The organism is Ferroacidibacillus organovorans (assembly GCF_001642725.1).
Classification (GTDB): Bacteria; Bacillota; Bacilli; order Alicyclobacillales; family SLC66; genus Ferroacidibacillus; species Ferroacidibacillus organovorans.
On record NZ_LSUQ01000006.1, the window covers coordinates 56,788 to 101,975 of the forward strand.

General features: G+C 53.6%; 52 protein-coding genes (1 of these 52 running past the window's edge). 45 read left to right on the forward strand and 7 right to left on the reverse strand.

All coding sequences use genetic code 11. The features are described from left to right. The 19 genes from rplO to AYW79_RS03525 form a co-directional block, all read left to right on the forward strand. Positions 1-257, forward strand: the 3' portion of a protein-coding gene (gene rplO / locus AYW79_RS03435) for a 50S ribosomal protein L15 (protein WP_067561608.1). The gene continues 187 nt to the left of window position 1, outside the view; 257 of the gene's 444 nt are visible here — the last part of the coding sequence; its start codon lies off the left edge, out of view; it ends in the stop codon at positions 255-257. Beyond that, on the forward strand, positions 257-1,555 hold the full coding sequence (gene secY, locus AYW79_RS03440; RefSeq protein ID WP_067561611.1) for a preprotein translocase subunit SecY: 1,299 nt from the start codon (positions 257-259) through the stop codon (positions 1,553-1,555). Before rplO ends, secY begins: the two co-directional genes overlap by 1 nt. Before the next feature lie 23 nt (positions 1,556-1,578). Next, a complete protein-coding gene (locus AYW79_RS03445) occupies positions 1,579-2,232 on the forward strand; it encodes an adenylate kinase (RefSeq protein WP_067561614.1) in 654 nt (217 codons plus the stop codon). Further along, complete coding sequence (gene map / locus AYW79_RS03450) at positions 2,229-2,975, forward strand: type I methionyl aminopeptidase (RefSeq protein WP_067561617.1); 747 nt, start codon at positions 2,229-2,231, stop codon at positions 2,973-2,975. The genes AYW79_RS03445 and map overlap by 4 nt, the downstream gene beginning before the upstream one ends. 81 nt (positions 2,976-3,056) lie before the next feature. Next, positions 3,057-3,275, forward strand: coding sequence for a translation initiation factor IF-1 (infA, locus tag AYW79_RS03455; protein ID WP_067561620.1), 219 nt, complete (start codon positions 3,057-3,059; stop codon positions 3,273-3,275). Between the two features lie 27 nt (positions 3,276-3,302). Further along, positions 3,303-3,416 (forward strand): 50S ribosomal protein L36, encoded by a 114-nt coding sequence (gene rpmJ / locus AYW79_RS03460; protein ID WP_067561623.1) that lies wholly within the window; start codon positions 3,303-3,305, stop codon positions 3,414-3,416. 40 nt (positions 3,417-3,456) lie between these two features. Next, a complete protein-coding gene (gene rpsM, locus AYW79_RS03465) occupies positions 3,457-3,825 on the forward strand; it encodes a 30S ribosomal protein S13 (RefSeq protein WP_067561626.1) in 369 nt (122 codons plus the stop codon). A 12-nt stretch (positions 3,826-3,837) separates the two neighbouring features. After that, positions 3,838-4,248, forward strand: a complete 411-nt coding sequence (gene rpsK / locus AYW79_RS03470) for a 30S ribosomal protein S11 (RefSeq protein ID WP_067561629.1) — start codon at positions 3,838-3,840, stop codon at positions 4,246-4,248. A 60-nt stretch (positions 4,249-4,308) separates the two neighbouring features. Next, positions 4,309-4,941, forward strand: coding sequence for a 30S ribosomal protein S4 (rpsD, locus tag AYW79_RS03475; RefSeq protein WP_067561632.1), 633 nt, complete (start codon positions 4,309-4,311; stop codon positions 4,939-4,941). Positions 4,942-5,003: 62 nt separating this feature from the next. Next, on the forward strand, positions 5,004-5,948 hold the full coding sequence (locus tag AYW79_RS03480; protein WP_067561635.1) for a DNA-directed RNA polymerase subunit alpha: 945 nt from the start codon (positions 5,004-5,006) through the stop codon (positions 5,946-5,948). A gap of 38 nt (positions 5,949-5,986) precedes the next feature. Further along, positions 5,987-6,358 carry a 50S ribosomal protein L17 gene (gene rplQ, locus AYW79_RS03485; RefSeq protein ID WP_067561770.1) on the forward strand — a complete coding sequence of 124 codons (372 nt, stop codon included), beginning with the start codon at positions 5,987-5,989 and terminating at the stop codon, positions 6,356-6,358. Between the two features lie 11 nt (positions 6,359-6,369). Further along, on the forward strand, positions 6,370-7,137 hold the full coding sequence (gene truA / locus AYW79_RS03490; protein WP_067561638.1) for a tRNA pseudouridine(38-40) synthase TruA: 768 nt from the start codon (positions 6,370-6,372) through the stop codon (positions 7,135-7,137). A 65-nt stretch (positions 7,138-7,202) separates the two neighbouring features. Beyond that, positions 7,203-7,640 (forward strand): 50S ribosomal protein L13, encoded by a 438-nt coding sequence (rplM, locus tag AYW79_RS03495; protein WP_067561642.1) that lies wholly within the window; start codon positions 7,203-7,205, stop codon positions 7,638-7,640. A gap of 20 nt (positions 7,641-7,660) precedes the next feature. Beyond that, positions 7,661-8,053: a 30S ribosomal protein S9 gene (gene rpsI, locus AYW79_RS03500; protein WP_067561645.1), complete on the forward strand. Its 393-nt coding sequence runs from the start codon at positions 7,661-7,663 to the stop codon at positions 8,051-8,053. 126 nt (positions 8,054-8,179) lie between these two features. Then, a complete protein-coding gene (locus AYW79_RS03505; protein WP_067561648.1) occupies positions 8,180-9,274 on the forward strand; it encodes an Mrp/NBP35 family ATP-binding protein in 1,095 nt (364 codons plus the stop codon). A 180-nt stretch (positions 9,275-9,454) separates the two neighbouring features. After that, positions 9,455-10,108 carry a TetR/AcrR family transcriptional regulator gene (locus tag AYW79_RS03510; RefSeq protein ID WP_067561651.1) on the forward strand — a complete coding sequence of 218 codons (654 nt, stop codon included), beginning with the start codon at positions 9,455-9,457 and terminating at the stop codon, positions 10,106-10,108. 12 nt (positions 10,109-10,120) lie between these two features. Beyond that, positions 10,121-10,762 (forward strand): HlyD family secretion protein, encoded by a 642-nt coding sequence (locus AYW79_RS03515; RefSeq protein ID WP_067561654.1) that lies wholly within the window; start codon positions 10,121-10,123, stop codon positions 10,760-10,762. A 36-nt stretch (positions 10,763-10,798) separates the two neighbouring features. Further along, positions 10,799-11,530, forward strand: coding sequence for an HlyD family secretion protein (locus AYW79_RS03520; RefSeq protein WP_067953325.1), 732 nt, complete (start codon positions 10,799-10,801; stop codon positions 11,528-11,530). 32 nt (positions 11,531-11,562) lie between these two features. Beyond that, positions 11,563-13,107 carry a DHA2 family efflux MFS transporter permease subunit gene (locus tag AYW79_RS03525; protein WP_067953323.1) on the forward strand — a complete coding sequence of 515 codons (1,545 nt, stop codon included), beginning with the start codon at positions 11,563-11,565 and terminating at the stop codon, positions 13,105-13,107. Between the two features lie 53 nt (positions 13,108-13,160). Here AYW79_RS03525 and gerD read toward each other — a convergent pair whose 3' ends face one another. Together gerD and pdaB are read right to left on the reverse strand one after the other, a co-directional pair. After that, a complete protein-coding gene (gerD, locus tag AYW79_RS03530) occupies positions 13,161-14,027 on the reverse strand; it encodes a spore germination lipoprotein GerD (protein ID WP_067561656.1) in 867 nt (288 codons plus the stop codon). 45 nt (positions 14,028-14,072) lie between these two features. Next, positions 14,073-14,834, reverse strand: a complete 762-nt coding sequence (gene pdaB, locus AYW79_RS03535; RefSeq protein ID WP_067561659.1) for a polysaccharide deacetylase family sporulation protein PdaB — start codon at positions 14,832-14,834, stop codon at positions 14,073-14,075. Between the two features lie 81 nt (positions 14,835-14,915). Between pdaB and AYW79_RS03540 the strand changes: the two genes are divergently transcribed. Next, positions 14,916-15,497, forward strand: coding sequence for a stage II sporulation protein M (locus AYW79_RS03540; RefSeq protein WP_067561662.1), 582 nt, complete (start codon positions 14,916-14,918; stop codon positions 15,495-15,497). Positions 15,498-15,508: 11 nt separating this feature from the next. On the opposite strand, the gene AYW79_RS03545 is transcribed toward AYW79_RS03540, so the two are convergent. Next, complete coding sequence (locus tag AYW79_RS03545; RefSeq protein ID WP_067561665.1) at positions 15,509-15,772, reverse strand: hypothetical protein; 264 nt, start codon at positions 15,770-15,772, stop codon at positions 15,509-15,511. Between the two features lie 80 nt (positions 15,773-15,852). On the opposite strand from AYW79_RS03545, the gene rocF reads away from it, so the two are divergent. From rocF to AYW79_RS03630, 17 genes are all read left to right on the forward strand, one after another. Next, entirely contained in the window at positions 15,853-16,764 is a 912-nt protein-coding gene (rocF, locus tag AYW79_RS03550) for an arginase (RefSeq protein WP_067561668.1), read from the forward strand. A gap of 80 nt (positions 16,765-16,844) precedes the next feature. Continuing rightward, positions 16,845-17,930 carry a tRNA 2-selenouridine(34) synthase MnmH gene (gene mnmH / locus AYW79_RS03555; RefSeq protein ID WP_231877899.1) on the forward strand — a complete coding sequence of 362 codons (1,086 nt, stop codon included), beginning with the start codon at positions 16,845-16,847 and terminating at the stop codon, positions 17,928-17,930. 17 nt (positions 17,931-17,947) lie between these two features. Further along, positions 17,948-18,697, forward strand: coding sequence for an SGNH/GDSL hydrolase family protein (locus AYW79_RS03560; RefSeq protein WP_067561673.1), 750 nt, complete (start codon positions 17,948-17,950; stop codon positions 18,695-18,697). A 101-nt stretch (positions 18,698-18,798) separates the two neighbouring features. Next, complete coding sequence (gene sigW, locus AYW79_RS03565) at positions 18,799-19,371, forward strand: RNA polymerase sigma factor SigW (protein ID WP_067561676.1); 573 nt, start codon at positions 18,799-18,801, stop codon at positions 19,369-19,371. Further along, the gene (locus AYW79_RS03570) at positions 19,368-19,655 is read left to right on the forward strand and encodes an anti-sigma factor (protein ID WP_067561679.1); all 288 of its coding nucleotides are present in this window, start codon (positions 19,368-19,370) and stop codon (positions 19,653-19,655) included. The genes sigW and AYW79_RS03570 overlap by 4 nt, the downstream gene beginning before the upstream one ends. Positions 19,656-19,659: 4 nt before the next feature. Then, the gene (cdaA, locus tag AYW79_RS03575) at positions 19,660-20,481 is read left to right on the forward strand and encodes a diadenylate cyclase CdaA (RefSeq protein ID WP_067561682.1); all 822 of its coding nucleotides are present in this window, start codon (positions 19,660-19,662) and stop codon (positions 20,479-20,481) included. Beyond that, the gene (locus AYW79_RS03580; RefSeq protein WP_067561685.1) at positions 20,478-21,701 is read left to right on the forward strand and encodes a CdaR family protein; all 1,224 of its coding nucleotides are present in this window, start codon (positions 20,478-20,480) and stop codon (positions 21,699-21,701) included. The genes cdaA and AYW79_RS03580 overlap by 4 nt, the downstream gene beginning before the upstream one ends. A gap of 117 nt (positions 21,702-21,818) precedes the next feature. Then, positions 21,819-23,165 (forward strand): phosphoglucosamine mutase, encoded by a 1,347-nt coding sequence (gene glmM, locus AYW79_RS03585; RefSeq protein ID WP_067561687.1) that lies wholly within the window; start codon positions 21,819-21,821, stop codon positions 23,163-23,165. A gap of 356 nt (positions 23,166-23,521) precedes the next feature. Then, positions 23,522-25,351 carry a glutamine--fructose-6-phosphate transaminase (isomerizing) gene (gene glmS / locus AYW79_RS03590; RefSeq protein WP_067561690.1) on the forward strand — a complete coding sequence of 610 codons (1,830 nt, stop codon included), beginning with the start codon at positions 23,522-23,524 and terminating at the stop codon, positions 25,349-25,351. A 144-nt stretch (positions 25,352-25,495) separates the two neighbouring features. Further along, positions 25,496-26,305: a COG4705 family protein gene (locus AYW79_RS03595; protein WP_067561693.1), complete on the forward strand. Its 810-nt coding sequence runs from the start codon at positions 25,496-25,498 to the stop codon at positions 26,303-26,305. Between the two features lie 122 nt (positions 26,306-26,427). Further along, positions 26,428-26,748, forward strand: coding sequence for a PadR family transcriptional regulator (locus AYW79_RS03600; protein WP_067561696.1), 321 nt, complete (start codon positions 26,428-26,430; stop codon positions 26,746-26,748). Beyond that, positions 26,749-27,222 (forward strand): hypothetical protein, encoded by a 474-nt coding sequence (locus AYW79_RS03605; RefSeq protein WP_067561698.1) that lies wholly within the window; start codon positions 26,749-26,751, stop codon positions 27,220-27,222. Positions 27,223-27,817: 595 nt separating this feature from the next. Next, positions 27,818-28,120, forward strand: coding sequence for a hypothetical protein (locus AYW79_RS03610; RefSeq protein WP_156493883.1), 303 nt, complete (start codon positions 27,818-27,820; stop codon positions 28,118-28,120). A gap of 135 nt (positions 28,121-28,255) precedes the next feature. Continuing rightward, positions 28,256-28,627 (forward strand): VOC family protein, encoded by a 372-nt coding sequence (locus AYW79_RS03615; RefSeq protein WP_067561704.1) that lies wholly within the window; start codon positions 28,256-28,258, stop codon positions 28,625-28,627. Positions 28,628-28,645: 18 nt separating this feature from the next. Then, on the forward strand, positions 28,646-29,122 hold the full coding sequence (locus tag AYW79_RS03620) for an SgcJ/EcaC family oxidoreductase (RefSeq protein ID WP_067561708.1): 477 nt from the start codon (positions 28,646-28,648) through the stop codon (positions 29,120-29,122). Between the two features lie 213 nt (positions 29,123-29,335). Beyond that, complete coding sequence (locus AYW79_RS03625) at positions 29,336-30,031, forward strand: MBL fold metallo-hydrolase (protein WP_067561711.1); 696 nt, start codon at positions 29,336-29,338, stop codon at positions 30,029-30,031. Between the two features lie 14 nt (positions 30,032-30,045). Further along, complete coding sequence (locus AYW79_RS03630; RefSeq protein ID WP_067561713.1) at positions 30,046-30,618, forward strand: TetR/AcrR family transcriptional regulator; 573 nt, start codon at positions 30,046-30,048, stop codon at positions 30,616-30,618. Positions 30,619-30,717: 99 nt separating this feature from the next. Here the strand turns inward: AYW79_RS03630 and AYW79_RS03635 are convergent, their stop codons facing one another. The 3 genes from AYW79_RS03635 to AYW79_RS03645 form a co-directional block, all read right to left on the reverse strand. Then, a complete protein-coding gene (locus AYW79_RS03635) occupies positions 30,718-31,347 on the reverse strand; it encodes a hypothetical protein (protein WP_067561715.1) in 630 nt (209 codons plus the stop codon). A 126-nt stretch (positions 31,348-31,473) separates the two neighbouring features. After that, the gene (locus AYW79_RS03640; protein WP_067561718.1) at positions 31,474-32,304 is read right to left on the reverse strand and encodes an anti-sigma factor; all 831 of its coding nucleotides are present in this window, start codon (positions 32,302-32,304) and stop codon (positions 31,474-31,476) included. Continuing rightward, a complete protein-coding gene (locus tag AYW79_RS03645) occupies positions 32,301-32,864 on the reverse strand; it encodes an RNA polymerase sigma factor (RefSeq protein ID WP_067561720.1) in 564 nt (187 codons plus the stop codon). Before AYW79_RS03645 ends, AYW79_RS03640 begins: the two co-directional genes overlap by 4 nt. A 162-nt stretch (positions 32,865-33,026) precedes the next feature. Here AYW79_RS03645 and AYW79_RS03650 point away from each other — a divergent pair, with 162 nt between their 5' ends. From AYW79_RS03650 to AYW79_RS03670, 5 genes are all read left to right on the forward strand, one after another. After that, positions 33,027-33,539, forward strand: coding sequence for a DinB family protein (locus tag AYW79_RS03650; RefSeq protein WP_067561723.1), 513 nt, complete (start codon positions 33,027-33,029; stop codon positions 33,537-33,539). 40 nt (positions 33,540-33,579) lie between these two features. After that, complete coding sequence (locus AYW79_RS03655; RefSeq protein ID WP_067561726.1) at positions 33,580-34,065, forward strand: hypothetical protein; 486 nt, start codon at positions 33,580-33,582, stop codon at positions 34,063-34,065. Between the two features lie 20 nt (positions 34,066-34,085). Continuing rightward, positions 34,086-34,976: a LysR family transcriptional regulator gene (locus tag AYW79_RS03660; RefSeq protein WP_067561729.1), complete on the forward strand. Its 891-nt coding sequence runs from the start codon at positions 34,086-34,088 to the stop codon at positions 34,974-34,976. A 92-nt stretch (positions 34,977-35,068) separates the two neighbouring features. Further along, positions 35,069-36,625, forward strand: coding sequence for a 4Fe-4S dicluster domain-containing protein (locus AYW79_RS03665; RefSeq protein WP_067953317.1), 1,557 nt, complete (start codon positions 35,069-35,071; stop codon positions 36,623-36,625). A gap of 67 nt (positions 36,626-36,692) precedes the next feature. Beyond that, positions 36,693-39,686 carry a molybdopterin-dependent oxidoreductase gene (locus AYW79_RS03670; RefSeq protein ID WP_067561782.1) on the forward strand — a complete coding sequence of 998 codons (2,994 nt, stop codon included), beginning with the start codon at positions 36,693-36,695 and terminating at the stop codon, positions 39,684-39,686. A 57-nt stretch (positions 39,687-39,743) separates the two neighbouring features. Here AYW79_RS03670 and nadA read toward each other — a convergent pair whose 3' ends face one another. Beyond that, positions 39,744-40,706 carry a quinolinate synthase NadA gene (nadA, locus tag AYW79_RS03675; protein WP_067561732.1) on the reverse strand — a complete coding sequence of 321 codons (963 nt, stop codon included), beginning with the start codon at positions 40,704-40,706 and terminating at the stop codon, positions 39,744-39,746. 220 nt (positions 40,707-40,926) lie between these two features. Between nadA and nadC the strand changes: the two genes are divergently transcribed. The 3 genes from nadC to pabB are packed head-to-tail and all read left to right on the forward strand — an operon-like array spanning position 40,927 to position 45,071. Continuing rightward, the gene (gene nadC, locus AYW79_RS03680; RefSeq protein ID WP_231877896.1) at positions 40,927-41,763 is read left to right on the forward strand and encodes a carboxylating nicotinate-nucleotide diphosphorylase; all 837 of its coding nucleotides are present in this window, start codon (positions 40,927-40,929) and stop codon (positions 41,761-41,763) included. 16 nt (positions 41,764-41,779) lie between these two features. Next, complete coding sequence (nadB, locus tag AYW79_RS03685; RefSeq protein WP_067561737.1) at positions 41,780-43,318, forward strand: L-aspartate oxidase; 1,539 nt, start codon at positions 41,780-41,782, stop codon at positions 43,316-43,318. 1 nt (position 43,319) lies between these two features. Then, a complete protein-coding gene (gene pabB / locus AYW79_RS03690; protein WP_067561740.1) occupies positions 43,320-45,071 on the forward strand; it encodes an aminodeoxychorismate synthase component I in 1,752 nt (583 codons plus the stop codon). Positions 45,072-45,188: the final 117 nt, after the last annotated feature.

The window sequence follows — 45,188 nt, forward strand, 5'->3', positions numbered from 1 at the left end:
AGCGCGGTTTTTCCAATGAACCGTTTAAAACGGAGTATGCAATTGTTAATGTGGGTCAGTTGAAGTCGTTTGAAGCGGGTACGGTCGTGACACCTGAGCTCCTTCTTGAGCGTCGGATCATCCGTAAGCTGAAAGATGGCGTCAAGCTGCTTGGCGAGGGGGAAATCGCAATGGGCGTGACAGTTCGCGTGCATGCGGCTTCTTCGAGCGCTGTGGAAAAGATTCAAAATGCGGGTGGCACGGTTGAGGTGATCTGATGGCGTCGACGTTGGCGGGTGTATTTCGGGCGAAGGATTTGCGCAAGCGCATCCTGTTTACCTTGATGATTCTCGCCGTCTATCGCATTGGCGTCATCATTCCCGTACCGGGAGTCAACGCGACGATGCTCCAATCTCTCGCATCGAAAAGCGCGGTGATTGGACTGCTCAACACCTTTTCAGGCGGCGCGCTCAATCGTTTTTCCATCTTTACGATGAACATTTACCCGTACGTCACTGCATCGATCATCGTCCAGTTGCTTTCGCAAGGCGTTATCCAGCGCTGGGACGACTGGTCGAAAGAAGGCGAAACGGGTCGGGCGAAACTGACACAGTGGACGCGGTTTCTCACAGTGGGTCTGGGTATCGTTCAGGCCGTTGCGCTAACCTTTTCGTTCAGTCGTCAGTTAGGAGCCGGGTTTATCGTTGATCCATCCATTTGGACGTATGCGCTGATTGCGATCACAATGACTGCGGGCACCGTTTTCATGATGTGGCTCGGGGAACAGATCACAGACAAGGGCATCGGTAACGGGATCTCGGTGATCATTCTGCTGAGTATCTTGTCTCGCGTCGAGACGGTGATCCCGTTGCTTTATGCAAACTGGTTTCAAGCGCATCCCGGACAGATTTTCCTGAATGTCTTGAAGGTGGTTATCCTTCTCGCGGTTGTTCTGCTTATGACGGTGTTCATCGTCTTTGTGCAACAAGGTGTGAGACGCATTGCTATCCAGTACGCAAAACGACAAGTGGGTTCAACGGTGTACGGCGGTCAAAGTGCGCACATTCCGATCAAGGTGAATGCGGCGGGTGTTATTCCTGTCATCTTTGCCACATCGCTGTTGTTTCTTCCGGCGATTATTGGCGGGTTCATTCAAGGAAGTCCGGTAGGTCAGTGGTTAGTGAACTTCTTCTCACCCACCAACTGGATCTTCGATGTTCTTGAGTTCGCATTGATTGTCGGGTTCACGTTCTTTTACACGCTGGTGCAAATGAACCCGCAACAGATGGCGGAAAACCTCCAGAAGAATGCTGGATCAATACCCGGCATTCGCCCTGGGAAGGCCACAGAGGATTACATTACGCGACTCCTCAACCGTCTCTCGCTGATTGGCGGATTGTTCCTGGCCGTTGTCTCGATCCTACCGCTCGCCTTCATGAGTATCGGTGGCATGAGCCAGATCAATAGCTACTACAGCGGAACATCGTTTCTCATCGTCATCACCGTCGCGCTTGACACCATGCGACAGCTTGAGGGGCAGATCTTGCAGCGCAGTTATCGAGGCTTCATTCGCTAACGCGATGCGCGGGGGGCAGTAAAATGCAGATCGTATTCCTGGGATTGCCCGGGGCGGGTAAGGGAACACAGGCGACTTCGATCACCGAAGAGTTCCGAATTCCCCATATCGCAACCGGTGACATGTTCAGGGCTGCGCGCGCCGCGGGAACACCGCTTGGCGAGGAGGTCAAAGGGTATCTGGATGCCGGGCGTCTTGTACCTGATGAACTGACGATTCGCGTCGTAGAAGACCGCCTGATGAAAGAGGATTGCAAAGGCGGGTTCTTGCTTGACGGGTTTCCGCGCACGGTGCCACAGGCGACAGCGCTCGATGATGTGTTGAGCGGGCTAGGAAAACCGGTGACGCATGTTTTGTATCTCAACGTGAGCCCGTCCGAATTGCTCGCGCGAATCACGGGGCGGCGCGTATGCCCGTCTTGTGGTGCATCGTACCATCTGTCGTTTCATCCGCCGACGCAAGCCGGAATCTGCGATCGCTGTGGTGCTGAACTCATTCAGCGGAGTGACGATACGCCTGATGCGGTGGCGGTGCGAATCGAAGAAAATTTAAAGCGTACGCAGGTGCTCGTTGAACGCTATCGCGAGCGCGGTGTGTTGACACAGATTGACGGGGAACAACCCATCGATACGGTGTACAGCCAGATTCGCGATACGCTTCGAGGGAATGTTCGTTGATCACGCTTAAGTCTCAACGCGAATTGGAGATCATGCGTGAGGCTGGACGCATTGTGGCGAGAGTGCATCAATTGATGCGCACGCTCGTGCAACCGGGAATCACAACGGCAGAACTTGACGCGGAGGCGGAAAAGCTTATCCGCGCGCATGATGCGACACCGTCGTTTAAGGGGTATAACGGGTTTCCGGCCTCCATTTGCGCATCGGTAAATGAAGAGCTGGTGCACGGAATTCCCGGAATGCGCGTGTTGCGCGAAGGAGACATTGTTTCGATTGATGTCGGTGCGAAGTGGAACGGCTTCCACGGAGACTCCGCATTCACGTACGCTGTGGGGCAGATTCATCCGGACGCGCAGGCGCTTCTCGATGTAACTGAGCAATCGCTGTACGAGGGAATCCATCACGTGCGCTCGGAGAATCGTCTGTCTGATGTCTCTCACGCCATCCAGATGTACGTCGAGGCGCGAAACGGTTCGATCGTGCGCGATTATGTCGGACACGGCATCGGACGCGAGATGCATGAGTCCCCCCAGATTCCAAACTTTGGCCCGGCGGGCAAAGGCCCGCGGTTGCGTCCCGGAATGGTACTTGCGATTGAGCCGATGGTCAATGCAGGCAGCTATGAAGTGCGGACCCTCTCGGACAACTGGACGGTGGTTACGGCGGATGGTTCGCTTTGTGCACATTTTGAGCACACCATCGCCGTTACGGAAGACGGACCACTCATCATGACTGCGCTGTGACGGAGAAAATCGTAAGACGCCTTCCCCTTTGTCAAGGGAGAGGGGCAACAGGCGAATGAAGCAGAAAAAGGGGTGCCATGCGTGGCAAAAGACGATGTCATTGAAGTCGAAGGTAAAGTGATCGAGCCGCTACCCAATGCGATGTTCCGAGTTGAACTGGAGAATGGCCATAAGATTCTTGCGCATGTATCCGGTAAGATTCGTATGAACTACATCAAGATCTTGCCTGGGGACAGAGTGACGGTCGAGTTGTCACCCTATGATCTTACTCGGGGTCGGATCACGTATCGTTACAAGTAATTGACCTTGTGAGAGGAGGCGCACGACGTGAAAGTTCGTCCTTCCGTCAAGCCGATCTGCGAAAAGTGCAAGATCATTCGTCGCAAAGGCAACGTGATGGTTATTTGCGAAAATCCAAAACACAAGCAACGCCAGGGTTAACCTGATGCAAAGATTGAAAGACTATTAGGAGGTGCAGTGAATGGCACGTATCGCAGGCGTCGACTTGCCTCGCGACAAGCGCGTGGAGATCGGCTTAACCTATATCTTTGGCATTGGCCGTCCAACCGCAAATGCGATTCTGGCAAAAACCGAGATTAACAAGGATACGCGTATTCGCGATCTTTCGGATGAAGATGTACAAAAGCTTCGCGATGAGATCGACAAGACGTTAAAGGTTGAAGGCGATCTACGTCGTGAGATTGCGCTGAATATTAAACGTCTCATCGAAATCGGTTCTTTCCGTGGCGTTCGTCATCGCAAGGGTCTGCCGGTTCGTGGACAGCGGAGCAAAACCAATGCGCGCACGCGCAAAGGCCCGCGTCGCACGGTTGCTGGCAAGAAGAAATAAGGAGGTCTGCACGTGGCGACTAAGGTTAAACGCAAATCGGCTGCAACCGCTCGACCAAAGCGTCGGGACCGCAAAAATGTTGAAGTGGGAATCGCGCACATTCGCTCGACGTTTAACAACACGATTGTTACGATTACGGATCCAACAGGAAACGCGATCAGCTGGGCGAGTTCAGGCGGTTTAGGATTCAAAGGTTCACGCAAAAGCACGCCGTTTGCAGCGCAAATGGCCGCGGAGTCTGCCGGTCAGGCTGCAATGGAGCACGGAATGAAGTCGGTCGAAGTCTATGTCAAGGGACCGGGCGCAGGACGTGAAGCGGCAATTCGCTCCCTTCAGTCCGTGGGACTTGAAGTTTCTGCGATCCGCGACGTAACGCCGATCCCACACAATGGGTGCCGCCCTCCGAAACGCCGTCGCGTATAACGCAAACCATGCGCGAGTAGGCTCGCGTTTTGATGAATTCATGGAGGTGTCAATCACAGAATGGCTCGATATTCTGACCCTGTCTGCAGAATTTGCCGCCGCGAGGGATTAAAGCTCTACCTAAAGGGTGAGCGTTGTTACACGGATAAGTGTGCAATTGATCGTCGCGGTTATGCACCTGGCCAACACGGCCAAACGCAAGGTCGCAAACGTACCAGTGAGTACGGATTGCAACTGCGCGAGAAGCAAAAAGCACGCAAAATGTATGGCGTGCTCGAGAAGCAATTCCGCGCATATTACGATGAAGCGGCGCGTCGCAAAGGGATCACGGGTGATACACTCTTGCAACTGCTTGAAACGCGTCTCGACAATGTCGTGTACCGTCTCGGCTTTGCAGCGTCCCGCCCGGAAGCGCGTCAACTCGTCAAACACGGTCATTTTGAAGTCAACGGCCGTCGAGTCGACATTCCGTCCTACCAAGTGCGTATTGGGGAGTTGGTGAGTGTTCGCGAGAAGAGCGCTACATCCCCTAAGTTTAAAGAGTTGCTCGAAGCGGCGGAAGGAAAAACCGTATTGTCGTGGCTCGAGCGCGACATGGTTACGCGAAGCGGTAAAGCGACACGCCTGCCCGCACGCGAAGAAATCGATGCACCAGTAACGGAGCAACTGATCATCGAATATTACTCGCGATAAGTGCGACCTGCCCGATCTCGCGCGTGGCGCGGGTCGGCTTCGTCCTGAGGGAGGGTTAGTGGATGAACGATAGGGAAAAGTCACGCATCCTGATCGAAGAGATCAGTGAGGATGGAAAGTACGGCAAGTTCGTGATCGAACCGCTTGACCGAGGTTACGGAACGACACTTGGAAATTCGTTGCGTAGGGTGCTTCTCTCGTCGCTGGAGGGAGCGGCTGTAACGTCCGTCAAGATTGAGGGCGTATTGCATGAGTTTTCAACGATTCCAGGTGTTGTGGAAGACACGACGGAGTTTATCCTCAATGTCAAGAAACTGGCATTGAAAATTCACTCTGACGAGTATAAGCGACTGATTATTGACATCGATCAACCTGGAGAAATTCGTGCAGGCGATATTCGCGGTGATTCGGATGTGGAGATTCTCAATCCGGATCTGCACATCGCGACGCTTGCCCCGGGTTCCCGCATCTATGTCGAAATGATGGCGCGAACGGGGCGCAGCTACATTCCGGCGAATCTGAACAAAGGCGAAGAGCAGGAGATTGGCGTGCTGCCGATCGATTCGATCTTCTCCCCGATCTACCGCGTGAATTATCAGGTTGAGAACACGCGCGTTGGGCAGATTACCGACTATGACAAGTTGACGCTTGAGGTGTGGACGGATGGCAGTGTTCGGCCAGATGAAGCGGTGAGCGACGCTTCCCGCATCCTGATTGAACAATTGGACCCGTTTCGCCGTTTGACAGATCACGGACGCCCGCTCGACACGACACTTGAGCGTGGTGACGAAAAGCATGACAAGGCTTTGGATATGACCATCGAAGAGCTTGATCTTTCGGTGCGTTCCTATAATTGCCTAAAGCGTGCAGGAATCAACACGGTTGCGGAACTCTGTTCCCGCACGGAAGAAGAAATGATGAAGGTGCGTAACCTCGGCCGTAAGTCGCTGGAGGAAGTGCTTGAAAAATTGGAACGTCTCGAGTTGGGCTTGCGCCCAGACGAGTGAAACTAGGCTGAGAGGCTGAAGGAGGAGTTACAATGGCCATGGGCTACCGCAAGCTCAATCGGCGCACGGGTTCGCGCGAAGCGATGTTTCGCAGTCTCGTCACGGATCTCTTCATGTATGGAAGGATTCGCACGACAGAGGCGAAAGCCAAAGAGCTTCGCAAACTCGCGGATAAGATGATTACTCTCGCAAAGCGTGGCGATCTGCATTCCCGTCGCCTCGCCGCTGCGTATGTTCGTCCGGAAATGGTGCAAGTCGAGGGCGAAGCAACGCAAAATGTGCTGCAAAAGCTGTTCACGGAGATTGGTCCGAAATTCGCGGAGCGTCAAGGCGGCTACACGCGCATTCTTAAACTCGGACCACGTCGCGGCGATGCAACAGAGATGGTTTACATCGAGCTCGTCGAGTAGTTTGCATTGCGATGACTCGGATCCGTCTCGTCGTCGCCTATGACGGCACAGGGTTTCGCGGCTTTCAGACACAGGGTTCCTTGCGAACTGTCCAGGGTGAATTGGATCGTGTGCTGTCCCGCGTCTTCTCACGAGAGATTCGTGTTGTCGGCGCAAGTCGCACCGATGCAGGCGTTCATGCGATTGGGCAGATGATTCACTTTGATGTGGATCATTGCCCGTATTCGGCGGATCATTTGCGCTATATTCTGCGCGCGCATCTTCCTGTTGATTTGACGGTGCCGCGCGTGGATATCGTGCCTGATACGTTTCATGTTCGCCACGATGTCACGTGGAAGACCTATCGCTATGAGTTGGACACGCGCGCTGTACCAGACGTCTTTCGTGCGAGGTACGCGGTTCACGTTCCTTATTCACTGAATGTGCGCGCGATGCAGGTCGCGAGTCACTATTTAGAAGGAATGCACGATTTCTCATCGTTCTGCTATGTTCACGCGCAGCAACCGGATAAGGTTCGAGAGGTCTACGCATTTCACGTAGAAGAGCGATCGGACTCGCTTCTTCTCACGGTCTCTGGCAACGGGTTTTTGCACAATATGGTGCGCATCATGGCGGGAACGCTGATCGACGTTGGTCGAGGACGTTTTCAAGCGGATGACATTCAGACGATGCTCGGTGCAAAAGATCGCGCGAAGGCGGGGCCCACAGCGCCTGCCAAGGGGTTATGCCTCTGGCAGATCTCTTACAAGCCTTGGCCGTATCTTGACGAAACCCCTTGAGGTACGGTACTCTAAAATTCAATGCGTTGGATCAGCGAATGGAATGACATTTAGGAGGAACACCCATGCGAACGACCTATATGGCCAAGCCGGGTGCGGTTGAGAGAAACTGGTATGTTGTCGACGCAGCAGGCAAACGCGTCGGTCGCCTTGCGACTGAAATTGCGTCTGTCTTGCGCGGAAAGCATAAGCCTGAATTTACTCCGCATACGGATGTCGGCGACTTTGTCGTAGTAGTCAACGCCGAGAAAGTTGTATTTACAGGTAAGAAATTGACGGATAAAGGCTATTTCCGTCACTCAGGCTATCCAGGTGGTCTGCGTGAAGTTAAAGCGATCGACATGTTGCGGACTCACCCAGAGCGCGTTCTGGAAGCGGCCGTCAAAGGTATGCTCCCCAAAAACAGCCTTGGTGCGCAATTGTATACGAAGCTTAAGGTGTACGCGGGTCCAGAACACCCACACCAGGCACAACAACCAAAACCGCTCGTGATCAACGAATAATCGCTGAAAGGAGGAGAACCATGGCTCTCATTCAATATTGGGGTACAGGCCGCCGCAAAACGTCGGTAGCACGCGTACGATTGCTTCCAGGTGAAGGCGCGGTGCGCATCAACAACCGCACCATGGATGAGTACTTCGGGCTTGAGACGTTGAAACTGATTGTGAAGCAGCCGCTTCTCGTCACAGAAACGCTAGGTCGCTATGATGTGCTTGTAAACGTTCAGGGTGGAGGTATTTCTGGTCAGGCAGGCGCCATTCGTCACGGCATTGCCAGAGCCCTCTTGAAAATTGACCCGGATTTACGTCTTGCGCTTAAGCGGGAAGGGTTTTTAACCCGCGATGCGCGCATGAAAGAGCGTAAGAAGTATGGTCTCAAAGCGGCTCGCCGAGCGCCACAGTTTTCAAAACGCTAACGTACCGTTTGCCACAGTTGTCAACGTTTATCGAACAAGTGCGTCAGCGTATCAAAAAGGTACTCCTCGACAAGAGAGGAGTACCTTTTTCGTGTTACAATTCATGTCAGATGGAGGTGTTGAGGCATGTCGAGCGAAGTCACGAGAGAAGCGATTCTTGACGCGTTAAAGGACGTGCAAGATCCTGAAGTTCAGCGCAGTATTGTGGAAATGGATATGGTGAAGTCGATTGAGATCAAAGGTTCAGTCGCTCATGTTGAAGTGCTATTAACCATTCACGGGTGCCCTCTGCGCTCGGTGATTGAAGATCAGGTGCGCGATGCGTTGTTACGCGTCGAAGGAATTAGCGATGCGCATGTGGTGATCGGAACGATGAGCGATGAAGAGCGGCAGCGTTTCGCGGCAAAATTAAAGGGACCTGGCGCGTCTGCGCAACAGACGCCAGACCTGCTAAAACCTGATACACTCACTGAATTTGTCGCCATTGCAAGCGGTAAAGGTGGTGTCGGAAAATCGACGGTGACTGCGAATCTCGCGGTGGCACTAGGGCGCTTAGGATATCGCGTGGGTGTTATCGACGCGGACATCTACGGATTTTCCCTACCGAATCTTTTTGGCGTGGCGGACGTGAAACCGGCGGTCGTAGAAAATGTGGTGATGCCCGTTCAAGTGAAAGGGATCAAGCTCATCAGCATGCAGTTTTTTGTACCGGATAATCGACCGATCATTTGGCGCGGTCCCATGCTCGGAAAAATGTTGCGTAATTTTTTTCAGGAAGTGCACTGGGGCGCCCTCGATGTGGTGTTGCTCGATCTTCCGCCAGGCACAGGTGATATGGCGCTCGATGTCCACGGTATGTTTCCGCGCAGCAAGGAGTTGATCGTGACGACGCCACAGCAAACGGCGGCGGACGTGGCGATTCGCGCGGGACTTATGGCGCTACACACGAAACATGAAGTCCTTGGCGTCATTGAAAACATGGCGTTCTATCAGTGTAAAGGCTGCGGTGAACGCGCTTATCTCTTTGGGCAGGGCGGTGGAGCCCAAGTGGCAGACGGATTGCAAACGAGTGTGCTGGCACAGATTCCGATGGGTGAACCGATGCCAGGCACGCAGGGGATATTCGCCCGGGATTCGTTGCAAGGCCAGGCGTTTGACCTCTTGGCGCAACAGTTGGCGACAGAGCTGCGGCTTGAGGCGCTCGCGGCCGCGCGTGATTGACGGTTGTCTGATGTTTTGTGAGTAACGATAAATTTATACAATTCGTGACGAAGCATGCCTGAGCGGTTAAAGGGCATGCTTTTTTCTATCGATTCACTTGCATGAAATGGGCAACTTGTTATAATGCAAGTACATACTTACGCAAGTGAGAGCTTGCACGCATCGAGAGGGGGGATTGGTTTGGATGATACGCCGCAGAGTTCGCGTGTCTCATCCACTGACCAGGATGCGCATGCCCGCATCCTGCGCGCCGCCCTGACCGAATTTACGCAGCGCGGCTACAAGGGGGCAAGCACTCGCGGAATTGCAGAGCGGGCAGGTGTGAATGAAGTCACGCTTTTTCGGCACTTCGGAAGTAAGCTTGACCTGTTGCGCGCTGCCGTGGAGCAGGCATTGATGCAGATGAAGATTCCGCAGGATTTGGAGCCTTATCTTCACGGAACGCTTGAACAGGGATTGAGTCAGTTTATCTCTGACTATCTCTTGCAGGTGACGGCGCAAAGCGACATCTTAATGCTCGGTTTCTCAGAGGCGTTTAGCCAGCCTGAAATCTCCGATCTGCTGCGTGAATTTATGTGGAAGATGCGAGGGATGATCGTTCGCTATTTTGAGGCTATGCGCGAACGAGGGGCGATCAAGGAAGGGGACTACCCGATTCTTGCCCATATCATCATGACCTCACTGCACGGCGCAGCCTCGATGCGAAAGAGAACGCCGATTGAAATGGCGCAGTTGAGCGATGAGCGCCTGACGGGCTGCCTTGTGAAGACGATCGTGGATGCATACGCAAGGTACGCGCCTGATTCACCGATTCATGACACGCAATTAACGTAAGGGGGGTTCTGTGTGGCGAATCCGCGCACAGTCAGTCTTTCGATTATCAGCATTCTTGCCGCAATCGTGGTGATTGGCGGAGGTGGATATTACATCTACCAGCAGCAAAACTACGTAACAACAGATAATGCAAGCATTCAAGGGACGATGAGTCAAATCACGTCTCCAGCCGACGGAACGCTTGTCAATTGGCGCGTCAATGACGGTGCTACGGTGCAAAGAGGCACTGTGATTGGACAGGTGCAGGGATTGACCGGTACGACGGACATTACGGCGCCGATTACGGGCACATTTCTCCAAAATAACGCTGTTGATCGCGAAATTGTCGTTCCGGGAGAATCGCTCGGCTATATGAGTAACCTGAATAATTTGCAGATCGTCGCCAACGTAAACGAGACGGACATCAGCAACGTTACGGTGGGTAAACCAGTAAACATTACGATCGATGCGTACCCAGGAACGCTGTTTACGGGAACGGTCAGTCAAATCGGCAGTGCTTCAACTGTTTTGTCACAAGGAATTCCGAATACGAGTTTGACGGGCAATTTTAATAAAGTGGTGCAACGTGTACCTGTTTACATCTCGATTAACGGTACAGAAGGAAAACAGCTCATGCCGGGCCTATCTGCAGAAGTATCCATAAATCGCAATTGACTGTAGAAAGACTTTCTGTGAATGGAGTGAAACGCTTTGGCGAACAGCAGCATCGTACGCGTCGTCCTCATCAACCTTATCGTGCTCGTCGTCCTGATTGGCGCATTATTCGGCGGATACTTGTACTACACGAATTCGACGAACTTTGTCACATCGCAAGATGCGCAGGTCACAGGCACCATTGTCCCGATCACCGTTCAGTATGCTGGACGCCTCAACTCGTGGGATGCGGCAGTCAACACAACGGTCAATCAATCTGACGTGCTCGGCACAGAGTCAAACACCTCCGTGCTCGCGATGAACCCGCTTTTGAGCGGGCTGGTCGCGCATAATTCAACGCTGCGCCAGCGTCTGAACGATGCGGAGTCGATCCAATCGCCGATAAGTGGAACGATCATTCAAAACAACGTGCAGAATGGTCAAGTGGTGCAACCCGGTCAAGTGTTGGCTGAAGTGGTGAACCTGGGCGACCTGAATGTGACGGCGAATATCTCGGAGACAGAAATACGACACGTCTTAGTGGGGCAGAGTGTAGATGTAACGATTGACGGCATTCCAAACACGACGTTTAAAGGTACGGTTCAATCGATTGGCAACGCAACGCAATCTGCGTTTTCACTCGTGCCGAACATCTCAGCTGCATCCGGTTCGTACACCAAAGTGGAACAGCGAATTCCCGTTGTGATCAGTTTGAATGGTGGCTACTCCGGAAAACCGGTCGTGCCTGGGATGAATGCGGTCGTGGCGATTCACGTCAACAACAATTGATTAGGGTGGATGAATGATAGGGGGGAAAGCGCGTGTCGTTTAAAGAACGGTTTGGTATGAGCCCTCTCGCCCTCATCAGCGTCGTGTTCGGCGTCTTCATGGCGATTCTTGACAATACCGTCGTGAACGTCGCCATCCCAAAAATGATGTCGGTGTTTGCGGCAACCCAGAATGAGATTGAATGGGTCATCACGGGGTATCTGCTCGTAACGGGGATGCTCACACCCGTTAGTGGGTATCTCGGTGACCGCTTTGGCCAAAAGCGAATCTATCTTATCGCGCTCGGAATCTTCACCGCGGGATCGGCGCTGTGTGGGTTATCGTGGAGCACGGAGTCGATTATCACCTTTCGCGTGATTCAAGCGATTGGTGGCGCGATGCTGATGCCCGTCTCGATGACGATTCTCTTTAGCATGTCAAAGCCGGAGCGGCGCGGTACGATCATGGGAATTTGGGGTATTGCGCTCATGTTCGCGCCAGCGCTCGGACCTACACTTAGCGGATACTTTGTGGAGTACCTCAATTGGCGGCTCATTTTCTACATCAACGTGCCAATCGGGATCTTGAGTTTTTTCATGGTCACCGCATCGATTCCGAAGATGCCCGCGCGCTCGACAGAGCGTCTCGACATCGCCGGATTTCTCACATCACTTGTCGGATTCTTCTGCGTGCTGTACGCGCTCTCTGAAGCGCCTGCCGACGGCTGGGGATCAATCACGATCCTTTCCTTTTTGACCGCGGGCATCATCCTTCTGACGTTTTTCGTGGCGATCGAACTCACAGCAAAAAATCCGATGCTCGATCTTCGTCTCTTAAAGCGCAAAGTGTTTCTGGTCTCGATCATCACGTCAAGTTTACTGAGCGTATCCATGCTCGGTGCGCTTTTCATCTTGCCGGTTTTTTTACAAAACAGCCTTGGATTCACACCGCTTGAGACAGGTCTTTTGACGTTGCCGGGGGCCATTGTGACAGGTGTTCTCATGCCGATCTCGGGGAGTCTGTTTGATCGCATCGGCGCGCGCCCACTCGGCATTCTCGGTTTAGCCATCATGCTCGTTGGCTCCCTGCTTTTGATGGGCATTGACCTCAATTGGACGTTTGGCACGATTCTTCTTGTTTACATGTTTCGCCAAGCGGGAATGGGGCTCTCTATGATGCCGCTCTCCACGGCTGGCATGAACGATGTGCCGCGTGAACTGGTCAGTCGAGCGACTGCGCTGCAAAATACGATGCGAAATGTCGCAGGTTCTATTGGCACCGCGTATTTGAGCACCGTCATGCAATCTCAATCTTCGACAAATTTGATTACGTATCTTCAACGTCTGAGCGTTCACAACCTATCGCAAATCAATTTGACGGGGATTCCTTCCGTGTTTGGTGTTACAAATTCAACGCAGTTGACCTCGCTGGTCGGGGAGCTTCAGCAAATCGCGTTTGAGCACGGCACACAAACTGCGTTTGCTGTTGCGGCGATCATCTCTGTCTTAGGGTTTATCTCCGTGCTCTTTATCGGAAAAAAGAAACCGCCGCTCGATATGGGCCAGCGTGGTGGACGTTCCGCGGCGATCATGGAATAAGGGATGTTATCGACAAAAAAAGGTTCGCAGGCGATTGCTCTGCGAACCTTTTTTCAAGAAGAGGAGCCCTCACTGCCACTTCCCTCTTTTTCTCCGCTAGAGGAGTCGCTCTGCTTATCTTTCTGAGTATCTTCTTGATCGCTCTTTCCTTTTTCCCCTTTCTCCCCTTTTTCAGACGCTCCCGGTTTTTCGGTTTTCCCCATTTTCTCTTTATCGCCACCGCCCGCCTGCTTTACTGCCTCTTTCATACTATCCTGAAAGAGCAGTCGAAACGTGGGCAGTTGCAGCGCCTCTGTCATAATCATCATGATCTCTTTTCGGTATTCAGGGCTCTTCAAAAGATCAAACTGCATTTTCTGATACTCAGGCGACTTCATGAGAGCGAGCAGATCCTTTTGATACGTAGGATCGGTCATCAATTGTTTTTGCACGTTCGTCAATTGTTCCTTAGAGGCATTGACGACGGCGGCGGCGAATTGCGGGTCTTTCATTTGCTCGGTCAGCAGGCTTTTGTTTTTGCCTTGTTGCAACGTTTTTTCCACAGCCGTACTGATATCTGCCTGCGTAACCACTGACAGTCGTTTAAACTCAGGACTTGTCATCGTATCGCGAAGTGTCGCCATTCCTTCTTTGCTGTGGAGGATATCCAGCACCATCGCTTTTAGGTCTGGATACGCCGTACCTCCGCTGCTCGCTTGACCTGATTTACCCGCTGCGCCTTGTGTCCCGCCTTGACCCGTCGCTTGTCCGTCCTGCCCTTGCGGTGAGGAAGAACCACTCTGCGGTGCAGAAGAGCCGCTCTGCGGTGAAGCGTTAGACACTTCTGCGGAAGTTGAGCCTCCTAGCCCGCAGCCTGCGAGCGTCGCAGTCAATCCCAGGCCGAGCAGCCAGACGTGGGCTGCGTGCGTTGCTGATTTCATCACGATTCACCTTCTTTCTTCAGCGAGCGTGATTAAAAGAAAATGTCACTGAACGGTCGAGTGTGTCGCGGCTCCCTTTACCAGTTCCGTCACGGTCGCAAAGTGGTAACCTTTTTCGCGCAGGCCGTCGATCACTGCGGGCAATGCCAGGTGCGTCTGCTTGCAAGAGTCGCTCGCATGCATCAGAATGATGTCGCCAGGTACGACGCGAGTCAGCACACGATTTTTGATCGCTTCGACGCCAGGATTCATCCAATCCAATGAATCGGTGTTCCACTGAATCGTGCTATACCCCATGCTGTGCAGCGTCGACAGAACCTGTTTGTTAAAATCACCGTTAGGCGTACGAATCAAGCGGGTCTTCACGTTCAGTACTTCTTGCAGGCTCGCATCCGCCTTTTGAACTTGCTCGCGAATCCAGCCTTCGCTGAATTCGGAGTAATTCTTGTGCATATACCCGTGGCTGCCGATTTCAAAACCCATGGATTTGATACGTTTGGCAATCTCTTGGTGGTGAAGTACCCATGGTCCGGATAGGAAAAAGGTTGCCTTATCGACGTGTTTTTGGGCTAAGATATCGAGGATAGGTCCTGGCGATTTCTCGCCCCACGAGATATCGAACGTGAGTGCAACGACCTTCTGATTGGTTTGCACCTTATAGATCGCTTCCGGGGTCTTTGATAAAGGCGCTTCAGTTTTGGTTTTCGCATACGTGACGTAGGATGAACCGAACGTAAGCGCAGTCAGCAAAAGTGCTGTGCCAATCCGTACAGCGCGTTTAGCAAGCTTTGGACGAAAGGATTTGATGATGGAGCACCTCCATTCATTCGATTCGTTTCTCAGTTTGCGCGATGGAACGATTCGGCATACACGAGAGGGGAAATCATCATGGTAAAGAGATATCGCAGTTATTTTATCGTCGCACTCATTCTCTTTTTGATCGGCGCCTGGCTCGGAGGCGCGCAGGCGTCGTCGCTCTCAGCGGTGCTGACGCCTATGATGCACGGACTCAAGCAAGAGGCAGTGACACTGAAACACGAGAGTGTGCTCGCCACAGCGCTTGCGCTCTTTTATAACAATCTAAGAGTAAGCTTGATCATGATGGCAGGTGGGTTAGTCCTCGGAATCCTTCCCTTTTTGGTGGTCATCGCAAACGGAGCGCTCGTCGGCTATGTCCTGGCGACGCTCACGGCAAAGATTCATATCAGCCTATGGCTGGCGATTCTCACTGGGATACTGCCGCACGGGATCTTCGAGATCCCGGCCTATCTTCTGGCGAGCGCGTATGGTATGCGCATCGGTGCAACGGAGTTTCGCGCGATTGCGCGCGCGGGTAAGCCGGGGATGTGGGCGTATTTGCGGAAGGATTTGTGGACGATCGTGCTCATCGTTGCCGTACTGCTTTTGGTCGCGGCGTTTATCGAGTCAAGCATTACGCCCATTCTTTTGCGACTGGCGATTGGCGGTTAGCGTTCACTGCTTCAGATCAAACTCTCGATCTCATCGGCGGGAAACTGGAGAAATTTCGTTTCTTCACGCTCTTTAAAGGAAACCGTATAAAAGGATTCGGCGCGTGCGAGCAGTTGCAGCTCAGTGGTAGAAAAATCGCGCTGCAAGCGGTTTGCGACTTCGCGTTTTGCGGTGCTCACCGTTTCGTCTGTAGGACTCAGCAGTGTGGCATACTGGAGTTGAGCCCACGAGAGGATGAAAAGTTGTGCGTCCATGGATAAAGTAGTTTCGTTCATAGAGAGACGTCCCTTTCTGGCGGAAATGCCCACTTGCTTGATTTCCTATGGTACCATAAGTTTGAGGAGCGTTGAAACGAATGATAAAAAATCGAAAATCCTTACGTGTGATCGGTGTTCCGTCTGACTTGGGTCAGGGGCGGCGCGGGGTCGATATGGGTCCGAGCGCGATACGCTATGCAGGATTGTCTGAGAAGCTCGAAGCGCTCGGCTATGACGTCAAAGATCTCGGCAACCTTTCAGTGGCCCAACCGGAGTCGCGGGTGCAAGGGGATGTGAAGCTGAAATATCTCACCCAAGTGCACGCGATTTGCGATGAATTGCGCGGCATGGTGGCGCAGGTTATGGCGGATAACGCGTTTCCTATCGTGCTCGGCGGCGATCACAGTCTCGCCATCGGCAGTGTGGCGGGGGCGGCCGAAGCGCTTGGCGGCGAGATGGGTTGCATCTGGTTTGACGCACATGGTGATATGAACACGGATGAGACGACGCCGAGCGGAAACATCCACGGCATGCCGCTCGCCGCGTCACTCGGTTACGGACATGATGATCTGACGCGAATTGGATCGCTTTTTCCCAAACTCAAACCGGAGCGTGTGGTGCTTGTCGGCGCGCGTTCGATTGACCCGCTTGAACGCGAATTGATCGCTAAAAGTGGGATGCACGTCTTTACAATGGCGGACGTGGATGAGCTAGGCATGAGTACAGTGATGAGGCGCGCAATCGAGATTGCTTCAAGCGGAACGAGTGGTGTGCATCTGAGTGTGGATCTCGATGCGCTCGACCCGATGTACGCGCCGGGTGTAGGAACGCCTGTTCACGGTGGATTTACGTATCGCGAGGGGCATCTCGCCATGGAATTGCTCGCGTCTGCCGGGTGTGTCACGTCTGTCGATGTGGTGGAGGTAAACCCAATTCTTGATTCGGAGAATCGAACGGGCAAAATGGCCGTTGAGCTTCTTTCTTCTTTGCTTGGACTTACGGTCATTTGACGCGATAGAGAAAGAAAGACGAAGGGCTGAGCCGCGTCGCTTAGCCTTTTTTATGGTGCTGGAGGGTGAGACGTTTGGAGATGGATCAGACATTCGCGCAACTCGAACGGCGTGCCGATGTTGCGTGGATTGATGTACGTTCGGAGGGAGAGTATGCTGAATCGCACGTTCCTGGCGCCGTATCGGTTCCGCTGTTTGACAATGAGGAACGCGCGGAGATAGGGACACTGTATAAACAGGTTGGGCCTGAGAGAGCGCGCGAGCGTGGACTTGAGATCGCATCGCGAAAACTGCCGAATCTGGTGCGCGCGATTCGAGAGCGGGCGGGTGACCGGATCCCTGTAATTTACTGTTGGCGCGGAGGGATGCGCAGTCAGTCGGTGACGACCGTTTTAGGTCTGATGGGCATACCTGCCGTGCGGCTCGCTGGTGGGTATCGCGCGTATCGTGTTCATATCACGGAATGGCTTGCCAGCATGCGCGCGGACAAGCTGCCCCCGCTTCTTGTGATCCACGGCATGACGGGGGTCGGCAAAAGTATGCTCTTGCAGTTGCTCAAAGAGCGCGGGGAACCAGTTCTCGACTTAGAGGGATTTGCGGGGCATCGCGGTTCAGTATTCGGCGGGATTGGCCTTAAACCGGCGAATCAACGGGAGTTTGACGGACGTCTGTACGATGCTTTGCAGCGACAGCAAAATGCGCCGTATTTGATTATCGAAGCGGAGAGCAAGCGTATCGGGCACGTGAATATGCCTGATTTTCTCTACGAGGCAAAACTTCGCGGACACAATCTCCTTCTTTTTGCCTCGCTAAAGACGCGGGTGGTGAGAACGCTTTTGCAGTACCGACTCGATGATGAACAGGCGTTTGTGAGCGCGGTCGGGCATGCGCTTGCGCGAATTGAGCGACGCTTTTCGCCGGCATTTCGCACGTTTGTGAGCGAAGCGTTTTTAGCGCGTGACTGGCACAGCTTGATTGCAGCACTTCTCACCGACTATTATGATCCGCGCTATGAACACGCAATGAAATCGTATACGCATCCATTTTATGAGGTAGATGGTGAGGATCTTGAAAAGGCGGCAGATGAGGTTGTGGCGCGCGCCTATTCAGCGTTTGCTGTGACGGATTCCGGTCAGCGTGAATGGATTGGTGGGAGAACAAATTAACCACCGGGTGATGCGCGATGATCTATGTGGCATTGGGGGACTCCATCACGCATGGCTATGATTCCAGCAAGCCAGCACACCGCTACGTTGATCAATTGACCGAGAAGTTAAACCAGATGAATGTGACTCACACGTACGTGAATGCTAAACCGGGGTATACTGCGCCGCAGTTGCTTGCAAGTATGGAAAAGATTCCTCCGTGCATTCTGGCAGAGTCGACGCTTACGACGGTGATGATCGGGGGCAATGATCTTTTGCGTGTCCTCCCGTGGTACTTGAATGACCCTGAGGAGGGACGCCGTCGATTGGAGACGACGGTCATTCCCGTTGTGCGCGAGATTCTCGAAAAGGCGAAACCGAGCTCGCATACGATCTTGCTTCTGTGCACGATCTATAACCCATTTCCAAACAGCGATCTCGCTGCGCGCGGGGTTGGCGATTATAATGACATGCTCGCGCGTCTCGCCTCAGAGTGCTCATGTGAACTCGTGCGGATTGATGATTCTTATCAGGGGCGAGAGTCGGAGCTTGTAAATGGATATCGGAGAGGAGCACTCGAAGATTATCGCTTGATCAAGAACCCGATTCATCCAAATGACCGCGGGCATGCGCGCATCGCGGAGGCCATCTTTCACGTATATAAGAAGAGGGCCCGCGAGATGCTTGTGGCGATGAAGAAAAAGACGGGTGATCCAGTGCTTGACGCGCAAAGGAGAAGGCGGTCGCGCAGGAGCGGCGGCGGGGTGCGGGTGAATCGAAAGCGCTAAACATCTCAGCACATTCTTAGAAATCCGTGCGGCACTGGCACCGTTTGCGATGTATAATAGAGTAGAATGTTTTGATTACCAAAGATTGATGGGGGTCGCGGATGGACCACGTCGCGCAGGGTGTGCTTGAAGAAGCGCAAATGGGAGATGTCGCGGCGTTTGAGAAGATTGTCAACGCCTACGAAAATCGTTTGTTCACGATGGCCTTTCGAATGCTTGGAAATCGCACAGAAGCGGAGGACGCGGTGCAAGAAACGTTTTTGCGCGTCTACACGAACCTGCCGCGCTATAACGAGACGTATCAATTCTCGACGTGGATTTACCGCATAGCGACAAATGTTTGCATTGACGGATTGCGTAAACGTCGCCCACACCAATCGCTTGATGTTGACGATGGCGAAGAAGGAAACAGAGATGGGTATGAGCGTCTCGCGAGTGATGAACAAGATCCACTCGATTTCGTCGTTCAGACTGAGCGCTGCGCTGATGTTCAGCGCGCGCTGAACGATCTCCCGGTTACCTATCGAACGGTGCTCATTTTAAAATACATTCAGGAATTATCTCTTCAGGAGATTAGTGATATTTTGCACGTTCCTGTCACGACGGTGAAGACGAGAATTCACCGCGGCCGAGAGGCCATGAAAGAACGATTTGTGGATGTGCCTGTATCGTGAAAGAGGGGATCCTTGTGACGTGTGAGGAAGCAAAGCAAACGCTGCATTTTCACCTGGATGGCGACGACCACCACCCTCATGTAAAACTCGCGCATCACCATCGAGTGACGTGCGCGCACTGTGAAGCGCATCTTGATCAATTGAAGGAAGTCGAGCGAGAACTGCGGAGCATGGTGCAACTTTCGGCCCCGTGTTCGCTTCATGAGCGCATCATGAAGCGTGTGCAGTCGACGCCTCAGAAACGCCCTCTCTATGGTTCGGTAGATCGTGGAAAGCTGATGTGAGCGCATGCCCTCTCTGCTGATTCTTTTAAATAAGTACATTTTTGATGTTCTGGATATCGCGATCGTATCGTACGTGTTCTATCGTGTGATTCTCTTGATACGCGGCACGCGCGCGGTACAACTGCTCAAAGGTTTGATCGTGCTGTTTGTGGCGCTCGGCCTGAGTCGCGTGTTTCATCTGCAAGCGCTAAACTGGCTCCTGACGCAAACCCTCACGGTGGGACTCTTTGCGATCCCTGTCGTGTTTCAGCCTGAACTGAGGCGTGGACTCGAACAGTTGGGGCGGGCAAGCCTATTCCAGTTGCGCTTGAATTGGCAAGGGACAGGCGATACGACGCATGTCGTACAGGAACTGGTCGCGGCGACAAAGGTTTTTTCCAAGAATCGAATTGGCGCGCTGCTCGTTCTTGAGCGGGACACAGGGCTGAATGAGTATGTTCAAACCGGGATTGCGATTCAGGGCCTGCTCAGTGCTGAACTCTTGATCAACACCTTTATTCCGAATACACCCCTTCACGATGGCGCGGCGATCTTGCGCGGCGAGCGGGTTCTTGCCGCGAGTTGTTTCTTACCGCTTAGCGACAGTGACGCGATTTTGAAGGAGCTTGGCACGCGCCACCGCGCAGGGATCGGTGTAACAGAACAATCGGATGCTGTTGCGATTATTGTTTCGGAGGAAACGGGCCAAATCTCAATCTCTGAGGGTGGCATTTTAAGACGGGGATTGGATGAGCGCGAATTGACGGAGCGACTCAATGAGGTTTACGGAACGATGCGCAATCAACGGCCTTTCCGACTCTTTGCTCGAAAAGGTGAACGCGCATGAAAAAGGCCAGCGATTTTTTGCAGAGCAATCTCACAGCACGACTCGTGAGCGTTCTTTTGGCGGTGATGCTCTGGTATGTGGTGCAGTCTTCTTCGACGCAGTCGATCTCACCTGCCGCACTCACGACGACGACGGCCGTTCTACACGGCATTCCGATTCACGCCCGCATCAGCCCTGACATGGCGGTGCTCGGTCAGAATCCTGTCAAGACGGATGTATCCGTCTCCGGTGGCCTTTTGAGCGTCGCTTCCGTACAGGTTGCGTACGGGAACTTACAAGCGGTAGTCAATGCGCGGGGACTGAAGCCAGGCGTTCATGAACTGCCTGTCACGATGATCAATCTGCCAACACACGCGACCACGTACACCCCCCAAGTGAAGCATGTCACACTCGATCTGCGGCCTGTGATTGATCACGCGTTGAAACCGACGTTACGCTTTCAAGGGGCTGTGAGCGCCGGCGCTCAATTGGCGCACGTCAACATTGGGATCTCGCACGTCGTCGTGCGCGGGCCTGATGTGGATGTTCACCGCGTTCGCGCGGTCGTGGGGACGATTTCTGTCGTGAATCGCGGTTCAACGTTTGCGGCGCGCGTCACGTGGGTGCCCGTGGATCAAAACGGTGCGGTGGTGGGCGGTGTGCAGTGCTCGCCGAGTACATCGATGGTAACCGTGCCTTTTCGCCAGACGTCTGTCACTGTGCCACTCGTCGCGAGCACATTTGGCATTCCTGCGTTTCCTTATTATGTGGCATCTGTGCAAGTGCTGCCGCACACGATCCAGGTGACAGGCGCCTCCGCGGCGCTTGTGAATCTTCCTCCGATTGCGCTCTCTCCGATGAACGTGGCTGGTCTGCAACAGACGTCGACCATTACGAAGACGATTCCTATTCCGGTGGCGGGCGCTCATTTGTCGAGTGTGACTGCGACGGTGACGGTGACGGTCGTCCCAGGTGTGCGAACGGTGGTGCAGCATGTTCCGATCGTCATCCGGGGCGCGACGTCGCATGTGCGCTATCGTCTTTCAACGAGTACGGTTGATGTCGCGTTGTTTGGGCCGCAATCCCCAGCGCTCACAGCGCAGGATCTTGAGGCGTCGGTGCAAGTGCAGGGACTGGCGGCAGGGCAATCGACACGTGAAACGGTGACAGTGAGTGTCCCCGCACCTTGGGTGATCCAGTCGGTGACGCACAGCGTCGTTCATGTAAGCGCATTGCCATAGCGTCTGTGTTCGCCCAAATCCTACCATTTCCCTTGCACGGCTTGAAAGACGGTGGAGGGTGTGGGAGAATGAGCTAAATAAACGAGGATTTACGTGAATGAGGGGTCATGGAAGAGCGTGAGTCGACTTTTTGGCACAGATGGGGTACGTGGCATTGCGAATGTTGGGCTGACACCGGAACTCGCATTCTCTCTAGGAGTTGCGGCAGCGAGTGTTTTAAAACTGCAGTGTACAGGGCGACCGAGCATGCTTGTCGGGAAAGACACGAGAATCTCGGGAGACATGCTAGAGTTTGCGCTGATCGCGGGCATCACGTCGGCGGGTGTTGATGCTGTGCGCTTGGGAATTTTGCCTACGCCAGGTGTCGCCTATCTGACGAGGCATTCAGAGGCGTGCGCGGGTGTGATGATCTCAGCGTCACACAATCCGTTTGAGGACAACGGGATTAAATTTTTCGGTGCGGACGGGTTTAAACTTCTCGACGCACAAGAAGACGAGATTGAACGTAGGATGGAGCGCACAGAAGCGGCAGACCGTCCGCAGCGTGAGCAGATTGGGCGTGTGTATGATCGACACGATGAAGTTGTGCGCTATCGGGACTTTCTTTCGTCGACGCTTAAGGCGGATTTGACAGGGTTACACGTGGTGGTGGATGCGGCAAACGGCGCGGCATATGAACTCGCAAAGGCGCTCTTTGCGGAGCGCGGAGCGCGTGTGACGCTGTTGTCGGTTGAACCGAACGGGATTAACATCAATGTGGGATGTGGCTCGACGCACCCTGAGACACTGGCGCAAACGGTGAAGGATCTGAAAGCGGACGTGGGTTTGGCGTTTGACGGTGACGCAGATCGTTTGATCGCGGTAGATGCGAGCGGTGAGATCGTGGATGGGGATCGCATCATGCTGATTTGTGCGCATCACATGAAAAAGCACGGTCGCCTCCACGATGACACACTCGTGACGACGGTGATGAGCAACGTTGGGTTTGTGCGCGCGGCGCAGGAATTGGGAATTCGGCTTGTGCGAACGGCTGTGGGCGATCGCTATGTGATGGAGGCGATGCGCGAAGGACACTTTTCGCTCGGCGGTGAGCAGTCGGGTCATCTGATTTTCCTCGATCTAACGACGACTGGAGACGGTATGCTCTCGGCGCTGCAACTGCTTGATGTGATGGCGCAGGAGAAAAAACCGCTTCATGAATTGGCGGCGATTATGAAATCTTATCCGCAGGTGCTCGTCAACGTACGCGTAAAGGATAAGACGGCGTGGAGGACGAACGGCTCGATTCTTCAAATCATTCGTGAGATTGAGGATGAAATCGGCGAGAATGGCCGCTTGCTTGTTCGCGAGTCAGGCACGGAGTCGCTTGTTCGCGTGATGGCAGAGGGACCGCAGGAGTCGCTTGTGCGCGCACAGGTGGAACGCATCGTCGATGTGATTCGACGGGAGCTTGAGACAGCGTAAGACGTGGTGACTCTGCCTCGTTTTACGCGTCCATCCGCATGGTAAAGGGGGAATGCGCTTAGAAGAGGATCACACGCACAAAAAGCAGTTGTCGTAAGCGCCAGGACTGGACGGGACGAGATGTGCGCTCCAGTTGACGCGGTGGAGGTTGGCGAAGGACTCGGCGGGTGCCTCCCGGTGTAGATTCACACCGCGAAGATCAATGGGAAAATGGCAAGGTGACTTGCCGGACAGGACTTGATCAGAATCAGAAGCGCTTGATGCGCTTCTCGCGCGAACGGAATAAAAGAGGGTGACGGAACCCTTGTTTGTCATTTCCAAAAACGCGCTTGAGCCGCGTGGGGAGGTTTCTTTCAATGTGTGGAATTGTTGGCTATGTTGGACGTCGGCAAGCGCAGGATGTCCTGTTGTCGGGACTTGAAAAGCTGGAGTATCGTGGGTATGACTCAGCGGGCGTGGCGATTTTTGAAGATGGCGAGGTGCGCGTGGAAAAGTCGGTGGGCCGACTCGCGGTGCTCGGTGACGCGCTTATTGCACACCCTGTACGTGGAAATCAGGGGATCGGTCACACGCGATGGGCGACGCACGGGCGCCCCTCGAACGAGAATGCGCATCCGCACGCGGATTGCTCGCGCGCGTTTGTCGTTGTGCACAATGGAATCATTGAAAACTATCAGTCGCTGCGCGAGCAGTTGATGGAGAGCGGGCATTCATTCGCCTCAGAAACGGACACCGAGATTGTGGCGCATCTCCTGGAAGAAGCGTGGACGGGCGATCTCTTTTCGACCGTGCTCGCGGTGCTTCCAAACTTGCGCGGTGCGTACGCGCTTGCGATCATGGCGAAGGATGAACCAGGGAAGTTAATCGCGGTGCGCAAACAGTCGCCATTGGTCATCGGTCTTGGCGACGGGGAGCAATTCTTGGCGTCGGATATCCCTGCGCTCCTTGAATATACGCGGGACGTGTACATCCTCGAAGACGGGGAGCTTGCCGTTTTAGAGGCGGATCGCGTAGCCTGTTACGATCTCGCGGGGAATCCGGTTGGCAAAGAGATCTTCAACGTGACCTGGGATGCGGTTGCCGCCGAAAAGGGCGGCTATGAGCATTTCATGCTCAAGGAGATTCACGAGCAGCCAAAAGCGGTGCGTGACACGCTCAGCGGGCGGATCGCGGAAGATGGCTCGGCAGTGACGCTTGGCGAGCTTGACTTAAGCGAAGAAGTCGTTCAATCGATTGATCGCATCCACATTGTCGCGTGCGGCACGTCGTACCACGCGGGACTTGTCGGCAAAGTTGCGATTGAAACGCTCGCGCGCATTCCTGTGGACGTTGAAATTGCGTCAGAATATCGCTATCGCAACCCGATTGTAACGGATCGCACGTTGATTCTGGTCATCTCGCAGTCCGGGGAGACGGCCGATACGCTGGCTGCGCTTCGCAATGCGAAGATGGCCGGCAATCGCGTCATGGCGATCACAAACGTGGTCGGCAGTTCAGCGGCGCGGGAGGCAGATCACGTTCTCGTCACGTGGGCTGGGCCTGAGATTTCCGTCGCTTCGACAAAGGCGTACACGACCCAGTTGATCGCTCTCTACCTGTTTGCGACGTATCTCGGGCAGATCAAGGGAACGCTCGCCTCTGATGAGCGTGCAAAACTATTGAACGCCCTGCTGGATCTGCCATTGAAGATTGACGAAGTCTTGAAAACGGCGCCGGCGATCGAGACGATTGCGCGCGATTTCTCTTCGTGGGATGACGCGTTTTTCCTCGGGCGGGGGCTCGATTTTGCAGTCGCCCTCGAAGGCGCGCTCAAGTATAAGGAGATTTCGTATATCCACGCGGAGGCGTATCCGGCGGGCGAGTTGAAACACGGCACGCTGGCGCTGATTACGGAGGACGTCCCGGTCATAGCACTCGTGACGCAGGATGAACTCTACGAGAAAACGGTCAGCAACATTAAGGAAGTGAAGGCGCGCGACGCGCACGTTCTTGCGCTCGCCTGGGTGGGGGACGAAGAGATTGGCAAGAGTGTGGATCGCGTCCTCTATGTGCCGCGCACGCTGCCCTTTTTGGCGCCTGTGCTTCTGGTTGCGCCGCTTCAACTGCTGGCGTATTACGCGTCAGTTGCGCGTGGGAATGACGTCGACAAACCAAGAAATTTGGCCAAGAGCGTCACGGTGGAATAATAAAAAGGCAAGCAGAGAGCGGCTGTTGTAGGTTGTTCTCTGCTTGTCCCGTCTTTGGGATCACCTATCGATAAAATGATCTTTACCATCGTGGCAATCTCCATAACTGGACAACGAAATTGCGAGTGAGGAACGAGTACATCGATGAACCAGTCAATCGTTGCGGGAAACCAAGGTAAACGCTATGTAACGAAAGTTCCAGAAATCACGTTCTATTTCTGGATTGTGAAACTCCTGACAACTGCCATGGGCGAGTCAACGTCTGACTATCTCGTCTACCACATCAATCCTTATGTTGCGGTCATCCTTGGTTTCATCGGCTTTGTGGTTGCACTCATTTTACAGTTTGCGGTGCGCCAATATATAGCGTGGATCTACTGGCTTCTGGTCGTCATGGTTGCGATTTTCGGCACTATGGTTGCCGATGTCACGCATATTGTTCTCGGGGTACCGTATTACGCCTCAACCATCGCTTTTGCCATCCTACTGACCGTGGTGTTTATGACCTGGTATAAGGTAGAGGGCACGTTATCCATCCACAGCATCCATACCCGCCGACGCGAGCTATTTTACTGGTCGGCCGTGTTGGCTACGTTTGCCATGGGGACGGCATCAGGGGATATGACAGCAACGACCTTTCGTTTAAGGTACTTGGCTTCAGGTGTTTTATTTATCGTTTTATTTGCACTTCCTGGACTCGGCTACGCATGGCTTCGTCTTCATCCTATCTTTGCGTTCTGGTTTGCATACGTAATGACCAGGCCGCTTGGGGCATCCATTGCAGATTGGCTTGGAAAGCCAAAAAGCATCACGGGATTAGGTTATGGGGATGGCATTGTTGCGGCAGTATTGACAGTACTCATAGTTATTTTTGTAGGGTATTTGACGGTGAGCAAAAGGGATGTTCAACGGCAATTATCGAGAAGTAGGGAGAGTCAGTTCGGACAGGTGTAGGTCAGATTTGGGTGAAGTGGAGGATTGGAGAAAATGTCTTTTTTTCTTGTCGATCGTTAAAAAATGTCGTATTATTACGTTTTACGTAGTAAGTTGAACGTAATACTGATGGGGGTAGTGCAATGAGACAGAATGATTTAGGGCGATTCTCGGATGCGTCGTTTCTTATTCTTTCAAGTTTGGCGACCGGTCCAAAACACGGTTATGCCATGATGGAGGACATTCGTGCATTTAGTGGCACGCAATTGGAACCAGGAACACTTTACGGTGCGATCACACGCTTAGAAAAACAGGGTTGGATCGAAGCATTGCCTTCTGAGGAAAGAAGGCGACCATACCGTATGACTGACGAGGGTGTGATGGCGCTTCGCAAGCAGGTTGCAACATTAGAACAAGTCGCTTTCGTGGGGAAGAACCGGTTGGCCATGATGGGGGGGAATTAAATGCGCTTTTTGCTAAAACTCTATCCTCAAGCGTGGCGAGAGCGATATGAAGAAGAAATGTTGGCAGTACTGATGGAGCACAAAATCACTCCTGCAACGGTTGTGGATCTCTTGATTGGCGCATTCGATGCCCATTTAAACGATAACGGTTTTGCGAAAGGAGCGAGATTTATGCGCAACCAACTTCGTTCTGGATTGGTTATGACATTCTGTGCGTTCATGGTCTTTGGGGTGGGTTGGGGGGCATTGCAAAGAATCACCGATCCATTGCCTCTGTTTCAAGCTGTAAATAAGCTATATCCTGAGCTAGGTATTTTACACGATACTGTATTTATTGTTGGTTGTTTTGCGTTTTTAGCTTTCTTGATCAGCGGACTTCCGATTTTCTTCATTTCTATCAAGCGAGCTTTTGAGAACAAACTATCTTCGCAAAAAGCCGATCTATTCCAGCAAAATAAGTTCTACTCTGAGTAAAATAAGTTGGTTCCTACAGCACGGGTGGATTCGGGTCAAAAGCCTGAATTAGCCCGTGTTTTTGTGTTGCAGGGACGAGGCGTTTTGGGACAAGGGTAAGGCAAAAACCGAAGGAAATAAGACGCGAAAAAGCCCGATATATCAAGGATTCATGAACCATGCCCGATCAAAAATGAGAAAAAATACATGACCAAATCTGCTCTCCCTACGCCCTTCAAGCCGCTCTTGCCCTGTTCTTCCACGGAAGCACTTCATTTTACGCAAAATCGATGAATCTGGAAAAATTACGGAGAAAAATGGGTGGGGAAAGGCGTGATCTACGGAAGAAATTCATTCGACGGTAGAAATTGGGTGAGAGTGAGAAAAGGGCGGGAAAAGCCTTGTGGGGCGTGGGATTTGGCGGGGTGGAGGCGGGAAGGGTGTAGGGACGAATTTGATTTGACGCTCACACAAACAAAAAAATGTATTGATTTTGTTTTGGGTTGCATTGTCCTGTTTGTTGTTATTTATATTTGAAACCGCTATTCTGGCGAACTGGAACCACATCTCATTCGTCAAGCATCACTTTTATGCATTTTTTCTGAGTTACCTTGGAGTGGTTGTGATTGAACTCGTCACAGGGGCGGTCTCCGTCTCTTTGACACTTGCGAGAACGGAATATCAATTAAGGGAACTGAGGTTCATGCTCATTCCTGAAATCATCCTTTGGTTGAGCATGGTGATATCCGTTATTTGTTCAATCGTGCTCATCAGCTTTATTGCTGTTTTCGCGCCACAACTGTTCAACACGCAGGATGTGGGTAGTCCCATGTTCATCACAGGTCTTATCGGTATGGCGATCGGAACACTCTTTGCTTCGATGGGACTGAAACGCGGAAGGATCATTCGTATCAATTGAGAGCAAGGTTTGTTTTTATGTAAATGATAGAGTTAGAGTAGCTATGGGTGGAAGAGGTTGTCCTTGAATCGTATGGATGAATGGGATAACATTCCATGGAGGGCACATTGATTTACAAATGAAAGGATAATGAAAATGTTACGCGTGAGTTTTGTCAGTATTCCTATATCGGATCAGGATCGCTCTTTAAAATTCTACACCGAAAAACTGGGCTTTGACGTTGTGACAGACCAACCGTTTGGCAATGGAACGCGGTGGATTCAGCTTCGACCACCGGGAGCACAGACCGATGTGGTATTGTTCACACCTCCCGGTCAGGAAGAGCGAATCGGCGGTTTCCAAAGCATGGCATTCACGTGCGAAGATGTCGTGGGGACTTGTAGGATGCTGAAAGAACGCGGTGTGGAATTTGTGAAGGATGCGGAGCGTGCCAATTGGGGAGGCATGGAGGCTATCTTTAAAGACCCTGATGGGAACACGTTTGTTCTGGCAAATCCGAATGAATAGAGGCAGGGGTGGGCACCTGTGGATGGCTGGGGAGAAGAAAGCACTGTATGGGATTTAAATGAAAAACAGATCATCGTTCTTTACCATCAATTGTTGGCTGCATGGAACCACAAAAACGCTCGCGACATGGCCGATCTGTTCGCCGAAGATGGTGAACAGATCGGCTTCGACGGAAGTCTAGCGATTGGGCAAGCGGAGATCTATTCGCATGTAGCGCCGATCTTCGAACATCACGAGACAGCCCGATTTGTGAGTAAAGTCAAACGCATCCGCTTTCTGTCGACAGACATCGCGATCCTTCGGGCTATTGCAGGGATGGTTTCGCCAGGGCAGTCAGACATTAACCCCCAGGTCAATACGCTGCACACATTGGTTGCGGTGCGGATGGAAGATACGTGGCGAATCGCACTGTTTCAGAACACACCTGCACAGTTTCACGGTAGAACCGAGTTGGTTGATCAAATGACTGCTGAGTTACGAACGCTGCTCTCGTGAACGCGTTTTTTAGATTCTATCGAGTAGACCCCCATGGCGCGAGCGCACCAGTTTGTTCGATGCGATCTTTGAATTATAAAAGAGCATTACTGGCTGTGAGCGGTGACAATGTAACGCGATATCACAACGTGCTTGCGAAAACTAATTTGATTAGTTATATTATAAACGCGATTATCCAAATGTCTATTTAAGTTATCGAGAGGAATGAACATGATGCGCATCATTCACGATGAATTCTTATATCAACTTACGTTTCTTCCAAAAATATTTCCGGTGAATTGTTATTTTGTGAGGGAGGATGATGGATTAACGTTACTTGATACTGCACTGCCTTATAGTGCAGAGGGCATTGTCACTGCAGCGAAAACGCTAAATATCCCCATCGTAAGAATCGTTCTTACGCATGCCCACGGTGATCATATCGGAGCGCTTGACACGTTGAAAAAGGAATTGCCGAATGCATCCGTCTCGATCTCGTGTCGAGACGCACGCCTGTTGAGAGGTGATCGGACGCTTGATGCAGATGAACCCAATTCGCCAATTCGAGGGGGACTGCCTAAACCGAACACCATTCAAACGACCCCAGACCATTTGCTAAAGGATGGGGATCGCATCGGTTCATTGCTTGCCATTTCGACACCTGGCCACACACCGGGTTCGATGTCATTCATCGATACCCGCAACCAATCTCTCATTGCAGGGGATGCATTTCAGACGAGGGGTGGATTTGCAGTGGCAGGACAATTCAGGCCATTGTTTCCTTTCCCGGCGATGGCAACGTGGAACAAGGAGGCAGCCATGCACAGCGCTCGTAGAATTCGCGAATTTCGTCCTACACTGCTGGCTGTTGGACACGGGGTAATGGTAAAAAACCCGATAGAATTCATGGATCGAGCGATCGAACGCTAGGAGAGTGAGGATCATTGGCGCAGGGAGTAAGTGTAAATTTGCAGACCATTTTACAGGCTGCGACAGAGATTGTCGATTCACAAGGGCTTAAATCCCTCAGTCTCACCTCGGTTGCTCACATGCTCAGTATTCGTCCTCCTTCCTTATACAATCATATCCATGGCCTGTCCGGGCTGCGAACAGAGATTGCTATCCATGGATGCGATCTCCTGAACTCTGTGATCATGCGGGCGGCGCTTGGAAAATCCGGAGATCGTGCCGTGTACGCCATGGCGGAAGCCTTTTTAAACTTTGCCCGGATTCATCCAGGATTATATGATGCGGTCCAGGAGATTCATGAATATCAAGATCCGAGGTTGCAGCAAGCTGCAGAGAGGATCGTTGATACGGTCGTTCAGGTGATGAGGCACTACGGACTTGACGAAGAGAACTCCATTCACACTGTACGTGGTTTTCGTAGTTTGGTGCACGGGTTTGCCTCGCTGGAGCGTAGTGGGGGATTCAGAATGCCCGTTGATGTGGATCACAGTTTCCGTTTTCTTTTAGACGCATTTTTGACTGGACTTCATGCCATATACAGCGTTTGACAAATGGATAGGGAGCCTTTTACATACTGTAAAATACACATGGACGACCGCTGCTTCTATCGCCATGTGTATTTTCAGATTGCGTAAATATAGAAAGAATCACATACCGCTCATGGTGGCCATGCCCGAATTCGTGTAAACGTCCGTCTTTGCCACGTTTGATACAAGTGTCATACCGTGAAATGCTGTCCCGATATTCATGTTGGTAGGATTCGCGGCGACAGAACTCGGCGCCGTTCCTGATACGACATAGGCGCGAATGCAAGGCATCGCCAAATTTGAAAACAGCGGTTTGACAACATACCAATCTGCGTTGATCACTTCACTGCCGGCAAGGTTCCACCGCACACCAATGATTTGAAAAAGGCCCGCGAGGTTCTTCGAAGCGCCACCCACCTTGGCAACCGTCCCCGTATCCGTTACGACAAGCCCCGGAAAGAAGTGACTCGCGCCCGCCTTGAAGTAAGGGCTGGTCGGTGGAACAAATGCGGAAGTCGCCGGGATTTTCTTGGCGTACGCCGCGGGAATGGTAATCTGGATTTCGACCGTGTAGCCACTCCCCGGTATTTTATCTCCCTGTTGAGGAGAAACCACTTTCACCTGAGCCATTTGCATCCCTTTTGGCGCGGCCATCGCGCGATGGTGTGTCGCGGCCAACGCGGGAAGCGCCGCCGCCATGGAACTCACCACAAACGTCGCTGCCAGTCCAAGCTTTGCGATGTTCTTCATCTGTTCAACCTCCTTAGGATCACCCTCTTTCTAAAGAAACGCGGGCTTTGTACAAACGGTTTTCTCAGCAACACACAGAATGAGATGTGTCACAAATTGTACAAATCAAAGTCGATTCTGAATGCCTCAGGTGACACGGGTTGACGCGTGCAGAATCATCGGTCCCTGCGGCTTTGGGTCATTCATGTGTGGTTCATGCGAGATATTCACTGCGGAAAATGTCATGTTCTCAGGCACACGGGCTGTTAATACACCTATGCCATTTGGCTTGACCTGAAGCAGGCCAGCCTTTCGGTGTGTGTGTCCTTGGACAAGCCAAACCGTGTAACACGTGCCAGGTTGAAGTGGATCAAGTCCGTGCACCCAAACGACCAACTCGCGGGTTCCCTTGTTGTGAATCAGCATCACGACGCCAGTTGTGTGTATATGAGCATTTGCAGGCGCAAAGCTGGCGTAGGTCAGCGGCGTATTTGACACCGCGAGAGATTGCGGTGGGATGTTGCGGTGCGATGTAGAAACACCAAACCAATAGCCGACGAAAAGGAAGGCGATTGCAGCAAGCGCCATTCCGCTTTGCATGAAAGGCGCTCTCTTATCGGCAGAGTGAGAGGAAAAACTTGTCCAGGCGAACCGCTTTACATTTGTGTTGCGCGTTTTAGGTTCAACATCTGCCGCAGGCATTTGAGCGAACGATGGTTCTTCCCATGGGCTGTAAGGCGCGCGCGCCGCGAACGCTTGAGCTAGCGTCCGCATCTTTTGTTCGCTGGACACGTCAGGTGATGCGTCGATCCTATTTCCAGATAATAGGGCATGGGTCGGCATGAGGTGGTGAAGCTCTCGGTTGCATGATTCACAGCTTCTCAGATGCTGTTCAAACGGAAGGCGCTCTTTTTCAGGGAGTTCTCCGAGAAGATAAGCGATGCGCTGATCACACAATGGGAGTTGCGGCATGTTCATCCCTGCACCCCTTCCTTCCATTCGTCCATTCGTGCGCGCAGTGCCAAAAGCGCGCGGTGTAACCGCGTTTTCACTGTCCCGATCGGCAGTGACAGGATGCGTGCGACTTCCGTCAGTGTAAACCCTTCGAAATAGGTTAAACGCACAACCTCGTAATCTTCTTGGCGCAGGTGCGCTAGCGCGTGTGCGAGATCACTGCGCAAATCATAGGCGTCCACTTCCGAAGTGTGGGCTTTCAATGCATCGCGCGACAAGCGGTCGCTGTAGATCGTTTCGGAAGCAGGGAAGTCATTCACGCGCATTCTTCGACGCAATGCATCGATCGTCACGTTTCTGGCAACCGTTGTGATCCAGTGGTAAAAGAGTCCGCGCGTTGGATCGTACGATGTTGTCATCCAAATCTTCGTGAAGACTTCCTGGACAATCTCTTCGGCAAGCGCAGACTCCCGGGTCATCCGCAGTGCAATGCCGCGCACTCTCGGCGCGTACCGATCGTACAAGACGCTGAGCGCGTCCGGATCGCCCGTTTTGATGCGTTGCCACAGCTCTTCATCGGGCATAAACCCAGCTCCTCTTTAATGAGCTCCTGAGAATGGATAGGATTTCAGGGTTATCGCGTTGGATTGTCTATCGTTGTTTGAATTCATAGGATACAATTGCCATAGTATCCTACTGGTGATCGAAAGCAAGTCACGAATCGAAAATGTATGAGGAGGATTGTGATGCGCATCCGTCCGCTGTCTGATGAATATCCAGAGTACTATGGAAGGTATATCCACTTGGTTCCTGATGGAGAGATTGAAGAGACGCTTCGCACGCAACAGACGGAGATGATGCACCTGATAAGACAGGTGGTCGAGGAGACGGCTGAGCACTCCTACGCGGCAGGAAAGTGGACCCTGAAAGAGGTGATCGGGCATCTCGCCGACACGGAGCGGGTGATGTCCTACAGGATGCTCGCCATAGGGCGCGGAGAACGTGCGCCGCTTCCCGTGTTCGATCAGGATGCGTATGTCGCGGCGGCAACGTTCAACGCATTCCCACTCGCTCGGCTGCTTGATGATTTTGAGGCGGTTCGCGTCGCGACGATCAGCCTCGCAACCACACTGGATGAGGCGGCGTGGATCAGGCGCGGCACGGTGGGAGAAAACGTTGTGTCGGCGCGCGCGCTTGCGTATATCATCGCGGGCCATGAGCGCCATCACTTTACTGTGTTGCGGGACAAATACTTGTGAGTTTGTGACCGGATTTTCGCTAAAATTAGGAGGTGCACGAATGCAAGTGATTCCAGCGGCAGTGGGGCAGTCGGACGGACTTCTCGTGTTTTGGGATGACCAACCAGAACTCGGTCTGCTCTTTCCGCGGTCTGCAGAAGTGGTCGCAGACGTGCGCTTTGGTGCGGGACGGTTAGATTCCAACGATTGTTTGATTCTCTACTTGTTCATCGGGGAGCAAACGGTGGAATTGTATCTGCCGGAAATGCTCCCGACGCGCTTTGACCAGACGGCAGCCGTTTGGGTCCTGCTTTGCGCGTGGGATCCTCAGGCGTTAAAAATCCGCTACGGTGAAACGCCGGGTGACCGCTCGAAAGAGTCGATGCTGCTCTTACCTAAGCTTGAGGGAGAGCGGTTGCTTGATCGCTTGCGCCAGTTTGTCGCGCAGTCAAAAGGCCAGGCGGAGTCTGACGTGTCAGGTGACGCCGCGCCAGAGTGGATCGACCGTTTGCAGGAATTGCTAAGTGAAATTGAACATCGTCGTTAGACGCGCGGGGGATGATCGGGATGCATTTGGAGAGTCACGAAGTATTCTGTGCGGTCGTCGAGTATGGAAGCGTAACCAAAGCGGCGATTGCGCTGCATATGACGCAATCGACCGCCAGTCGCCATCTCCAGGCACTCGAAGATGAGTATGGCGGGCTGCTATGTGAACGGAGCGCGCTGGGTCTTACGCTGACGCCATTGGGGCGTGCGCTCTATCCTTATTCGTGTGACCTCGTAAACTGTCACGCCCGCTCCAAGGAGGAACTCTTGCGGTTGCGCCAGGAAGGTGGAGATATCGCGGTGGGCGCAACGCAGTCGATTGGCGAATATCTCTTGCCAAGGATTCTTGGCAGGGTGCGAAAGCAGCATCCGCACGCGAACATCCGCATGCGCATCTCAAACACCGCAGGGATTCTCGAGGATCTTCAACGCCATCGCATCGACATCGCACTCGTGGAAGGTGTGGTTCATCAGCCGGGGGATCTCCAAGTGACCCGCTGGCGAACCGATGAGTTGGTGCTGGTCTGTGGACACGATCATCCGTTTGCCACGCTTGACGCGATTGTCCTGCAAGATCTTATCGGTCAGCCGCTTTTGATGCGGGAAGAGGGGTCGGGTACGCGTGAAGTAACAGAGGTTGCTCTGGAAAACGTGGGACTCTTGTCCTCGCTTTCAGTCGCGATGGAACTCGGGAGCATTCAGGCGATCAAGTCGGCCATTGAAGCCGGATTGGGGATTGCCTTTCTTTCCAAATTAACGATTGAAGAAGAGTGTGCGAGTCGGCGGCTAAGGGTTCTTCCCATTCGCGACTTTCGTGTCACTCGGCATCTTTCAATTGTGGAGCGGCCTGAGCGGTACGCCAAGTGGATCGTCAAATCCTTTCTTCATTTCCTCCAGAGTGCGACAGCCTGAATACCCTCATGCAATCTTTGCATTACCCCGACGTCTCCCTTCGATGATACGCTGAACAAAGATTCAGCGCATGATTGAAAGGGGGCGCGCACGTGTTGGATGAGCGTGAAGTGACCCTGCCGAAGGAGCTTCCGATTCGGTGGGGGAAAGTGATCAATCAAGATACGTGCATTGGGTGTCACGCGTGTTCTGTGGCGTGCAAGATGGAGCATGATGTACCGCTTAGTGTCAATCGCACCTATGTCAAACAAGTGGAAGTCGGCGTTTACCCGGAGGTCAGCCGACAGTTTCAAATCACCCGCTGCAATCAATGCGAGGACGCACCGTGTGTCCCCATCTGTCCCGTGACGGCGATGTTTAAGCGTTCGGATGGCATCGTCGATTTTGATCGCGACGTCTGCATCGGTTGCAAAGCGTGCATGGCGGCGTGTCCCTATGACGCGATTTATATAAACCCAGAAGTGCACAGCGCAGAAAAGTGCAATTTTTGCGCGCACCGGATTGATCAAGGCATGGAGCCCGCCTGTGTCGTCGTTTGTCCCGTGGAGTCGATTGTCGTCGGAAACTTGAACGATCCTGAAAGCGAAGTGGTGCAACTGATCGCGCGCGGCAAGGCGGACGTTCGCAAGCCGGAGAAAGGCACTCAACCCAAGGTGTTTTATGTCGGAGCCAGTGACTATACGCTCAACCCCTCGAAATCATCCTACGAAGGATCGCACCTCTATTCGCAAGAAAAAGAAGGATACCCGGTGCACGCGCGAAAATCGCAGAAGGCAAAGCATAGTGTCGCCGCGGCCCGCCTCGCTTACGACGTTCCTCACAGCGCGCCGTGGCACTGGGAAGTTTCGCTCTATACGTGGACCAAATCGATCGCGGCAGGCGTCTTTCTCATGTTCGCCATCCTCACCTTTGCCGGTCAATCTTTACGTTCATCCTGGGGACTCGCGTCTTCGTTGACCGGTCTCGTATTCTTAGGGATCACCGGTGTACTTTTGATCGCGGACCTTGAGCATCCCATGCGATTCATCCGCATTTTTACGCGCCCGCAGTGGAAGTCCTGGCTGGTGCGCGGTTCGTTTATCATCGCCTTGTACGGGCTTGTCCTGCTGGCACAGCTGGTTGCCAGTTTGCTTGGTCACACGGGGCTGAACCTCGCGCTCTCGATTCCAGGCGCCTTGCTTGGCGCACTGACTGCGATGTACACCGCCTTTTTGTTTGCGCAGGCAAAGGGGCGCGACCTGTGGCAGAATCCCGCGTTGCCGCTTCATCTTCTCTCTCAGGCCATTCTCGCAGGCGCCGCATGCTTCTCGATCGGCGGTCTATGGCTCCCGCTGTCCCATGCGGCGCTGCAGATTGTTCATCTCACGCTGCTCGTTGCGATCGCGTTTCACACGGTTCTGATCTTGAGTGAGATGGTGATCCCGCACACCATCGCGAGCGCGAAAGACGCAGCGCATCAGATGATCTACGGTGCGTACAGAGGATTCTTCTGGACGGGATTGATCGGTGGCGCACTGCTTCCGCTCGTGCTGAGTCTTTTCGTGAGTTCGTGGGTCGCACTCGTCGCGGCGTCTGCACTGGCGCTCCTTGGACTGCTCGCCTACGAACACGCCTACGTGCAGGCGGGTCAGTCCATTCCGCTGAGCTGACGCGCAATGAGGAGCGCCGGATGAGCCAGACATTTTGTTCATCCGGATTTTGATGGAGGGGATCGAAATGAGCATTCAGGAGAAACACGCGCAGCTCACGAAAGGGTTTGGGCATCTCCGCTCGCATCCAGAGCCTGCCCACTGGGACGATTGGTCGGAGCTTGACGCAAAAGCATGGCCGAAGCGCGAGACGCACCACTATGAATTGATTCCCACCGTCTGTTTTAACTGTGAAGCTGCCTGCGGATTGCTCGCCTACATTGACAAGGAGACGGGGGAAGTCAAGAAACTGGAGGGTCATCCACTCCATCCGGCGAGCCGCGGCCGCAACTGCGCCAAAGGTCCCGCGACGGTCAGCCAGATGACCAATCCGGAGCGCATTCTCTATCCGCAAAAACGGGTAGGGGAGCGTGGCGATGGCAAGTGGGTGCGCGTGACGTGGGATGAGGCGCTCGACGATCTTGCGGGCCGCATTCGCGCGAGCCTGACGGAGGGGCGCAAAGACGAGATCGTGTACCACGTCGGGCGTCCGGGGGAGGATGAGTATACGGAACGGGTGCTCAAGGCGTGGGGGATCGACGGGTTGTCGAGCCACACTAACGTCTGCTCTTCCGGCGGGCGCACAGGGTACGCCTTTTGGATGGGGATGGACCGTCCGTCGCCGGATTATGCCAACGCCCGGTTCATCCTGATGATGAGCGCGCACCTCGAGTCTGGTCACTACTTCAATCCGAACGCGCAACGGATCATCGAGGCGCAGCAAAAGGGAACGAAGATTGCGGTGATCGACACGCGGCTTTCAAACACGGCATCGAAAGCGGACTACTGGGTTTCGCCGTGGCCCGGGACCGAGGCGGCGCTGCTTCTGGCAATGGCCAATGGATTGTTGCAGAGTGACCGCTTCAATCGCGAGTTTGTGGAGCAGTGGGTCAACTGGCGAGAATTTCTCGCGGATCGGCAGTATCTCAATGACTTGAAGATGCGCGGATTTCTGACGGAGATCCCGTCGACGCAAACGTTTGCCGATTTTGTCACCGTATTGAAAAATCTGTACCGTCACTACACGCCAGAGTGGGCGGCGGAAGAAGCGGGCGTATCTGCGGCGATGATTCGCCAGATTACGGATGAAATCGCGCGCGCGGGAACGGCCTTCTCCAGCAACATCTGGCGCAATGCCGCGGCGGGCCATCGCGGCGGCTGGATGATCACGCGCTGTTTGATGTTTCTGAATGTGTTGATGGGAGCGGTGGGGGAGCCTGGCAGCATGATCCCCAACGCATGGGTCAAGTTCGTGCCTGCGCGCAACTCGGCGCCGGCGCCCATTCGCGAGTGGAATGAAAACCACTGGCCGCGCGAGTTTCCGCTCTCGTATTTCGAGATGAGCTTTTGTTTGCCGCACATTTTAAAGAAGCGAGACAAACGTCTTGAGGTGTATTTCACGCGCGTCATGAATCCGGTGTGGACATTTCCCGACGGGTTCTCGTGGATCGAAATGTTTAAGGAAAAGGATCGCGTCGGCTGTCACGTGACACTTTCGCCGGTGTGGTCGGAGACCTCCCAGTTCTCGGACTATGTGTTGCCGATGGGACTTGGGACGGAGCGGCACGATCTGCACAGTTACGAGACGCACGCGTCGCAGTGGATTGGTTTTCGGCAACCGGTCGCGCGCGTGTCAAAAGAGCGCAAAGGGGAGCGCGTCGCAGACACGCGGGATACAAACCCTGGCGAGGTGTGGGAAGAAAACGAGTTTTGGATTGAACTGTCGTGGCGCATTGACCCAGACGGGAGTCTTGGCATCCGCCAACACTTTGAGTCGCCATACCGCCCTGGGGAAAAGATCACGGTGCTTGAGTATTATCAGTGGATCTTTGAGAATTCAGTTCCCGGACTCCCCGCGGCGGCCGCGGCGGAAGGGATGACACCGCTTCAATACATGCAGCGCTACGCTGCATTTGAAATCACTAGCGATGTGTACGCGGTGCACAAAAAGCCGGTGGATGAAAAAGTACTCGAACACGCGGTGCTGGTGCCTGAACCTTCGTCTGATCGAATACTTGTTGATCAAGAGCCTGGCGTATGGGTTGATCAGTTGCCGCGCTCGGCCAATCACGCACCCTTACCGGGGCCGTTCAAGAATGCCCATGGGAAGCTGCGGGCGGGCGTCATGGTGAATGGCCGGGCTGTCAAAGGGTTCCCGACGCCATCCGGGAAGCTGGAGTTTTTCTCGACGACGTTGCGCGACTGGGGATGGCCTGAATACGCGATTCCGATCTATCCGCGCAATGAGCGGGAGCGCGAATCGATGGTGCACATCGTGAGTCAGGTTCACCATAAAACGATCGATCCGTCACAAGGTGAGTACATGTTGTTGCCGACGTTCCGGTTGCCAATGCTCATTCACTCGCGAACGAACGGGGCGAAGTGGCTGCATGAGATCGCGCATACGAATCCGGTGTGGATCAACCCGAAAGATGCAAAAAGACTCGGCGTGACCACAGGGGATGAACTCAAGATCTCGACGGAGATCGGGTCGCTCGTCGACAAGGTCTGGGTGACGGAGGGGATTAAACCGGGGGTGATTGCCTGTTCGCATCATCTCGGCCGCTGGCGATTACACGAAGAGACCGGGAGTGATCGGTGGAACTCGTCGCTCGTGAAAATGGAGCAGGGGTCTGCTGGGACGTGGCAGATCAAGCAGATTCACGGTCCACAACCGTTTGCGAGTTCAGACCCCGACTCGGAGCGAATTTGGTGGACAGACGGCGGGGTGCATCAGAATATCATTTTCCCTGTGCAGCCCGACCCGATCAGCGGCATGATGTGCTGGCATCAGCGTATTCGCGTCGAAAAAGTGGCGAACGGGACGCGCTATGGGGAGATCGAAGTGGATACTGAGAAAGCGTATCAGGTGTTTGAGAAGTGGCTGACCCTTACACGCCCGGCGCCGGGGCCGGGAGGACTTTACCGCCCGTACTGGATGTTGCGGGTACTGAAGCCTCACCCCGACGCGTACATCGTGCCACAAGAGCAAAAGGGAATGCGCGACGTGAACGAAGCTTGAAAATACGATCACACAGGTTGTCACTGCCTGTGTGATTCGTTTTTGTGTGGCGACACGTTAGGAGCCGATGGCGATCATGCGGTCGATGGGCGTTTTCGCGCGCGCGCGGATTTCGCTTGGCACCTCAATCACGTGGTTCATCTCCTGGAGTGCTTCAAGCACATTGTGGAGCGTGATTTTTTTCATGAAGGGACAAACCGCGTGTGGATTGGCCGCGATGAACTTCTTGCCAGGATTGGCTTTTTCCATCTGATGAAGGATCCCGGTTTCTGTCGCTACGATAAACGTGTTCGCTGAGGAAGCTTTTGCATAGTTGAGCATGCCGCCCGTTGAGAGAAGGTGCGTCTTGTCCTGCGGCAGGAGACCGTCAGCCAGCATGTACATGCTCGACGTTGAGCAGCCACACTCCGGGTGAATCAGCAGATCGGCGTCTGGGTATTCTCTTGCCACGCTGTTCACGTCGGTCGGCGTGATGCCTGCGTGTACGTGGCACTCGCCCATCCAGATGTGCATATTTTCGCGACCGGTGACGCGCTGAACATAGGAGCCGAGGAACATGTCGGGCAAAAAGAGGATCTCTTGATCTACTGGAATGGAGTGTACGACTTGCACCGCGTTTGAAGACGTGCAGCAATAGTCACTCTCTGCCTTGACTCCCGCTGATGTGTTCACATAAGAGACGACGACAGCTCCCGGATGCTCCGCTTTCCACGCTTTGAGTTGTTCGACGTTGATGGAGTCTGCCAGTGAGCAACCGGCCTCGAGATCAGGGAGGAGAACCGTCTTTTCCGGGTTTAAGATCGCTGCCGTTTCCGCCATAAAATGGACACCACAAAAGACGATCACGTCGGCGTCCGTTTTTGCGGCGGCGCGTGCGAGCGCGAGGGAGTCTCCGAGAACGTCGGCGATGTCTTGGATCTCTGGGAGTTCGTAATTGTGGGCGAGAATGACGGCGTTTCGCTTTTCTTTCCACAGGCGGATTTCTTGCTGGAGCACGGTGTCATGACGGAGTGCGGACATGGCGAATCCTCCCTTTCCCGGGATGTGCAGGCTGCTTCCATAAAAGGTCTTTTGTTCTGTATATACAGATGAACATACTATGATGAATAGATGACGTCAAGGGTTGCTTGATTGCTGTAGGAACTGAAGAGATGATGAAAGCGGTCTCGTTGATTTTGGCTGATTTAATTGTACAATCACGTGTATATACATGTACGAATCATAGAAGGGAAGATGGATCGTGATCCTGGAATCGACACGCGAGCTCATTCGCTTGGCGCTCTCGGAGGACATTGGGCGCGGAGATTGTACGACGGAGGCGATCATTGATCGAAATCTCCAGGCTACGGCAACGGTGTATGTCAAACAGGCAGCAACACTCGCAGGACTCCCGCTCATTCAAGATGTGTTTGCGGCGCTTGATGCGCGCGTTACGGTTGTGCCTCTCGCAGAGGATGGACAAACCATCGCTGGAAAGACGGCTGTGTGCGGCTTGGAAGGTCCGGCGCGTTCGATTCTTACCGGTGAGCGCACGGCACTTAATTTTCTCGGGCGTCTCACAGGGATCGCGACACTTACGCGCCAAGCGGTCGCGCAATTGGAAGGAACGCGCGCAAAGCTGCTTGACACGCGAAAGACGACGCCAGGTTGGCGGATTCTTGAGAAGTACGCGGTGCGTATGGGCGGCGGGCATAATCACCGCTTTGGGCTCGATGATATGGTGCTGATTAAAGATAATCACATCGCGCTGTGCGGGGGTGTCGCCCTGGCGGTCTCCCTTGCGCGCGCCCGTATTGGTTTGTCGCAAAAGATCGAAGTCGAAGTCGACACGATGGAACAACTCGTCGAAGCGTTAGAAACGAGCGCGGATATGATCCTTCTTGACAACATGAATCAAGACCAGTTGCGCCAGGCTGTCCAGTGGTCGAAAGGTCGTGTTCCGCTTGAGGCTTCTGGCAATCTTACACTACAAACGATCGCAAGCGTTGCCGCAACGGGCGTGGACTACCTTTCGATGGGAGCACTCACACATTCTGCGACAAGTGTCGACGTAGGGCTTGATATTGTCTTTTCTTGAGTGAGGCGATGCTGGAGTGAAAACTGTCGTTGCGGATTTTGTGATTATTGGCAGTGGCCTTGCCGGAAGTGTCGCAGCGTATGCGCTGAGTAAGTTTGGGGACGTGTTGTTGCTCTCAAAAGAGCCTTCCACAAAGAGCAACTCGTTTGCCGCGCAAGGGGGTATCGCCGCGGCGGTTGGACTTGATGATGCTCCGGAGCTTCATCAACTCGATACGCTGTTGGCCGGTGGGGATCTCTGCGATCCAAAGGTTGTCTCGCAGGTGACAGCGCGCGCACCGGAGATCGTGCGCTGGCTCGCAGAACTCGGCGTGCCGTTCGATTGCACTCCGTCGGGTGTGTGGAAGTTAGGACTAGAAGGCGCGCATTCGCGCAAAAGAATTCTTCACGCGGGGGGCGACGCGACAGGACGGCGCATCATGGAGACCATGCGTAAAGCGGTTGAGGCCATTCCGAACGTTGTTCGGATACCGCGTGTCCGCATTCTCTCGCTCCTGGAGAATTCGAACGCTGAAGTGATGGGCGCGCGCGGATGGGTTTTGAATGACGGGAAGGAGCCTCACCGCTTTTTTGCGCGTCGGGCTACGATCCTTGCAACCGGAGGCGCTGGTCAGTTGTTTTTGCGCACCACCAATCCCACCGGCACGACAGGAGACGGGATCGCGCTTGGATATCGCGCGGGCGCGCGGCTGCGCAATCTGGAATTTGTCCAGTTTCATCCGACGGCGCTTGACGTAGACGGCGCGCGCGGTTTTCTCATTTCTGAGGCGGTGCGCGGAGCGGGGGGCGTAATCGTCGATGAGAATCAGCGCAGGATCATGGCGGATTATCCGCGGCTTGATCTTGAACCGCGCGATGTGGTGTCACGCGTCATCTACACGGAGATGGAAAAGGGGAAAACGATTTACTTAGACGGCCGCTCGATTCAGGACTTTTCATTGAAATTCCCGACAATCGATCAGGTTTGCCGCACGCTTGGCTTTGATCCTGCTGTGGATTTGTTGCCCGTCTCACCTGCGGCGCATTTTATGATGGGCGGAATTCACACAGACCTTTCTGGACAGACGTCCGTTCCCGGTCTCTATGCAACGGGGGAAGTGGCGTGTACGGGTTTGCATGGCGCGAATCGACTTGCGAGCAATTCTCTTTTAGAATGTGCAGTGATGGGACATGCGCTCGCAGAGTCGCTGCATCGCGCAGGGGATGAGCGCAGTTTGTTTCATGATGAAGCGTGCGCGGCGGTGCGCGATGGAGAAGAGGCGGATCTTGCGGAAGATGTGCTGATCGATGTGCAAGAGATCCTCTGGAAAACGGCGGGTATGGTGCGTGAACAAAAAACGATGGAGCAGGGACTTCACGCACTGCGCGCATTGGCAGAAGAGCACGGCATGTCTTTCGCAGTAGAGACAGCCACGCTGATCTTGCAGTCGGCGCTCTCCCGAAAAGAGAGCCGGGGCGCGCATTATCGCAGCGATTATCCGCGCGTCGATGGAATGTTAAACGGAGTGGACACAGAGATTTCGCAAAACAGGATCGACCGTGTAAGGAGCTTTTGAAATGTTCGGGGTAGAACGGAATCCGTATTTTATGTTTCATTTCAGCGATCCACGCGGTCAGATCCGGCCGCGCGTTTTTACGGATCCGAAAACGGTGTTGATCGCTCACTCGCTCGCAGAGGTGCGACAGGCGCTTGAGCAGGTTGACTCTTGGGTCAAAAAGGGATATTACGCGGCTGGGTATTTGTCGTATGAGGCGGCGCCAGCGTTTGACCCGGCGTATGACGTGACGGAAGACTCGAAAATTCCGCTCCTCTTTTTTGCCATTTTTGAGCGTGAAACGAACGCTTTGTGTCATGCTGATTCCGCGCGATATGAATGCTCGCCTTGGCGAGCCGACACTTTGCCTGAAGTCTATGACGCGCATCTGGCAAGGATTAAACACGCGATCGCGCAGGGAGATACCTACCAAGTTAACTACACCATGAGGTTGCGGGCGCAATTTGCCGGAGACGATCTCGCCTATTATCACGCTTTGCGCGAGGCGCAGCAGGCGAATTACTGTGCCTATCTGAATATCGGACGGTTTCGCATCCTCTCGGCGTCTCCCGAACTGTTTTTCAGATTGGAGGGAAAGCGCGTCATCACACGCCCGATGAAAGGGACGGTCCGACGCGGACGATGGCTGCAAGAAGATGAACAATTGGCCGCGTGGCTCCATGCGTCTGAGAAAAACCGCGTCGAGAATGTGATGATTGTCGATTTGCTGCGAAACGATCTGTCAAAGATTCCGGGGGCTTGCGAAGTTTCTGTCCCATCGCTCTTTGCGCTGGAACGTTATCCGACGGTTCATCAGATGACTTCAACCGTTTCTACGAAAATTGGCGAACATGCGACGTTTGTCGATGTGCTCGCCGCGCTGTTTCCGTGTGGTTCGATCACAGGCGCGCCAAAGATCAGCACGATGCGCTTGATCGCAGAGCTCGAAAGTCAGCCGCGCGAGATTTATTGCGGCGCGATTGGCTTGATTGAGCCGGGGGGAGATGCGACGTTTAATGTGGCCATCCGAACACTTTTGCTCGATCGTGAAACAGGTGAAGCGCTGTATGGTGTCGGGGGCGGTATCACGTGGAATTCAGAGCCGCGGGATGAGTATGCAGAGGCGTTAACCAAGGCAGCGCTTCTCGATGTGCATTCGGGCGCGTTTGAGTTGCTGGAAACGATGCGCCTGGAGTGCGGTGCGTATATGCTGCTTGAGCGGCATCTTAAAAGGTTGTCTGAGTCTGCGAAGTATTTTGGGATGGCCGTTGACCTTCTGGAGGTGCGCCGACGTTTAGCCGAGCACGCATTGCTTCACGGTGATGAGCGGCGCAGGGTTCGCCTCTTGGTTTCAAAGGATGGGGATCAACGCATCGAGAGCACCCCTTTCCAAGCGTTTCAAAATGGGCCGTTGCAAGTGGCGGTGGCGAAGGTGCCGATCTTGTCTTCTCTGCGGTTTCTCTACCACAAGACGACGCAGCGCACGGTTTATGAAACGCAGCAAAAGGATAACCCTGGCTGCTTTGATGTGCTCTTGTGGAATGAACGCGGGGAGCTTACGGAGTTTACCAATGGGAATCTCGTTTTGGAAATGGATGGGCGTCTCGTCACGCCAGCGCGTGACAGTGGACTGCTTGCGGGCACGTTTCGCGGGCTTCTTCTTGACGCAGGGATTCTTGAAGAAAAGGTCTTGACGATTGCAGACGTTCGCCGTGCGTCGCAGGTGTGGTTGATCAATTCCGTACGCGGGTGGGTGTTGGTCCACGTTGAATAGCATCGCGATCATCGTGTATGCGCATACGCGTGTTTTTTTATGTTTGACACATGGGGTAGGGGGGTATAGTATGTACTGAGGTGGTGATGAAATGCACGGGTACCAAAAGGATGCAGA

What these genes read in the sequence shown, in the direction of transcription:
- secY (WP_067561611.1), top strand. Translation starts at nt 257, where the DNA reads ATGGCGTCGACGTTGGCGGGTGTATTTCGGGCGAAGGATTTGCGCAAG.
- AYW79_RS03445 (WP_067561614.1), top strand. Translation starts at nt 1,579, where the DNA reads ATGCAGATCGTATTCCTGGGATTGCCCGGGGCGGGTAAGGGAACACAG.
- rpsM (WP_067561626.1), top strand. Translation starts at nt 3,457, where the DNA reads ATGGCACGTATCGCAGGCGTCGACTTGCCTCGCGACAAGCGCGTGGAG.
- rpsD (WP_067561632.1), top strand. Translation starts at nt 4,309, where the DNA reads ATGGCTCGATATTCTGACCCTGTCTGCAGAATTTGCCGCCGCGAGGGA.
- AYW79_RS03480 (WP_067561635.1), top strand. Translation starts at nt 5,004, where the DNA reads ATGAACGATAGGGAAAAGTCACGCATCCTGATCGAAGAGATCAGTGAG.
- rplQ (WP_067561770.1), top strand. Translation starts at nt 5,987, where the DNA reads ATGGGCTACCGCAAGCTCAATCGGCGCACGGGTTCGCGCGAAGCGATG.
- truA (WP_067561638.1), top strand. Translation starts at nt 6,370, where the DNA reads ATGACTCGGATCCGTCTCGTCGTCGCCTATGACGGCACAGGGTTTCGC.
- rplM (WP_067561642.1), top strand. Translation starts at nt 7,203, where the DNA reads ATGCGAACGACCTATATGGCCAAGCCGGGTGCGGTTGAGAGAAACTGG.
- rpsI (WP_067561645.1), top strand. Translation starts at nt 7,661, where the DNA reads ATGGCTCTCATTCAATATTGGGGTACAGGCCGCCGCAAAACGTCGGTA.
- AYW79_RS03505 (WP_067561648.1), top strand. Translation starts at nt 8,180, where the DNA reads ATGTCGAGCGAAGTCACGAGAGAAGCGATTCTTGACGCGTTAAAGGAC.
- gerD (WP_067561656.1), bottom strand. Translation starts at nt 14,027, where the DNA reads ATGAAATCAGCAACGCACGCAGCCCACGTCTGGCTGCTCGGCCTGGGA.
- AYW79_RS03540 (WP_067561662.1), top strand. Translation starts at nt 14,916, where the DNA reads ATGGTAAAGAGATATCGCAGTTATTTTATCGTCGCACTCATTCTCTTT.
- AYW79_RS03545 (WP_067561665.1), bottom strand. Translation starts at nt 15,772, where the DNA reads ATGAACGAAACTACTTTATCCATGGACGCACAACTTTTCATCCTCTCG.
- rocF (WP_067561668.1), top strand. Translation starts at nt 15,853, where the DNA reads ATGATAAAAAATCGAAAATCCTTACGTGTGATCGGTGTTCCGTCTGAC.
- mnmH (WP_231877899.1), top strand. Translation starts at nt 16,845, where the DNA reads ATGGATCAGACATTCGCGCAACTCGAACGGCGTGCCGATGTTGCGTGG.
- AYW79_RS03560 (WP_067561673.1), top strand. Translation starts at nt 17,948, where the DNA reads ATGATCTATGTGGCATTGGGGGACTCCATCACGCATGGCTATGATTCC.
- sigW (WP_067561676.1), top strand. Translation starts at nt 18,799, where the DNA reads ATGGACCACGTCGCGCAGGGTGTGCTTGAAGAAGCGCAAATGGGAGAT.
- cdaA (WP_067561682.1), top strand. Translation starts at nt 19,660, where the DNA reads ATGCCCTCTCTGCTGATTCTTTTAAATAAGTACATTTTTGATGTTCTG.
- AYW79_RS03580 (WP_067561685.1), top strand. Translation starts at nt 20,478, where the DNA reads ATGAAAAAGGCCAGCGATTTTTTGCAGAGCAATCTCACAGCACGACTC.
- glmS (WP_067561690.1), top strand. Translation starts at nt 23,522, where the DNA reads ATGTGTGGAATTGTTGGCTATGTTGGACGTCGGCAAGCGCAGGATGTC.
- AYW79_RS03595 (WP_067561693.1), top strand. Translation starts at nt 25,496, where the DNA reads ATGAACCAGTCAATCGTTGCGGGAAACCAAGGTAAACGCTATGTAACG.
- AYW79_RS03600 (WP_067561696.1), top strand. Translation starts at nt 26,428, where the DNA reads ATGAGACAGAATGATTTAGGGCGATTCTCGGATGCGTCGTTTCTTATT.
- AYW79_RS03605 (WP_067561698.1), top strand. Translation starts at nt 26,749, where the DNA reads ATGCGCTTTTTGCTAAAACTCTATCCTCAAGCGTGGCGAGAGCGATAT.
- AYW79_RS03615 (WP_067561704.1), top strand. Translation starts at nt 28,256, where the DNA reads ATGTTACGCGTGAGTTTTGTCAGTATTCCTATATCGGATCAGGATCGC.
- AYW79_RS03625 (WP_067561711.1), top strand. Translation starts at nt 29,336, where the DNA reads ATGCGCATCATTCACGATGAATTCTTATATCAACTTACGTTTCTTCCA.
- AYW79_RS03635 (WP_067561715.1), bottom strand. Translation starts at nt 31,347, where the DNA reads ATGAAGAACATCGCAAAGCTTGGACTGGCAGCGACGTTTGTGGTGAGT.
- AYW79_RS03640 (WP_067561718.1), bottom strand. Translation starts at nt 32,304, where the DNA reads ATGAACATGCCGCAACTCCCATTGTGTGATCAGCGCATCGCTTATCTT.
- AYW79_RS03645 (WP_067561720.1), bottom strand. Translation starts at nt 32,864, where the DNA reads ATGCCCGATGAAGAGCTGTGGCAACGCATCAAAACGGGCGATCCGGAC.
- AYW79_RS03650 (WP_067561723.1), top strand. Translation starts at nt 33,027, where the DNA reads ATGCGCATCCGTCCGCTGTCTGATGAATATCCAGAGTACTATGGAAGG.
- AYW79_RS03655 (WP_067561726.1), top strand. Translation starts at nt 33,580, where the DNA reads ATGCAAGTGATTCCAGCGGCAGTGGGGCAGTCGGACGGACTTCTCGTG.
- AYW79_RS03660 (WP_067561729.1), top strand. Translation starts at nt 34,086, where the DNA reads ATGCATTTGGAGAGTCACGAAGTATTCTGTGCGGTCGTCGAGTATGGA.
- AYW79_RS03670 (WP_067561782.1), top strand. Translation starts at nt 36,693, where the DNA reads ATGAGCATTCAGGAGAAACACGCGCAGCTCACGAAAGGGTTTGGGCAT.
- nadA (WP_067561732.1), bottom strand. Translation starts at nt 40,706, where the DNA reads ATGTCCGCACTCCGTCATGACACCGTGCTCCAGCAAGAAATCCGCCTG.
- pabB (WP_067561740.1), top strand. Translation starts at nt 43,320, where the DNA reads ATGTTCGGGGTAGAACGGAATCCGTATTTTATGTTTCATTTCAGCGAT.